52 protein-coding genes, 1 tRNA gene and 1 pseudogene (1 of these 54 cut by a window edge) are annotated in these 56,521 nt (G+C 71.1%); 26 read left to right on the plus strand and 28 right to left on the minus strand.

From position 1 onward, the window contains the following. Positions 1-51: 51 nt before the first annotated feature. A complete protein-coding gene (locus AFL01nite_RS15800; protein ID WP_371862836.1) occupies positions 52-327 on the plus strand; it encodes a glycine zipper domain-containing protein in 276 nt (91 codons plus the stop codon). Here the strand turns inward: AFL01nite_RS15800 and AFL01nite_RS15805 are convergent. Continuing rightward, a pseudogene (locus AFL01nite_RS15805) lies at positions 303-737 on the minus strand (DUF6801 domain-containing protein); the annotation flags it as partial. The gene AFL01nite_RS15800 and the pseudogene AFL01nite_RS15805 overlap by 25 nt on opposite strands. Before the next feature lie 290 nt (positions 738-1,027). Between AFL01nite_RS15805 and AFL01nite_RS12890 the strand changes: the two are divergent. The 3 genes from AFL01nite_RS12890 (at position 1,028) to AFL01nite_RS12900 (ending at position 6,050) form a co-directional block, all read left to right on the plus strand. Continuing rightward, complete coding sequence (locus AFL01nite_RS12890; RefSeq protein ID WP_146828103.1) at positions 1,028-1,573, plus strand: DUF4916 domain-containing protein; 546 nt, start codon at positions 1,028-1,030, stop codon at positions 1,571-1,573. Beyond that, positions 1,570-2,751 (plus strand): MFS transporter, encoded by a 1,182-nt coding sequence (locus AFL01nite_RS12895; RefSeq protein WP_222593526.1) that lies wholly within the window; start codon positions 1,570-1,572, stop codon positions 2,749-2,751. The genes AFL01nite_RS12890 and AFL01nite_RS12895 overlap by 4 nt, the downstream gene beginning before the upstream one ends. A 95-nt stretch (positions 2,752-2,846) precedes the next feature. Then, on the plus strand, positions 2,847-6,050 hold the full coding sequence (locus AFL01nite_RS12900; RefSeq protein ID WP_146828104.1) for a heterodisulfide reductase-related iron-sulfur binding cluster: 3,204 nt from the start codon (positions 2,847-2,849) through the stop codon (positions 6,048-6,050). Between the two features lie 64 nt (positions 6,051-6,114). Here the strand turns inward: AFL01nite_RS12900 and AFL01nite_RS12905 are convergent, their stop codons facing one another. From AFL01nite_RS12905 to dcd, 5 genes are read right to left on the minus strand one after another with little or no spacing between them, the layout of a single operon-like run. Beyond that, positions 6,115-6,984, minus strand: coding sequence for a carbohydrate kinase family protein (locus AFL01nite_RS12905; protein ID WP_146828105.1), 870 nt, complete (start codon positions 6,982-6,984; stop codon positions 6,115-6,117). Further along, the gene (locus AFL01nite_RS12910; protein WP_146828106.1) at positions 6,981-7,886 is read right to left on the minus strand and encodes a pseudouridine-5'-phosphate glycosidase; all 906 of its coding nucleotides are present in this window, start codon (positions 7,884-7,886) and stop codon (positions 6,981-6,983) included. The genes AFL01nite_RS12905 and AFL01nite_RS12910 overlap by 4 nt, the downstream gene beginning before the upstream one ends. Positions 7,887-7,895: 9 nt before the next feature. After that, positions 7,896-9,095 carry a dipeptidase gene (locus tag AFL01nite_RS12915; RefSeq protein ID WP_222593527.1) on the minus strand — a complete coding sequence of 400 codons (1,200 nt, stop codon included), beginning with the start codon at positions 9,093-9,095 and terminating at the stop codon, positions 7,896-7,898. A gap of 44 nt (positions 9,096-9,139) precedes the next feature. After that, the gene (locus AFL01nite_RS12920; protein WP_146828107.1) at positions 9,140-9,949 is read right to left on the minus strand and encodes an HAD family hydrolase; all 810 of its coding nucleotides are present in this window, start codon (positions 9,947-9,949) and stop codon (positions 9,140-9,142) included. 4 nt (positions 9,950-9,953) lie between these two features. Continuing rightward, a complete protein-coding gene (gene dcd, locus AFL01nite_RS12925; protein ID WP_146828108.1) occupies positions 9,954-10,532 on the minus strand; it encodes a dCTP deaminase in 579 nt (192 codons plus the stop codon). A gap of 80 nt (positions 10,533-10,612) precedes the next feature. On the opposite strand from dcd, the gene AFL01nite_RS12930 reads away from it, so the two are divergent. Beyond that, entirely contained in the window at positions 10,613-11,032 is a 420-nt protein-coding gene (locus AFL01nite_RS12930; RefSeq protein WP_146828109.1) for a universal stress protein, read from the plus strand. 23 nt (positions 11,033-11,055) lie between these two features. On the opposite strand, the gene AFL01nite_RS12935 is transcribed toward AFL01nite_RS12930, so the two are convergent. After that, positions 11,056-11,129, minus strand: a tRNA-Gly gene (locus tag AFL01nite_RS12935). A gap of 36 nt (positions 11,130-11,165) precedes the next feature. Beyond that, a complete protein-coding gene (locus AFL01nite_RS12940) occupies positions 11,166-12,056 on the minus strand; it encodes an alpha/beta fold hydrolase (RefSeq protein WP_146828110.1) in 891 nt (296 codons plus the stop codon). A gap of 23 nt (positions 12,057-12,079) precedes the next feature. Between AFL01nite_RS12940 and AFL01nite_RS12945 the strand changes: the two genes are divergently transcribed. From AFL01nite_RS12945 to AFL01nite_RS12955, 3 genes are read left to right on the plus strand one after another with little or no spacing between them, the layout of a single operon-like run. Beyond that, a complete protein-coding gene (locus AFL01nite_RS12945) occupies positions 12,080-12,832 on the plus strand; it encodes an enoyl-CoA hydratase (protein WP_146828111.1) in 753 nt (250 codons plus the stop codon). 43 nt (positions 12,833-12,875) lie between these two features. Next, the gene (locus AFL01nite_RS12950; RefSeq protein WP_146828112.1) at positions 12,876-14,156 is read left to right on the plus strand and encodes a uracil-xanthine permease family protein; all 1,281 of its coding nucleotides are present in this window, start codon (positions 12,876-12,878) and stop codon (positions 14,154-14,156) included. A 7-nt stretch (positions 14,157-14,163) separates the two neighbouring features. Continuing rightward, positions 14,164-14,895, plus strand: a complete 732-nt coding sequence (locus AFL01nite_RS12955) for a sulfite exporter TauE/SafE family protein (RefSeq protein ID WP_146828113.1) — start codon at positions 14,164-14,166, stop codon at positions 14,893-14,895. A gap of 116 nt (positions 14,896-15,011) precedes the next feature. Here the strand turns inward: AFL01nite_RS12955 and AFL01nite_RS12960 are convergent, their stop codons facing one another. Then, positions 15,012-15,911 carry a LysR family transcriptional regulator gene (locus AFL01nite_RS12960; RefSeq protein ID WP_246119714.1) on the minus strand — a complete coding sequence of 300 codons (900 nt, stop codon included), beginning with the start codon at positions 15,909-15,911 and terminating at the stop codon, positions 15,012-15,014. A 385-nt stretch (positions 15,912-16,296) separates the two neighbouring features. Between AFL01nite_RS12960 and AFL01nite_RS12965 the strand changes: the two genes are divergently transcribed. The 5 genes from AFL01nite_RS12965 to AFL01nite_RS12985 all read left to right on the plus strand — a co-directional run bounded on the left by AFL01nite_RS12965 (position 16,297) and on the right by AFL01nite_RS12985 (position 21,405). Beyond that, complete coding sequence (locus AFL01nite_RS12965; protein WP_146828115.1) at positions 16,297-18,165, plus strand: acyl-CoA dehydrogenase; 1,869 nt, start codon at positions 16,297-16,299, stop codon at positions 18,163-18,165. Positions 18,166-18,440: 275 nt separating this feature from the next. Then, positions 18,441-18,947 (plus strand): hypothetical protein, encoded by a 507-nt coding sequence (locus AFL01nite_RS12970; protein WP_146828116.1) that lies wholly within the window; start codon positions 18,441-18,443, stop codon positions 18,945-18,947. Beyond that, positions 18,940-19,707 (plus strand): maleylpyruvate isomerase family mycothiol-dependent enzyme, encoded by a 768-nt coding sequence (locus AFL01nite_RS12975; protein WP_146828117.1) that lies wholly within the window; start codon positions 18,940-18,942, stop codon positions 19,705-19,707. Before AFL01nite_RS12970 ends, AFL01nite_RS12975 begins: the two co-directional genes overlap by 8 nt. Before the next feature lie 5 nt (positions 19,708-19,712). Next, positions 19,713-20,501 carry a hypothetical protein gene (locus AFL01nite_RS12980; RefSeq protein WP_146828118.1) on the plus strand — a complete coding sequence of 263 codons (789 nt, stop codon included), beginning with the start codon at positions 19,713-19,715 and terminating at the stop codon, positions 20,499-20,501. A 13-nt stretch (positions 20,502-20,514) separates the two neighbouring features. Then, positions 20,515-21,405, plus strand: coding sequence for an oxidoreductase (locus tag AFL01nite_RS12985; RefSeq protein ID WP_146828119.1), 891 nt, complete (start codon positions 20,515-20,517; stop codon positions 21,403-21,405). Positions 21,406-21,516: 111 nt separating this feature from the next. On the opposite strand, the gene AFL01nite_RS12990 is transcribed toward AFL01nite_RS12985, so the two are convergent. The 5 genes from AFL01nite_RS12990 to AFL01nite_RS13010 all read right to left on the minus strand — a co-directional run bounded on the left by AFL01nite_RS12990 (position 21,517) and on the right by AFL01nite_RS13010 (position 27,249). Then, a complete protein-coding gene (locus tag AFL01nite_RS12990; RefSeq protein WP_146828120.1) occupies positions 21,517-22,788 on the minus strand; it encodes an MFS transporter in 1,272 nt (423 codons plus the stop codon). 90 nt (positions 22,789-22,878) lie between these two features. Beyond that, complete coding sequence (locus AFL01nite_RS12995; RefSeq protein ID WP_146828121.1) at positions 22,879-24,072, minus strand: dihydrolipoamide acetyltransferase family protein; 1,194 nt, start codon at positions 24,070-24,072, stop codon at positions 22,879-22,881. Next, positions 24,072-25,031, minus strand: coding sequence for an alpha-ketoacid dehydrogenase subunit beta (locus tag AFL01nite_RS13000; RefSeq protein WP_146828122.1), 960 nt, complete (start codon positions 25,029-25,031; stop codon positions 24,072-24,074). The genes AFL01nite_RS12995 and AFL01nite_RS13000 overlap by 1 nt, the downstream gene beginning before the upstream one ends. After that, on the minus strand, positions 25,022-26,056 hold the full coding sequence (pdhA, locus tag AFL01nite_RS13005; protein WP_146828123.1) for a pyruvate dehydrogenase (acetyl-transferring) E1 component subunit alpha: 1,035 nt from the start codon (positions 26,054-26,056) through the stop codon (positions 25,022-25,024). Before pdhA ends, AFL01nite_RS13000 begins: the two co-directional genes overlap by 10 nt. A gap of 143 nt (positions 26,057-26,199) precedes the next feature. Next, positions 26,200-27,249, minus strand: coding sequence for a histidinol-phosphate transaminase (locus AFL01nite_RS13010; protein WP_146828124.1), 1,050 nt, complete (start codon positions 27,247-27,249; stop codon positions 26,200-26,202). Positions 27,250-27,313: 64 nt separating this feature from the next. On the opposite strand from AFL01nite_RS13010, the gene AFL01nite_RS13015 reads away from it, so the two are divergent. From AFL01nite_RS13015 to AFL01nite_RS13045, 7 genes are all read left to right on the plus strand, one after another. Continuing rightward, a complete protein-coding gene (locus AFL01nite_RS13015; RefSeq protein WP_186813945.1) occupies positions 27,314-28,270 on the plus strand; it encodes an EamA family transporter in 957 nt (318 codons plus the stop codon). A 10-nt stretch (positions 28,271-28,280) separates the two neighbouring features. Continuing rightward, positions 28,281-28,658, plus strand: a complete 378-nt coding sequence (locus tag AFL01nite_RS13020) for a phage holin family protein (RefSeq protein WP_146828126.1) — start codon at positions 28,281-28,283, stop codon at positions 28,656-28,658. After that, positions 28,658-29,140 (plus strand): low molecular weight protein-tyrosine-phosphatase, encoded by a 483-nt coding sequence (locus AFL01nite_RS13025; protein ID WP_146828127.1) that lies wholly within the window; start codon positions 28,658-28,660, stop codon positions 29,138-29,140. The genes AFL01nite_RS13020 and AFL01nite_RS13025 overlap by 1 nt, the downstream gene beginning before the upstream one ends. Before the next feature lie 56 nt (positions 29,141-29,196). Next, positions 29,197-30,066: a fructosamine kinase family protein gene (locus AFL01nite_RS13030; RefSeq protein ID WP_146828128.1), complete on the plus strand. Its 870-nt coding sequence runs from the start codon at positions 29,197-29,199 to the stop codon at positions 30,064-30,066. Positions 30,067-30,079: 13 nt separating this feature from the next. Next, complete coding sequence (locus AFL01nite_RS13035; RefSeq protein ID WP_146828129.1) at positions 30,080-30,772, plus strand: response regulator transcription factor; 693 nt, start codon at positions 30,080-30,082, stop codon at positions 30,770-30,772. Between the two features lie 2 nt (positions 30,773-30,774). Then, positions 30,775-32,172 carry a sensor histidine kinase gene (locus AFL01nite_RS13040; RefSeq protein WP_246119717.1) on the plus strand — a complete coding sequence of 466 codons (1,398 nt, stop codon included), beginning with the start codon at positions 30,775-30,777 and terminating at the stop codon, positions 32,170-32,172. A gap of 105 nt (positions 32,173-32,277) precedes the next feature. Beyond that, positions 32,278-33,663, plus strand: coding sequence for a S1C family serine protease (locus tag AFL01nite_RS13045; RefSeq protein WP_246119715.1), 1,386 nt, complete (start codon positions 32,278-32,280; stop codon positions 33,661-33,663). 27 nt (positions 33,664-33,690) lie between these two features. Here AFL01nite_RS13045 and AFL01nite_RS13050 read toward each other — a convergent pair whose 3' ends face one another. From AFL01nite_RS13050 to AFL01nite_RS13065, 4 genes are all read right to left on the minus strand, one after another. Next, positions 33,691-35,568, minus strand: coding sequence for an anthranilate synthase family protein (locus AFL01nite_RS13050; RefSeq protein ID WP_146828131.1), 1,878 nt, complete (start codon positions 35,566-35,568; stop codon positions 33,691-33,693). A 160-nt stretch (positions 35,569-35,728) separates the two neighbouring features. Then, complete coding sequence (locus AFL01nite_RS13055; protein WP_146828132.1) at positions 35,729-36,910, minus strand: hypothetical protein; 1,182 nt, start codon at positions 36,908-36,910, stop codon at positions 35,729-35,731. A gap of 38 nt (positions 36,911-36,948) precedes the next feature. Next, complete coding sequence (locus tag AFL01nite_RS13060) at positions 36,949-38,469, minus strand: metallophosphoesterase family protein (protein ID WP_146828133.1); 1,521 nt, start codon at positions 38,467-38,469, stop codon at positions 36,949-36,951. Further along, positions 38,466-40,553, minus strand: coding sequence for a HelD family protein (locus tag AFL01nite_RS13065; protein ID WP_146828134.1), 2,088 nt, complete (start codon positions 40,551-40,553; stop codon positions 38,466-38,468). Before AFL01nite_RS13065 ends, AFL01nite_RS13060 begins: the two co-directional genes overlap by 4 nt. Before the next feature lie 246 nt (positions 40,554-40,799). On the opposite strand from AFL01nite_RS13065, the gene AFL01nite_RS13070 reads away from it, so the two are divergent. Continuing rightward, entirely contained in the window at positions 40,800-41,159 is a 360-nt protein-coding gene (locus tag AFL01nite_RS13070) for a hypothetical protein (protein WP_186813946.1), read from the plus strand. A gap of 104 nt (positions 41,160-41,263) precedes the next feature. On the opposite strand, the gene AFL01nite_RS13075 is transcribed toward AFL01nite_RS13070, so the two are convergent. The 7 genes from AFL01nite_RS13075 to AFL01nite_RS13105 all read right to left on the minus strand — a co-directional run bounded on the left by AFL01nite_RS13075 (position 41,264) and on the right by AFL01nite_RS13105 (position 50,755). After that, on the minus strand, positions 41,264-42,010 hold the full coding sequence (locus AFL01nite_RS13075; protein ID WP_146828136.1) for an enoyl-CoA hydratase-related protein: 747 nt from the start codon (positions 42,008-42,010) through the stop codon (positions 41,264-41,266). Positions 42,011-42,021: 11 nt separating this feature from the next. After that, a complete protein-coding gene (locus AFL01nite_RS13080) occupies positions 42,022-43,188 on the minus strand; it encodes an acyl-CoA dehydrogenase family protein (protein ID WP_146828137.1) in 1,167 nt (388 codons plus the stop codon). Then, complete coding sequence (locus AFL01nite_RS13085) at positions 43,185-45,095, minus strand: acetyl/propionyl/methylcrotonyl-CoA carboxylase subunit alpha (RefSeq protein ID WP_246119716.1); 1,911 nt, start codon at positions 45,093-45,095, stop codon at positions 43,185-43,187. Before AFL01nite_RS13085 ends, AFL01nite_RS13080 begins: the two co-directional genes overlap by 4 nt. A 127-nt stretch (positions 45,096-45,222) precedes the next feature. Next, positions 45,223-46,824 carry an acyl-CoA carboxylase subunit beta gene (locus AFL01nite_RS13090; protein WP_146828139.1) on the minus strand — a complete coding sequence of 534 codons (1,602 nt, stop codon included), beginning with the start codon at positions 46,822-46,824 and terminating at the stop codon, positions 45,223-45,225. Beyond that, on the minus strand, positions 46,821-47,879 hold the full coding sequence (locus tag AFL01nite_RS13095; protein WP_146828140.1) for a winged helix DNA-binding domain-containing protein: 1,059 nt from the start codon (positions 47,877-47,879) through the stop codon (positions 46,821-46,823). Before AFL01nite_RS13095 ends, AFL01nite_RS13090 begins: the two co-directional genes overlap by 4 nt. Further along, positions 47,880-49,031, minus strand: a complete 1,152-nt coding sequence (locus tag AFL01nite_RS13100; RefSeq protein ID WP_146828141.1) for an acyl-CoA dehydrogenase family protein — start codon at positions 49,029-49,031, stop codon at positions 47,880-47,882. Next, entirely contained in the window at positions 49,028-50,755 is a 1,728-nt protein-coding gene (locus tag AFL01nite_RS13105; protein WP_146828142.1) for an acyclic terpene utilization AtuA family protein, read from the minus strand. The genes AFL01nite_RS13100 and AFL01nite_RS13105 overlap by 4 nt, the downstream gene beginning before the upstream one ends. 86 nt (positions 50,756-50,841) lie before the next feature. Between AFL01nite_RS13105 and AFL01nite_RS13110 the strand changes: the two genes are divergently transcribed. Beyond that, positions 50,842-51,177: a TraR/DksA family transcriptional regulator gene (locus tag AFL01nite_RS13110; protein WP_146828143.1), complete on the plus strand. Its 336-nt coding sequence runs from the start codon at positions 50,842-50,844 to the stop codon at positions 51,175-51,177. Between the two features lie 62 nt (positions 51,178-51,239). Here AFL01nite_RS13110 and AFL01nite_RS13115 read toward each other — a convergent pair whose 3' ends face one another. Beyond that, positions 51,240-52,019, minus strand: coding sequence for a hypothetical protein (locus tag AFL01nite_RS13115; RefSeq protein ID WP_146828144.1), 780 nt, complete (start codon positions 52,017-52,019; stop codon positions 51,240-51,242). 52 nt (positions 52,020-52,071) lie between these two features. Between AFL01nite_RS13115 and AFL01nite_RS13120 the strand changes: the two genes are divergently transcribed. From AFL01nite_RS13120 to AFL01nite_RS13130, 3 genes are all read left to right on the plus strand, one after another. Further along, positions 52,072-53,007, plus strand: coding sequence for a GIY-YIG nuclease family protein (locus AFL01nite_RS13120; protein ID WP_146828145.1), 936 nt, complete (start codon positions 52,072-52,074; stop codon positions 53,005-53,007). A gap of 8 nt (positions 53,008-53,015) precedes the next feature. Next, the gene (locus AFL01nite_RS13125; RefSeq protein WP_222593528.1) at positions 53,016-53,714 is read left to right on the plus strand and encodes a DUF6994 family protein; all 699 of its coding nucleotides are present in this window, start codon (positions 53,016-53,018) and stop codon (positions 53,712-53,714) included. 135 nt (positions 53,715-53,849) lie between these two features. Next, positions 53,850-54,494: a hypothetical protein gene (locus AFL01nite_RS13130; protein WP_146828147.1), complete on the plus strand. Its 645-nt coding sequence runs from the start codon at positions 53,850-53,852 to the stop codon at positions 54,492-54,494. A gap of 70 nt (positions 54,495-54,564) precedes the next feature. On the opposite strand, the gene AFL01nite_RS13135 is transcribed toward AFL01nite_RS13130, so the two are convergent. Then, entirely contained in the window at positions 54,565-55,356 is a 792-nt protein-coding gene (locus AFL01nite_RS13135; protein WP_146828148.1) for a TIGR03084 family metal-binding protein, read from the minus strand. Then, on the minus strand, positions 55,353-55,955 hold the full coding sequence (locus AFL01nite_RS13140; RefSeq protein ID WP_146828149.1) for a TetR/AcrR family transcriptional regulator: 603 nt from the start codon (positions 55,953-55,955) through the stop codon (positions 55,353-55,355). Before AFL01nite_RS13140 ends, AFL01nite_RS13135 begins: the two co-directional genes overlap by 4 nt. Before the next feature lie 181 nt (positions 55,956-56,136). On the opposite strand from AFL01nite_RS13140, the gene AFL01nite_RS13145 reads away from it, so the two are divergent. Further along, a protein-coding gene (locus AFL01nite_RS13145; RefSeq protein WP_146828150.1) for a beta strand repeat-containing protein crosses the window boundary here: on the plus strand, positions 56,137-56,521 show its 5' end (the start). 4,511 nt of this gene lie beyond the right edge of the window; only the first 385 of its 4,896 coding nucleotides appear in the window; its start codon is at positions 56,137-56,139; its stop codon lies off the right edge, out of view.

Consider the following 56,521-nt stretch of genomic DNA (forward strand, 5'->3'; position numbering starts at 1 on the left):
TCGACCGTGGGCTCCGTGGTCGGCTCGACCGTGGGCTCCGTGGTGGGCTCCGTGGTCGGCTCGACCGTGGGCTCCGTGGTGGGCTCGACCGTGGGCTCCGTGGTGGGCTCCGTCGTCGGCTCGACCGTGGGCTCCGTGGTGGGCTCCGTGGTGGGCTCCGTCGTCGGCTCGGTCGTCGGTGCCGTGGTGGGCTCCGTCGTCGGCGCCGAGGTCGGCACGACCTCCGGCGTGACGCCGATCGAGCCCAGGGTCAGGTTCGAGCCCTCGACCACCTTGCAGGCGAGGGTGGCGGGGACCTGGTCATCGGGAGCGGGCTGCGCCGTGTAGATCGTCGCGACGACGTTGAACGCGGTCGGCAGACCGATGTCGACCTTGTCGACGGCGTAGGCCGGCGTGGTGATCTCGGGGACGATGCCGTTCGCCGGGATGAGCCACGGCGCGCCCGCCTCGAGCGGGATGTCCCGGCGCGGCGAGGAGAGGCTGGGGATCGCCACGTTGGTGGTCTGACCACCGGTGGTCAACGTGACCACGGAGTCGGTCGAGCCGCCGCTGGCCGCGACGCCGCCGATGATGTCCACCGTGGAGGAGCGCAGGACCTCGGGCATGGAGAGCGTGATCGTGACCGGGGTCGGGGGGATCTTGTCGCCGGGCGTGACGCTCTCGGGCACCGTGGTCTGGGCGCGGACGCCGACGGGGCGATTGCCGAGGTTGAGGCTGCCTGCCTTGACGACACACATGTAGTCGAAGCTCTTGTCGAGCGATGTCTCGGCGCTGGCGGGGCTGAAGACGCCCACGCCGACCGCGCCGGCGAGTGCCACGGCGAAGGCGGCGGCACCAGCGGTGACGCGGCGGGACGGATGGAGCAAGGTCACGGATGATTCCCCTCATCGGAGGCCCTCGCGACAGACACGAGGGCCGAGCTACGGCGTGTGATCCACCTCACCATAGGTGCTGTAACTGTCAGTGACAATAGGTTGGCCGGGTCTGCTTGACCTGCCGTTGTCCGTCCATCGACCACAATGGGCCCATGCCCTCCGTGCGCACCCCTGACCCGAATCCCGGCTGGCTCTCGGAGTTCCAGCTCGAGGAGACCCGCTCCCGCGTCCCGATCCTCTACGTCGAGGCGGTCCCCGTCCGGCTCGACAGCCTGGGGCAGGTGGAGCAGGTCGGCCTGCTGCTGCGCGGCTCCGCCACCACCGGCACCCTGGCGCGATCGTTCGTGTCGGGCCGCGTGCTGCACGGCGAGCCGATCCGCACCGCCCTGATGCGCAACCTCGAGAAGGATCTCGGGCCCACGGCGTTCCCCCAGCTGCCGGCGCACATCGTGCCGTTCACCGTGGCCGAGTACTTCCCGATGCCCGGCATCACGCCGCTGCACGACGCGCGCCAGCACGCGGTGGCCCTCGCCTACGTCGTGGCGGTCACCGGCGAGTGCGATCCGCGTCAGGACGCGCTGGAGCTGAGCTGGCTCACGCCCGAGGAGGCGCTCATGCCCGGCATCCTCAACGAGCTCGAGGGCGGTCGCGGCGTCCTGCTGCAACAGGCGATGGCACACCTCGGCGCCCTGGGGTGACCCGCCGCGCGGCGACGCGTGAGCCCAGCCCGTGGCTCATGCTCGCAGCCGGGATGGTCGCCCAGGTCACGGCCACGGCGATCGTCTCGACCCCGCTGCTGCTGATCCCCTACCTCCACCTCGACCAGGGGCTGTCGCTGCTCGCCAGTGGCAGCCTCGCCGCCGCACCGGCCGTCGGCACGCTGCTGACCCTGGTGGCCTGGGGCGCGATCGTCGACCACGTCGGCGAGCGCATCTCCCTGACGGCCGGGCTCCTGCTGCTCGTGCTGGGCAGCGCCCTCGCGCTGGCCGGCGCGCGCGGCGACGACACGCTCCTGCTGGCCTCCGGGTTCGCGGTGTGCGGCGTCGCGGCAGGGAGCTCCAACTCGGCCAGCGGCCGCCTCGTCGTCGGCTGGTTCCCGGCCCACCGGCGCGGACTGGCGATGGGCATCCGCCAGACCGGGCTGCCGCTCGGCGTGGGCCTGGCCGCCCTCGTCGTCCCGGCATGGGTGGACACCCGGGACGTCGCGTCCGTGGTGGCCCTGTGCGTCGGTCTCGCGGCCGCGGCCACCGCCTTCGTCGGCCTGACGGTCGTCGACCCTCCACGCGGCCCGGCCGGGCACGCGGAGGCGTTCGGCAACCCGTACCGGGGCGACACACGGCTCGTCCGCATCCACGCGGCCTCGGCCCTGCTGGTCATCCCCCAGTACGTGGTCTGGAGCTTCATGCTGCTGTGGCTCATCGAGCGTCACGGCTGGAGCGCCGGCGCCGCCGGTGCGCTGTACGCCGCCGCGCAGGGGCTGGGCGCGGCAGGGCGCATCGGCGTCGGCTGGTGGTCGGACCGCGTGGGCGACCGCCTCGGCCCCATGCGCCAGGTCGCGATGGGTGCGACCGCCGTGATGCTGGCGCTCGCCCTGCTCGACGAGACCCCGGTGGCCATCGCCGTGATGGTCGTCGCCACCGCCGTCACGGTGGCCGACAACGGGCTGGCGTTCACGGCCGTCGCGGAGATCGCCGGGCCCCGCTGGTCGGGCCGGGCGTTCGGCCTGCAGAACACGGGCCAGTACCTCACCGCCGCCGCCGTGCCGCCGGTCGTCGGCGCGCTGATCCAGCACGCGGGGTACGGCTGGGCCTTCGCGGCGGCGGCGATCTTCCCCCTCGTCGCAGTCGGACTCGTGCCGGTGGCTACTCGTAGGTAACATCACCCCGAAGTCTTTGGCTGGCCTAACTGAGCGAGCGTCGTGACCGCAGATTAGGGTCATCTCAAACTGCTTGAAGCGCGAAGGGAATCGGCATGGAACCGATCAACATCATCGCTGGGGTGATCACCCTCGTCTCCACGGCGTTGGCGGTGTACTACCTGGCACCCGGCATCAAGCGGATGCTCGGGGTGATCCGGGCCGGAACGCCCGCCTACGGTCGCACCGACCAGCCCGCCAGCCGCACCAAGAACATGCTGGTCGAGACCCTGGGTCACACCCGCATGCTCCAGTGGGCGTGGATCGGCATCCTGCACTGGGCCGTGTTCTTCAGCTTCATCATCCTCAGCTCGGCGGTCGCCACCGCGTACCTGCAGGTCTGGGACCCGCACCTCGTGCTGCCGCTGATCGGCCACTTCTTCCTGTTCGAGTGGGTCAGCGAGGCCATCTCGTGGCTCGGCCTGCTCGGCATCATCGCGCTCATCGTCATCCGCCAGCGCAACCACCCGCGCAGCCAGGGCCGCAAGAGCCGCTTCTTCGGCTCGCGCTTCGGCCAGGCCTACTTCGTCGAGGCCATGGTTCTCCTGGAGTGCCTCGCCGGCCTCCTCATCCGCGGCGCCGAGTACCAGCTGATGAAGGTCGAGGGCGACAGCCACGCGAGCGCCTTCCACTTCCCGACCACCAGCTGGATCGGTGAGACGCTCTGGTCCGGCCTGTCGGTCGCCGGCCTCGAGGCCGCGATCGCGGTCATCGCCGTCGTCAAGGTCGTCTCGGCCACCGTCTGGCTGATGGTGATCGGCAAGAACCTCACGATGGGCGTCGCCTGGCACCGCTTCCTGGCCTGGTTCAACATCTACTTCAAGCGCGAGGCCGACGGCGGCACCGCCCTGGGCGCCCTCGTCCCCCTCTACGTCGGTGGCAAGCCGCTCGACCTCGAGACCATGGAGGACATGGAGGAGGAGGAGTTCGAGAAGCTCGGCGTCGGCAAGGTCGAGGACTTCTCCTGGAAGAGCATCCTGGACTTCTCGACGTGCACCGAGTGCGGTCGCTGCCAGAGCCAGTGCCCCGCCTGGAACACCGAGAAGCCGCTGTCGCCCAAGCTGCTGATGATGGGCCTGCGCGAGCACGCGTACGCCAAGGTCCCGCTGCTGGGCGCCGATCCCGAGACGCTCACCGAGGAGCAGCAGCGCGAGCTCGAGCGACCGCTGATCGGCTCCGAGGACCTCTTCGGCGTCATCGACCCCGACGTCCTGTGGTCGTGCACCAACTGCGGCGCGTGCGTCCAGCAGTGCCCCGTCGACATCGAGCACGTCGACCACATCGACAACATGCGCCGCTACCAGGTGCTCGTCGAGTCGAACTTCCCGACCGAGCTCAACAACATCTTCAAGGGCCTGGAGCGCAAGGGGAACCCTTGGGGCATGAACCCGCGCGACCGCATGAAGTGGGCCGAGGACCTCGACTTCGAGGTCAAGCAGGTCGGCGTCGACGTCGAGTCCCTCGACGAGGTCGAGTGGCTGTTCTGGGTCGGCTGCGCCGGTGCCTTCGAGGACCGCGCCAAGAAGACCACGCAGGCCGTCGCCGAGCTGCTGAACATCGCGGGCGTCACGTTCGCGGTGCTCGGTGACGGCGAGACCTGCTCGGGCGACTCCGCCCGCCGCGCCGGCAACGAGATCGTCTTCAAGCAGCTCGCCATGGAGAACGCCGCGGTCTTCGAGGAGACCAAGGTCAAGAAGGTCGTCTCCACCTGCGCCCACTGCTTCAACACGCTCAAGAACGAGTACAAGGAGCTGGGCGTCGAGCTCGAGGTCGTGCACCACACGCAGCTGCTCAACCGCCTCGTGCGCGAGAAGAAGCTGAAGCCGGTCGCACCCGTCGCGCCCGCCGCCAAGGTCACGTACCACGACCCCTGCTTCCTGGGCCGCCACAACCAGGTCTACTCGCCGCCGCGCGAGCTGATCGGCGCCACGGGTGCGGACTACGTCGAGATGGATCGCAGCAAGGAGACCTCGTTCTGCTGCGGCGCCGGTGGCGCCCGCATGTGGATGGAGGAGAAGATCGGCTCGCGCATCAACATCAACCGCACCGAAGAGGCCATCGGCACGGGCGCCGAGAAGATCGCCGTGGGCTGCCCCTTCTGCCGCGTCATGCTGGCCGACGGACTCACCGCCAAGCAGGCCGACGACGAGTCGCTGCTGAACGTGGAGGTGCTCGACGTCGCGCAGCTGCTGCTGCAGGCCGTCAAGCGCTCCGAGGAGGACGTGGTCGCCGAAGCCGAGGCGCTCGCCGCCGCGGCCGCCGACTCGCACGCCGCGGGTGACGAGCCCGAGGACGCCGAGCCGGGTCCGGAGGCGAAGGCCGATCCGGGCACTCTGACCGACACCGAGGACGTCGGCGCCGCCGCCGACGCCCATGAGGACGCCGAGGCGCCCACCGACGCCGGCGACGATCTCGACAACCCCGAGGTCGACAGCCGCGCGGAGGACGCCGAGATGGCCGCCAAGCACAACATCGCGGTCGACGACAAGGGCACCGCCGGCGGCATCTTCGAGAAGGGCGAGGCGACCCCCGAGACCGGCGCCGACCACGAGGGCACCAAGCCCGTCGCGGTCGCCACCGAGCCCGAGGACGAGCCCGCCCAGTCCGATCCCGAGCCCGAGGCCCTGGACGACGCCGTCTCGAAGCCGGAGTTCGACTCCGAGACCGAGGACGGTCCGGCGCAGGCGGAGAAGCAGCCCGGCCTGGGTCAGCCCGATGCCGACACCGTGAAGGCCGAGGCGGCCTCGACCGAGGGGTCCACCGACGAGCCCGAGACGGAGCCGGCACCCGAGCCGGTCGTCGAGGAGGCGCCGGAGGCCGAGTCGGAGCCGGCGGCGGAGCCCGCCCCCGAGCCCGAGCCGGCGGCCGACGCCGCGCCCGCGGCCGAGCCCGAGCAGCCCTCGCTGCTGGACTCGATCGAGGACGAGCCGAAGCCGCACACCGCGGCCGAGGACGAGCCGAAGCCCGAGCCGCACCCGGAGACCGGTGACACGACCAACCCCGACGCGGAGTCGGTCGTGTACGACGACTCGGAGCCTGAGCTTCCGGCCGAGAAGCACGCCGAGCCCACGTCCGAGCAGGAGGAGATGGCTGCCATCACCCCCGTCGAGGACGCCCCGGCTCCCGATCCGGTCTCCGAGGACGCGGCGCCGCTGAGCGATGCGAACCCCTCGGGTGACCAGCTCACCGGCTCGGCCACCGACGCTGCGAACGCGGGCGCGTCCGCCGACGACGTGGAGGACGACGACACCAAGGCGTGAGCCTGACGTGAAACGACTGGCCGGCACCGCGAGGTGCCGGCCAGTCGTCGTTCCGGGAGCCGTCTCAGGGACGGGCGCCACGCTGCTGCACGCAGCGGCTGGCGGCACCGATGCCGCCCTGGAGCGCCTGGTGCGGGTCGCGCTGTGCGACCCACGTCGCCAGGAAGCCCGCGGTGAACGCATCGCCGGCGCCGGTCGTGTCGACCACCTGCACCCGCGGGGCCGCGACCTGCTCGCGGACGCTGCCGGCCACGTAGGCGGCACCCATCGAGCCGAGGGTGACCACGACGTGCGGGTACATCCGGGTGAGCACGTCGAAGTCGACGAACGGGCCCGTCGCGCCGACCAGCAGGCGTGCCTCGTCGAGGTTGGGCACGACGAGGTCGACGCCGCTGGTCCAGTCGACGAAGGCCTCGGGCGTGACCTCGCGCAGGAACGCGGTGGTGCTGGGGTCGACGCTGACGCCGACGCCGCGCTGCTTGGCCTCGGCGACCAGCTCGACCGCGACGTCGCGGGTCTGCGGGTCGAAGAACGTGTAGCCGGTCAGGTGCAGCCAGTCGACGTCCTGCCACAGGTCGTCGGTGACGTCGTCGAGCGTGAGCGTGCCGTTGGCGGCGCGGTCGACGTACATCGTGCGGTCGGCGTCGTCGTCGAGCGTGAGCACGATGGTGGCCGTGGGCAGCAGCGGGTCGGCGACGAGTCGGGGATCCACCTGGTGCTCGCGCAGAGCGCCGCCGTGGCGTTCGATCCCGTCGTTGCCCACCTTGCCGAAGAACCGCGTGTCCGAGCCGAGGAACCCGAGCCACGCGGCGGTGTTCGCCGCCGAGCCACCGGGCGTCATCCGGATCTGGGCGCGGGTGTCGCTGCGCGGAGCGACCGGCTCCAGGGGCAGGACGCCGATGTCGTCCACCACGTCTCCGACGACGAGGATCACGCCAGCTCCGCCGCGGCCCGGGCGATGCGGGCCGCGACCGCGATGTTGTTGCGCGCGATGTCGAGGTTCACCGACAGGCTCGCTCCCCCGGTGAGCTCGACGATGCGCTTCAGCAGGAAGGGGGTGACTTCCTTGCCCGACAGTCCCTGTGCGTCGGCCTCGGCGAGCGCCCGCTCGAGGGCCTCGTCGTGGACGACGGGGTCGAGCTGCTGCTCCTCGGGCAGGGGGTTCGCCACCACGATGCCCGACGTGAGGCCGAGGTCGTCGCGACTGCGCATGACCGCGGCGACGGCGAACGCGTCCTCGGCCCGCCAGTCCAGCTCGTGCCCGGAGGACGTGAGCCAGAAGCTCGGGAAGTCCTTCGTGCGGAAGCCCAGCACGACGACGCCGAGGGACTCGAGCCGCTCGAGCGTGGCGGGGATGTCGAGGATCGACTTCACGCCGGCCGAGACCACCGTGATCGGCACCTGCGCCAGGACGGTGAGGTCGGCGGACTCGTCGAAGGTCTCGGACGCGCCGCGGTGGACGCCACCGAGGCCGCCGGTGGCGAAGACGCGGATGCCGGCGCGGTCGGCGATCCACGACGTCGCCGCGACGGTGGTGGCGCCGCTGCCGGCCATGGCCAGGACGACGGGCAGGTCGCGCACCGTCAGCTTGGGCACGTCCTCGTTGGCGATGCGGGCGAGCTCGTCGGCGGTGAGACCGGCCTTCAGCTCGCCGTCGAGCACCGCGATCGTGGCCGGCGTGACGCCCTGTGACCGCAGGATCTCCTCGAACTCCTGCGCCGCGGCGAGGTTGTCCGGACGCGGCAGCCCGTGGCTGATGATCGTGGACTCGAGGGCGACGACGGGGCGGCCCTCGGACAGGGCGGCGGCGACCTCTGGAGACGGCTGGACGTTCACGCCGCGACTCTAGCGATCGCTGCCCGCGGGCAGGGCAGCACGCAGGACGCGCAGCGTGTTGCCGCCCATGATCGCGGCGATGTCCTCGTCCGCATGGCCGCGGTCGCGCAGCTCCTGGGTGACGACCGCGATGTCGCTGGTGTCCCAGGCCACCTCGGTGGCTCCGTCGTAGTCGCTGCCCAGACCTGCGGTCTCGATGCCGCCGACCTCGATGACGTGCTCGATCGCATCGACGACCGCAGCAGGGGTCAGCTCACAGACCGCCGCGTCCCAGTAGCCGATGCCGACGACTCCGCCGGTCGCGGCGACGCCGCGGATCTCGTCATCGGTGAGGTTGCGGTTGACGTCGCACGTCGCCTGGACGCCGCCGTGGCTGGCGACCACCGGCTTCGTGGCGAGCTCGAGCATCTCGGCGATCGCCGGGTGGCTCGCGTGGGCGATGTCGACGACCATCCCGCGGCGCTCCATGTCGGTGAACACCTCGCGGCCGAGGTCGGTCAGCCCGCTCTTGTCCTCGCCGTGCATCGACCCGGAGACCTCGTTGTCGAAGAAGTGGGTGAAGCCCGCCATGCGCGCACCCGCGCCGAAGAGTCGTCCGAGGTTGCCGGGGTCTCCCTCGAGGCTCTGCAGGCCCTCGAGGGAGAACAGGGCTCCCGTCACGTCCTTGCCGGCCTCACGGTCGGCCACGAGGCGATCGAGGTCGCCACGCGAGCGGATGAGGCGCAGCTCGCCCTCGGACTCGGCGACCGCGTCCTGCAGCTTCTCGGCGTGGTAGAGCGACCGCTGCAGCAGCGAGTTCCACGTGCGCGGCGGCTGCAGCTGCAGGATCGCCAACGCGGTGATGTTGTCGGTGTCCGCGGGATTGGAGTCGTAGTTCTGGTTCCTGGGCGTCTTGGACACCGAGGAGAACACCTGCAGGCCGACGTTGCCGTCCTGGAGCCGGGGCAGGTCCATGTGCCCCCGGTCCGACCGGTCGAGCAGGTCGCGGTTCCACATCAGCGTGTCCGAGTGCAGGTCCGCGATGAACAGGGAGTCGTGCAGCGCGAGCGTCTCCCGGTCGGGCTCGGGCAGGTCGGTGTCGGCCACCCGGTTCATGCTGTTCTCGATGATGGCCGGACCGAGGGTGAAGAACCCGACCGCTCCGATCAGGACGAGCACGAGAAGGACGAGCAGGGTGCGCCTCAGCCAGGTCCGGGTCTTCTTCGCCACGGCCGCACGCTATCGGCCGATGTGACGTGAGTCATGCGTGGGGGTCAGAGCCCGAGGACCGACCGCACGGTGGTGATGACGCCGTTCTCGTGGTTCGGCGGGGCGAGGTGGTTGGCGACGTCGATGATGTCGGGGTGGGCGTTGCCCATGGCGAACGACCAGTCGGCTGCCTGGAGCATCTCGTAGTCGTTGAGGTAGTCGCCGAAGGCCATCGTCTGGGTGGAGTCGATGCCCATGGCCTTCTGCAGCTCCCGGACGGCCAGGCCCTTGTCGACGCCCTCGGCCATCACGTCGACCCAGTGGGCCCCGGAGACGGGCACCGGGTTCGGCTGGCAGTGCTCACGCAGGAACGGCGCCGTGACCGCCTCGAGGTCGCCGAAGTCGTGCACGGCGATCTTGATGATCGTGTCGTCGATCGCCGTGAGGTCGTCGGTCACCTCGAGGCGCCGGTAGTACGGCTCGACCTGGTCGAGGAACGCGCGGTCGGTGCGGGTGATCCACGCCGACCTCACGCCGCACACGACGATGCCGAGGTCAACGCCCTCGTCGCTCAACCCTTGGATCCGGGCGACGGTCCGCGAGACCCAGGGTCCCTCGAACGGGTGCACGGCCACCTCGGTGCCGCGGTCGGTGACGTAGGCGCCGTTCTCGGCGATGATCACCAGGTCGTCGGCGACGGGCTCGAACATCGAGGCGAGGGTGGCCCACTGGCGACCGCTGGCGGGGGCGAACGCGACGCCCGCCGCGTGCAGGTCGCGGATCAGCCCGAGGGTCCCGGCCGGCAGCTGCTTGTGCTCGTCGAGGAGAGTGCCGTCGAGGTCGGCCACGACGAGTCGGATGTCGGGCGCGGTCATGCCCTCAGTCGATCACACTCCGGTGGAAGTTCGCGTGGGACCGCGAGGCCGTCGGACCGCGCTGGCCCTGATAACGGGAGCCGTACTTCGCCGAGCCGTAGGGGTTCTCCGCCGCCGACGTCAGCCGGAAGAAGCACAGCTGGCCGATCTTCATGCCCGGGTAGAGCTTGATCGGGAGCGTGGCGACGTTGGCCAGCTCGAGCGTGATGTGGCCCTGGAAGCCGGGGTCGATGAAGCCGGCGGTCGAGTGCGTCATCAGGCCGAGACGGCCGAGCGAGGACTTGCCCTCGAGGCGGGCGGCCACGTCGTCGGGCAGCGACACGTACTCGTACGTGGAGCCGAGCACGAACTCGCCCGGGTGCAGGATGAACGCGTCGTCGCCGCTCACCTCGACCTCGCGGGTCAGGTCGGACTGGTCCTGTGCCGGGTCGATGTGGGGGTACTTGTGGTTGTCGAAGACGCGGAAGAACTTGTCGAGGCGCACGTCGATGCTCGACGGCTGGATCATCGAGGGCTCATAGGGGTCGAGCGCGACCCGTCCGGCGTCGATCTCGGCGAGGATGTCGCGGTCCGAAAGCAGCACAAGGAGAACCTAACGCACCGGCGGCGGCTGGCCCCGTGGTGTGCGAAGGTGCAGGGACGGCAATCGTGAGGAGAGACCACGTGTACAAGACCATCCTTGTCGGAGTCGACGGCAGTGCCACCGCGTCCCGCGCGGCTGAGGTCGCCGCCGGACTCGCCTCGGCCACCGGCGCCGCCCTGCACATCGTGACCGCGGTCGACGAGAAGGCCACCGCAGCCAGCGACCTCCCGCCGGGCATGAACCCGCTGAGCCCCGGCGAGCGCGCCGAAGCCATCGCCCGCCAGGTCGCCGAGAGCCTGTCCTACCAGGGAACCGTGGAGGCGAGCCCCGCACCGGGTAAGCCCGCCGACGCCCTCGTGCACGTGGCGAAGGAGATCGGCGCCGACCTGATCGTGGTCGGCAACCGGCGCGTCCAGGGGATCAGCCGGGTGCTCGGCAGCGTGGCCACCGACGTGGCCCACCACGCGCCGTGTGACGTCTACATCGTCAAGACGACCTGAGCCCTGGTGGTTGGTTGGATGGATGGAGCCGGTGACGGGAATCGAACCCGCGTATCTTGCTTGGGAAGCAAGCGCTCTGCCATTGAGCTACACCGGCGTGCTGCACCGATCGTACAAGTACCCCCGGCCGGCGTCAGAACTGGCGCAGGAAGTCGCGGACGTGACCGACGAGCTCGGCCGGCTTCTCCTCCGGCACCCAGTGGCCGCTGCCCGAGATCTCGGTGACGGTGACGTTCGGCGGGCCCTCGGCGCGACGCACGAGGCTCGGGGCCAGGACGACGTCGCCGGTGCCGGGGAGGAAGAGCAGCGGGATCTCGTCGACCCGGCGCGCGTACCCCCGCCCGATCTGCGGCATCTCCTTGAGCATGAACGCGCGGTACATCGACTGGCCCGCGCGAGCACGTGCCGGGTCGCGGTAGCGGGCGAGGTACTCCTCGCGCTCCGAGCGCTGCCAGCGGAACTTCCGCGAGGCGCCGAGCTTGAAGATGGTCTTGAGCAGCACCTGCTTCGCGTGCCGGTGCAGGAACGCCCCGGCCGGGCCGCCGGCGATCGGCTGGTAGGCGAACCGCCACAGCTGGTGCCACGGCATGTCGGCCCACGGCGCGACGATCGCCGTCGCCACGACACCTCGGGTCGAGCCGGGGTGGCGGCTCGCGACCAGCAGCGAGATCCACGCGCCCCAGTCGTGCCCGAGCAGCACCGGTCGGTCGAGCTCGAGCAGCTCGATCGCCCGGGCGATCTCGTCGGCCATGACCCGCTTGTCGTAGGCGCTCGTGCCCTCGGGCACGTCGCTCCAGCCCGCGCCGCGCAGGTCGAGCGCGACGACGTGGTGGGTCTCGGCCAGGGCCGGCATCACCTTGCGCCAGCAGAACCAGTGCTGTGGCCATCCGTGCAGCAACACCAGGGACGGACGATCGGTCGATCGGTGCGCGGCCCCCGCCTCGGCGACGTGCAGGCTCACGCCGTCGACGTCGATCCAGCGATGGTCGACGCCGGGCACCACGGGCATGGTCCGTTCAGTCATGCGTTGATCGTAGGGTGAGATGCATGTCACTCGTCGAGCTCACGCACGAAGACTCCGTCCGCACGATCACCCTGAACGCGCCCGACCGGCTGAACGCGCTCGACTGGCCGCTGCTGCAGGAGCTGCGCGCCGCGGTCGAGCAGGTCGCCGCCGACGACGACGCCCGCGCCCTCGTGGTGACCGGCGCCGGCAAGGCGTTCTGCTCCGGCGCCAACCTCGAGAGTCTCTTCGGTGACACGAGCCGTCCCGCCGACGTCCTGCGCGAGCACCTGATGAACGTCTACGCGTCGTTCCTCGGCATCCGGAACCTCACGATCCCCACCGTCGCGGCCGTCCAGGGCGCCGCCGTCGGCGCCGGCCTCAACATCGCCCTGGCGTGCGACGTGATCATCGCCGGACCGCACGCCGGCTTCGGCCCGACGTTCAGCCGCATCGGCCTGCACCCCGGCGGCGGGTGCACGTGGATGCTCACCCAGCGGATCGGGTCGGCCAACACCGCTGCCGCCCTGTTCAACGGCGACATCATCGACGCGGACACGGGCCTGCGCCTCGGCATCGCCCAGGAGATCGACAAGGACCCGAAGGCCCGCGCGGCCGTCCTCGCCCGGACCTGGGCCAAGCGCAATCCCAAGCTGATGTCCGACATCAAGAAGTCGGTCGGCGTCGCGGGCCGGTCCGATCTGCACGAGTCACTCAACTTCGAGTCGTGGGCGCAGGCCGAGTCGCTCAGCAGCGAGGAGTTCGCGGCGTTCGCCGCGAAGTTCGCCTCACGCTGACCGACGCACGGGCTGTCGGGAGCCCGTGAGAAAGTCAGTGTCCATGTGGACCCTGCACGGTGACGGCCAGAACGTGAAGCCCGACGCGATCGTCCTGCCCGAGGAACGTCTCTCGTGGCCCCGCACCCTCGGCTTCGGGGCGCAGCACGTCGTCGCGATGTTCGGCGCGACGTTCCTCGTCCCGATCATCACCAAGATGCCGCCGACCACCACGTTGTTCTTCTCAGGTGTCGGCACCCTGCTGTTCCTTGCGCTCACGCGCGGCCGCCTGCCCAGCTACCTCGGCTCCTCGTTCGCCTTCATCGCGCCGGTCCAGGCCCTCGTGGCAGACGGCGACATGGGAGCGGCTCTGTTCGGCATCATGTGCACCGGCATCGCCCTGGCCGTCTTCGGCTTCATCGTGCAGGCCACCGGCTCGGCGTGGCTCGACGTCCTGATGCCGCCGGTCGTCACCGGGGCGATCGTCGCCCTGATCGGCTTCGCACTGGCCGGCGCAGCGACGAAGAACTTCGCCGCGGGCCCGTGGCTCGGCCTGTTGACGCTCGCGGTCGTGTGCCTGTCGGCCGTGGTGCTGCGCGGCTTCCTGGCTCGGCTCTCGATCCTGTTCGGCATGGTCATCGGCTACCTCGCGGCGGCGATCACCGGCCAGCTGGACTTCGCCAAGGTCGAGAAGGCGGCGTGGTTCGGCCTGCCGGACTTCCACACGCCCACGGTGGACTGGTCCGTGCTCCCGATGTTCCTGCCGATCGTCCTGGCTCTCGTCGCCGAGAACGTCGGCCACGTGCGCAGCGTCGCCCACCTCACCGACCGGCCCTCCATCAACGACGAGTCGGGGCGCGCCCTGATCGCCGACGGCCTGGCCACGACGCTCGCGGGCGGCCTCGGCGGCTCGGCCACCACGACCTACGGCGAGAACATCGGCGTCATGACGGCCACCCGCGTCTTCTCGACGGCTGCCTACGTGGTGGCAGGTGTGGCGGCCGTCCTGCTGAGCCTCTCCCCCAAGTTCGGTGCGCTGCTCGGCACCATCCCGCCGGGTGTGATCGGTGGCGTCACCGTCGCCCTCTACGGGCTCATCGGCCTGATCGGTGTGCGGATCTGGATGGACAACAAGGTCGACTTCGCGAACCCCGTGAACACCTACACGGCGGCCGCCGCCCTGATCATCGGCATCGGCAACCTGACCCTCACCAACGGCGACGTGTCGATCGCCGGCATCACGCTGGGCTCCGTCGCCGCAATCGTGATCTACCACGTGATGCGGGCGCTCCAGCGCGACGAGCACGCCACCGTCGCCGACCAGACGGTCGACCCGGGAGCCTGACCACCCCGTGGGGATCGAGACGGCGCTGCTGGTCGGGGTCTGCGCCTTCGCCACCTCGGCCCTCACGGCCGTGCTCGGCTTCGGCGGCGGCATCGTCCTGCTGGCGGTGCTGGTCGCCTTCGTCGATCCGCTCGTCGCGATCCCGCTGCACGCGGCCATCCAGGTGGTGTCCAACGGCACCCGGACCATCGTGCGGCGTCGCGACGTCGACTGGTCGATCGTCTGGCGCACGTCACTCTTGCTGCTCCCGGCGGGCGCGCTGACCCTGCCGCTGGCACGGCAGGCGCCCGAGGCCGCGCTGCAGGCGCTCATCGCGGTCGCCGTGCTCGCGGCCACCTGGCTCCCCGAGTGGAACTCGCGGCCGCTCCCCGCACCCAGCAGCGGGGGCTGGATCGGGCTCGGCGCGGTGGTGGGCGCGCTGAACCCCGTCGTCGGCGCGACCGGCCCGCTGATCGCGCCGTTCTTCCGCGCGGGCACGCGCGACCGACTCGGGTTCGTCGGCACCTTCGCCGCCTCGCAGGTCACGGGGCACCTGGCCAAGCTCGTGCTGTTCGGCGTCGTCGGCCTGCTTCCTGCCTCGCAGGCACCTGCCGCGGCGACCGGGATCGTCGGGGTCATCGCCGGGACCTGGGTGGGCAGCCGCATCCTCGATCGGATGCCCGAGCGCCGGTTCGACCGGCTCTACCTCGTCGCCATCACCGCGGTCGCGGCGTGGCTGCTGGTCGACGCGCTGCGCTGACCCCGCCGCCCGTCCCGCGCGCGAGATGTGGAGCGCGGTCCACCCGAAATGGTCCGAATCTGGCTCCTGACGGTGGATACCGCTACACATCTCGCTGACCGGAGGTCAGTGCCGGGTCACAGGGAGGCCTGCCGGACCTCCACCGCGCGGGCCTCCTCGCGCAGCGCCTCGACGACGAAGCGCACGCTGGGCCGCTCGAACCGGTCGGGACGGAGCACCGCGGTGATGTCGCGCTTCGCGCGGATGCCGACCAGTGGGCGCGTGACGAGGCCGTTGCCGCGGGTGCGGGTCGTGAAGCGCGGCAGGATCGCGATGCCGTGACCGGCCGCCACGATGGCCTCGACCACCCCGTTGTCGTCGAAGCGCTGGGCGATCCGCACCGACTCGCCGGTCACGGTGACGAGGTGCTGCAGCACCCGGTCGTACGGGAAGTCGTGCGGGGCGCCGATCCAGGTCTCGCCGATGACGTCCTTCGGCGAGAGGCTCTGCTTGGCCGCGAGACGGTGGTTCTCGGGAAGGGCCACGTCGAGAGGCTCCCGCAGCAGGGGCACCAGCTGCAGGCCGCGGTCGTGCCACTCCTCGGTGGCCGCGGGCGAATCGGCCACGACGACGTCGAAGTGCGCGACCATGTCGAGCACGTCGAAGCGCTGCGTGGGGTCGCGGTCGGTGCAGATCAGGTTGACCGCCGGCTCCGCGGCCACGCGGGTGAGCAGGCCAGGGAGCAGCATCTCGCCGCCGGTCGGGAACGCGGTCAGCGTGACGTCGCCGGCCGGCCCGCCGAGGTACTCACGCCACTTCGCCTCGGCCCGCTCCAGGGCGACCGCGACCTCCGTGGCCGTCTCGGCCAGGGCCCGTCCCGCGCCGGTCAGCTTCACGCCACGCCCCGCGGGCTCGAGCAGGGGCACTCCCGCCTCGGCCTCGAGCAGTTTGAGCTGTTGAGAGACCGCCGAGGGTGTGACGTTCATCTCGTCGGCGACGGCCCCGATCGTGCCCCGCTCCGCCAGTTCCCGCAGCATTCCGAGACGTCTCGCATCCATGTAGCAAAACTACACGTTGACCATAGTTTGTGTGGATTGTGCTTGACAGTTGAACGCGGGACCATGGGAGGGAACGAAAGGACCCCCTCATGACCTTCCTCGCCCTCTCCGGCCTCCTCGCCGTCACCGCCGGCACCATCCACACGGCCTACCTGGTCGCCACGGACGGCCTCACGCGCATTCCCACGCGTCGCGCCTGACCCACCCGCGAAACCGACCCGCTCTCCCCCTGAGGAGACGGGTCGTTTTTCATTTCCGGAATCGCCTTTCGCCGTGGCGCGCCGCTGGAGTACCATTCTAGTTACTGGCCAGTAGAACCCGCCAGTAACACTGGCAGCTTCATCCTTCCGGAGGTCCACGGCCCATGAGCCACTACAAGAGCAATCTGCGCGACGTCGAGTTCAACCTCTTCGAGCTGTTCGACCGGCAGTCGATCCTGGGCACGGGCCCCTTCGACGAGGTTGACCTGGACACGGCGAAGAGCATCCTCTCCGAGGTCGAGCGCCTCTCGCGCGAGGACCTCGCCGCGTCCTTCGTCGACGCCGACCGCAACCCGCCGGTCTTCGATCCCGCCACGCACACCCTGACGCAGAACCCCGCGTTCAAGGAGAGCTACCAGAAGTGGATCGACGCCGAGTGGTGGCGCCTGCAGCTGCCGACCGAGCTCGGCGGCCAGACGGCCCCCTCCTCCCTGATGTGGGCCATGGGCGAGTTCGTGCTGGGCGCCAACCCCGCCATCTGGATGTACGGCGCGGGCCCGGGCTTCAGCCGCATCGTGTGGGAGAACGGCACCGAGCGCGACAAGAAGATCGCGCAGATCATGATCGACCGCCACTGGCTGACCACCATGGTGCTGACCGAGCCCGACGCGGGCTCGGACGTCGGCGCCGGCCGCACCAAGGCCTTCCAGAACGAGGACGGCACGTGGCGCATCGAGGGCGTCAAGCGCTTCATCACCTCGGCCGTGAGCGACCTGGGCGAGAACACGATGCACCTCGTGCTCGCGCGCCCCGTGGGCATCGAGGGCGTCGGCGGTCCGGGCACCAAGGGCCTGTCGCTGTTCCTGGTCCCCGAGCACCACTTCGACGTCGAGACCGGTGAACTGACCGGCGAGCGCAACGGCGCCTACGTCACCAACGTCGAGAAGAAGATGGGCATCAAGGCCTCGGCCACGTGCGAGGTCACCTTCGGCGACCCGCAGCTCGGCGGCCCCGCCACCGGCTGGCTGCTCGGCGAGGTGCATGACGGCATCAACCAGATGTTCCGCGTCATCGAGAACGCCCGCATGATGGTGGGTGCCAAGGCCATCGCGACGCTGTCGACCGGCTACCTCAACGCCCTCGAGTACGCCAAGGAGCGCGTGCAGGGCGCCGACATGACCAACCCGGCCAAGACCGCCCCGCGCGTCACGATCACGCACCACCCCGACGTGCGTCGCTCGCTGCTCACGCAGAAGGCGTACGCCGAGGGCCTGCGCTCGCTGATGATCTACGCGGCCACGTTCCAGGACGAGGTCATGGTCAAGCAGGCCTCGGGCGAGGACGGCAGCCTGGCGGCGTCCATCAACGACCTGCTGCTGCCGCTGGTCAAGGGCTACGGCTCGGAGCGCTCGTGGGTCCTGCTGGGCACGGAGTCGCTGCAGACGTTCGGCGGCTCGGGCTTCCTGCAGGAGTACCCGCTCGAGCAGTACGTCCGCGACGCCAAGATCGACACCCTCTACGAGGGCACCACGGCGATCCAGGGCCAGGACCTGTTCTTCCGCAAGATCGTCAAGGACCAGGGCCGCGCCCTGGGCTGGCTGTCCGAGCAGATCAAGTCGTTCATCGACAACGAGGCGGGCAACGGCCGCCTCAAGGTCGAGCGCGACCTGCTCGCCACGGCGCTCGACGACACGACCGCCATCATCACGGCGATGTTCACCGACCTCATGGCTTCCAACCCGGCCGACGAGAACGGCGACGCGCGCAACGTCTACAAGGTCGCGCTCAACACGACGCGGCTCGTGTACGTGCTCGGCGACCTGGTCGTGGGCTGGCTGCTGCTGCGCGGCGCCGAGGTGGCGCAGGGCCAGCTCGACGGCGGCGCCACCGGTGCCGACAAGTCGTTCTACGAGGGCAAGGTCGCCGCGGCGTCCTTCTTCGCCAAGACCGTCCTGCCCCGCCTGACCTCCGAGCGCGCGATGGCCGAGGCCGTCGACCTCGACGTGATGGAGCTGGACGAAGCGGCCTTCTGAGCCACTGAGTCAGACGAGCGGCGCGCACCCGATGGGTGCGCGCCGCTCGTGCGTTTCGGGCGGTGCCTCCGCGCCCGCCCCGCCACCCTCACTTCACTTTTGGAACTGGATCCACGTCGGTCGGCTCGTGGAACGTGGATCCAGTTCCAAAAGTGGAGAGAGAGCGGGCGCCGACCGTCCTTCACAGGTGGTGCGTCATGACCGCGGACCGTACCGACCGAGGGGCTCGCACCGGCCTCGGCGAGATCGCCCTCGCGCCCCTCTAGGCTGACCGGGTGGAACTGACCCGACGACGCTGGTACCTCGTCGCGGCGCTGATCGCGGCGCTCGCGTGGGTCGCCGGGACCGCGTTCGCCGCGTCGGCGTGGGACCCGTTGCGCTCGGCCGAGGTCGTACCGATCGGTCAGCCGATCAAGGCCACGGGCGACGACCTCGCCGTGCTGACCGACCTGCCCCAGGCCGAGCGCGCCATCACGTGCGTCGCCCGGTCGGGCAAGAAGCGGCTCCGCGTGCCCGCCGCGACCGTCGACATCGTGGTGGACAGCGACGGCAGCCGCTGGCACCTCATCGGCGTCCTTCCGGACGCGCCCGACCAGACGAAGGTCGTCTGCAAGCCGAAGGACGACCAGACCGACACGGCTCGCTACGGCACCGCCCTGGTGGACCTCTCGAGCCGCGTCGGCACCGGCCAGGCGATCGCCTGGGCCGGATTCATCGCGGGACTCGGCCTGGCCGGCGCCACCCTGACCGCTCGCACCCGGAGGACATTGGCCCATGACTGACCTGACCCCCTACATCACCGCGTGGCGGCAGTCCATCGCCGCCGTGCTGGAGCTCGAGCCCGACGACTGGGACGTCCCCACCGACCTGCCCGGCTGGACGGCCAAGGACGTGCTGGCGCACCTGGTGCACCTCGAGCGCGTGATGGTCGAGGGCGAGCCGGCCCCGGTCGGCGGCGCGGCCGTGCCCAGCGACTACACCAATGCCGGCGTGGCGGCCCTGCGCGACGTGCCGGTCGACCAGCTGCGCCGCGACCTCGCCGACCTCGTCGAGCGGCGCGCCGAGACGCTCGCCGACCTGCCCGACTCGCAGGCCCCCGCCGTGAACACCCCCGCCGGGGTCGAGTGGCCGTGGGAGGTCGCGCTGCGCAACCGCGCGATCGACGCATGGACCCACGAGCAGGACATCCGCCGCGCGGTCGGCATCCCCGGAGGCCTCGACTCCCCCGGCGCCCACGTCACGACGGCGACGTTCGCCGCCGCCCTGCCGTACATCCTGGGGCGGAGGGCGAAGGCCCCGATCGGCAGCGTCGTGCGCTGGGTGGTCACGGGCCCGGTCCCGCTCGACGCGACCATCGCGGTCGGCGACGACGGACGCGCCCGCCCGACCCACGTGCCTGCCGGCGCGACCCTGCGCATGGACACCGAGGCGTTCACGGTGCTCGGCGCCGGCCGCCGGGGACCCGACGCGGTGACGGTCGAGGTCGAGGGAGACCGGGAGCTGGCCGCGCGCGTCCTGGGCGCGATGGCCGTCACGACCTGATGCGCGTGCGTCGGCCCCCGGTCCCCGTCTCGGCGCTGGTGCGCCTGGCGCGGCGCGGGGTCTCGCGCCTGCACCGCGCGGCACCGGCCCCCGCGCGCGGTCTCTCTACCGCCGCGGCCGGACTGCCGGCGGAGACGATGGGCCGCCTCACCGCCCACATGAACCGCCTGTCGGACGCCGAGCGACGCGCCCTCGACCCCACGACCCACCCGCGCGACTTCCGCCAGCCCGACGACACGTCGTGCGGTGCCGCCTCCCTCGTCGTCTCACGGATGCTCAACGACCAGCCCTACGCGATCTGGCTGACGACCGGCTACGACCCGCACACCGATCGCTCCGACCAGGCCGCGCTCCAGGACCGGTGGCGGGCCGAGGTGCTCGCGACGCACCGCCGCGTGACGAGCCTGCGCGACCATGACGGCGATCTGCAGTGGCCGTGGCTGCGGGTCGTGGGCACCTCGCCGTGGGGCGCCGCGCGTCAGATGACCGGCGAGGGCGGCTCGGGCGTGCCGGGCGCTCGGTACAGCGCCCGCACCCTCGACCCGGACGACCTCCTCACCGAGTTCGACCGCGTCCTCGCAGCGGTGGAGGCGGGCCACACGGTGCCGCTCTACGTGGGCGACGAGGTGCGCCCCGCTCACGTCGTCCTGGCCGTCCGCACGCGGTCGGACGGCCTCGAGTTCTTCGAGCCCAGCGCCGGTCGGCTGGTCCGTGTCGCGCGGGACGCGTTCGCCGCGGGTAGGTTCACACTCGGCGGGTGGTCGGTGCCGTGGTTCGCGGTCCTGCCCCGCTGAGATCGGAGTGAGCATGGGTTGGGACACGACCGCGATGGGCGACCTGACGGGGCGACGCGCCCTGGTCACCGGCGCCACCAGCGGCATCGGCACCGAGACGGCGCGCGAGCTGCTGCGGCACGGCGCGGAGGTCGTCATCACGGCGCGCGACGACCGCAAGGCCGCCGACACCGTCGCGGACCTCGGCGATGTCGAGGTGGTCACGCTCGACCTGTCCGACCTGCCGGGAACGATCGCCGCCGCGCAGGGCGTGGTGGATGACGGGCGACCGTTCGACATCGTCGTGAACAACGCCGGCGTGATGATCCCGCCGTTCACGCGCACGATGGACGGCTTCGAGCTGCAGATCGCGACGAACCACCTCGGACACTTCGCCTGGAACGCCACCCTGTGGCCGCTGCTGCGCGAGGGCTCCACCCGGATCGTCACGGTGGCGTCGTTGGCGCACTCGATGACGAAGGGCATCGACCTGCGCTCGCTCGAGCCGAACGGCGACCCGCGCCGCTACAAGAAGTGGCGGTCGTACGCCGAGTCCAAGCTCGCGAACCTGCTGTACATGAAGGAACTCGACCGTCGCGTGAAGGCGGCGGGCCTCGGCGTCGTGTCGGTGGCCGCGCACCCGGGCCTGACCTCGACGAACCTGACCAAGCCCGGCGGCTTCGCACTGCACAGCCTCTCGGGTGCCTTCAGCCAGCCGGCGCGGATGGGCGCCCTGCCCTCGCTGCGCGCGGCCACCGACCCGGCGCTCACCGGCGGCGATTACCTCGGGCCCGACGGCTTCCGGCAGACCCGGGGTCGCCCGCGGTACGTCGGCATGACGGCTGCTGCGAGCGACCCGGAGCTGGCCGCCGAGCTGTGGTCGGCCAGCGAGACCGCCACGGGCGTCGTCTTCGACGTCTCCTGAGTCCGTCCGCCGGTGCCCTCGCCGAGTGGCGCAAAGCGGGGTCCCGAGTGGCGCAGAATGGCCCGCCACTCGGCGAGTGGCGGGCATTTTTGCGCCACTCGCGGGGCGGGGTCAGCCGATGCCGGCGTGGCGGGCCCAGCGCTCGGGGTCGTCGCGCACGAGGCGGGCGCGCGTCTTCACCCGGTAGCGCCACACCTGCGCGAGGCCGAGGCCCCACAGCACGTACTGGAAGCTCATCGCGGCCTTGAAGTTCTGACCCGTCTGGTCGAGGATCACGCCGACGGCGATGACGGTGATGAGGCTGGCGAGGAAGCCCGCCTGGTTGACGATGCCGGTGGCGGCCGAGAGCCGGTCGATCGGGTTGGACGTGCGCACCAGGTCGAAGCCGATCATCGAGGCCGGACCACCGACACCCACCACGATCACCAGGACCACGAGCATCCAGCCCGGCGCGTCGCCGGGCCACGCCAGCACGATCGTCCACACCAGCACGATGCTCAGCACGATCGCCAGCACCAGGGTCGAGCGATGCCACGGGTGGTTCGAGATGAGGCGGCCCAGGACGGGCCCGGCGAACATGACCGCGACCACCATGATCGTCAGCAGCACGCCGGCGAACGCCTCCGAGGTGTGCTCGCCCCGCACGAAGAACGGGTAGCCCCACAGCAGGCCCAGCACGGTCGAGCTGAACTGCGTGACGAAGTGCATCCAGAAGCCCAGCCGGGTGCCGGGGTGCTCCCACGAGGCGCTGAGCGATCGACGGATGTTGGTCCACGACAGTGCGGGGCCGCGGACCGACCGCGCGTGGGGCTCGTCGCGCACCCACACCAGCACGGCGAGGGTCACGACGACGCCGAACGAGGCCGCCAGCAGGTACGCCTTCGTCCAGCCGAGGTTGCTCAGCGCCCAGGTCATCGGCACGGCCGCGATGATGGCGCCGAACTGCCCGATGGGGCCGGTCAGCAGCGTGATCTCGGGGACCTTGCGCGCCGAGAACCACGCGTTGACCAGCCGCAGCAGGCACACGAACGTCATCGCGTCGCCCATGCCGACGAAGAAGCGAGCCGCGAGCGCCGTGGGGTAGGACTCCGCGAAGGCGAACGCCGTCTGCGACAGCGTCAGCACGGCGGCGCCGGCCAGCATCACCGCGCGCGGGCCGAAGCGGTCGACGGCCAGCCCCACGGGGATCTGCATGCCGGCGTAGACCAGCAGCTGCAGCATGACGAAGGTCGAGAGCTGGGCGGCGCTGATGTCGAAGCGCTCCGACGCCACGAGGCCGGCGACCGCGAGGGAGGAGCGGTGGAAGACCGCGAGCAGGTAGGCGGCCAGGCCGACCACCCAGACGAGGTAGGCGCCCCGGTGGTGCTGCTCCTGGACACTCACCGATCCAGTGTGCAACTGCAGCGCTGAGCGTGACGTTTCGGGGGTCGGAAACGGCGTGTCGACCCCGCAAACGTCACGCCCAGCGCTTCCTCAGAAGGCCAGGGCCATCGCCGGGTGCTCGAGGATCGTGGCGACGTCGGCGAGGAAGCGGGAGGCCTGCTCGCCGTCGGCGACGCGGTGGTCGAAGGTGACCGCCAGCGTCGTGACCCAGCGCGGGACGACCTCCTCGTCCACGACCCACGGCCGGCGGGCGACCCGCCCCAGCGCCAGGATCCCGGACTGGCCCGGCGGCAGGATCGGCGTGCCGCCGTCGACCCCGAAGACGCCGACGTTCGTGAGGGTGAACGTGCCGCCGGACATCTGGTCGGGTTGGATCCGCGCCGCACGCGCCGTGGCCACGAGGTCGTCGATCGCGTGGCCGAGGTCGGCCAGCGACAGCCGTTCGGCCTCGCGGACCACCGGCACGACCAGGCCTCGCTCCGTCGCGGCGGCGATGCCGAGCCCCACGGAGGCGGGGTGCTCGATGGTCGAGTCGTTCCAGCGTGCGTGCAGGTCGGGCGTCCGGCCGAGGGCGAGGCAGACCGCCCGGGCCGTGAGCAGGGTCGTCGTCACCTTGACCCCGTCGAACCGGCGGTCGGCCCTGAGCCGCTCGACGAGCTCGACGGACGCCGACACGTCGACCGTGACCCACTCGGTGGCCTGCGGCACCGCGACCGACGCGATCATCGCCTCGGCCGTGGCGCGCCGGACGCCGGTGACGGGCGCGGCCGTCGTGCCGGCCCCGGACAGCATGCGGGCGAACTCCTCGACCTCGGCCCGGGTCACGGCGTCGCCGCGGGCGGGCACCTTCGCGAGGTCGATGCCGAGGTCCTTGGCGAGCTTGCGCACCGGCGGCTTGGCCAGCACGCGCACCGACGGCGCGGGGCTGCCGTTCCGGGGCCGGTTGCGGGTGCGCCGACGGCTAACACTCGGCCCGTAGCCGACCAGGACCTCGCGCTTCTCGGTGGTCGGCGCCTCGCTCGCCTCGGCCGGAGCGCCCCCGCCGATCTGCACGATCGGCGTGCCGACCCTCACGGTCTGGCCCTCCTCGACCAGCAGGGCCTCGACGCGCCCGGCGAACGGGCTCGGCAGCTCGACGATCGACTTGGCGGTCTCGATGTCGACCAGCGGGTCGTTCACGCCCACCTCGTCCCCCACCGCGACGTGCCACGAGACGATCTCGGCCTCGGTGAGCCCCTCGCCGACGTCGGGCAGCGCGAAGACGTTCGGCGTGTCCGTGCTCATCAGAACTCCCCCGTGACGGCCACGGCGTCGAGGATCCGCTCGACGCTCGGCAGGTGGTCGTGCTCGACCCGGCACGGCGGGTAGGGCAGGTCGTACCCCGTGACGCGCTGCACCGGTGCCTCCAGCGAGTAGAAGCACTCCTGCGTGATCCGCGTGGCGAGCTCGGCACCGAGGCCCAGCGTGCGGGCGGCCTCGTGCACCACGACGACACGTCCCGTGCGACGGACCGACTCGAAGACCGGGTCGAGGTCCAGCGGCGACAGCGAGCGCAGGTCGATGACCTCCGCCGAGACGTCCGCCTCGTCCGCGGCCTGCAGGCACGTCTTCACGACCGGCCCGTAGCCCACCACGGTGACGTCGTCGCCGGAGCGGACGACGCGGCTCTCGTGCAGGCCGAGGCCGGCCGCGTCGCCGACCTCGCTGATGTCCCAGTACCGCTGCTTCGGCTCGAGGAACACGACCGGGTCGTCCGACGCGATCGCCTGCTGGATCATCCAGTACGCGTCGTGCGGAGTCGACGGCGAGACCACGGTGAGACCCGGTGTCATGACGAACTGCGCCTCCGGGCTCTCGGAGTGGTGCTCGACCGCGCCGATGCCGCCGCCGTACGGGATGCGAATGACGATCGGCATGGCGACCGCGCCCTCGCTGCGGAACCGCACCCGGGCCACCTGGTTCACGATCTGGTCGTACGCGGGGTAGACGAACCCGTCGAACTGGATCTCGACGACGGGACGGAATCCGCGGTAGGCCAACCCCACCGACGCCCCGAGGATCGCGGACTCGGCCAGGGGCGTGTCCATGACGCGCTGGTCGCCGAAGTCCTTCTGCAGGCCGTCGGTGACGCGGAAGACACCGCCGAGCCGGCCGATGTCCTCACCCAGCAGCAGCACCTTCGGGTCGTTCTCCATGGCGGCGCGCAGGCCCGCGTTGAGGGCCTTGCCGATGCTCAGCTCCATGACCGCACCTCCTCGCGCTGGGCCACCAGCTCCGGTGGCAGGTCGGCGTACACGTGCTCGAACAGCGCCGCGAGGTCCGGGTCGGGCAGCGCCTTGCACGCCTCACGCAGGCGCTGCCCGAGCTGCTCGGCCTCGGCCTGCACCTGCGCGTCGAACTCGGCGAAGCCGGGGTCGGTGCGCTCGAGGAGCGCCCTCAGGCGCAGCAGCGGATCGCGCTCGGCCCACTCGTCGGCCTCGCGTGGGTCGCGGTACCGGCTCGGGTCGTCGGAGGTCGTGTGCGCGCCCATCCGGTAGGTGATCGCCTCGATCAGGGTCGGCCCGCCGCCCGACCGCGCCTTCGCGAGGGCCTCGCTCGTGACCTGGTGGACGGCCAGCACGTCGTTGCCGTCGACGCGGATGCCCTCGAAGCCGAAGCCGGCGGCGCGCTGGGCGATGGGGATCCGGGTCTGGCGCTCGAGCGGCACGCTGATCGCGTACTGGTTGTTCTGGCAGAAGAACACCACGGGCGCGTTGTAGGACGCGGCCCAGGCGAAGGCTTCGTTGGTGTCGCCCTGGCTCGTGGCACCGTCACCGAAGTACGTGACGACCGCGTCCTCCTTGCCCTCGAGCGTCAGGCCGATGCCGTAGCCGACGGCGTGCAGCGTCTGGGCGCCGATGATGATCGCCGGGAGCGCGAACCCGTGCTCGGCGGGGTCCCAGCCGCCGAGGCTCGTGCCGCGGAAGATCGCCAGCAGGAGCGTGGGGTCGACGCCGCGGCACCAGGCGACGCCGTGCTCGCGGTAGGACGGGAAGACGAAGTCGTTCGCGGCCAGTGCCCGGCCGCTGCCGATCTGGGCGGCCTCCTGGCCGAGCATCGGGGGCCACAGGCCCAGCTCGCCGTGCCGCTGCAGCGCGAACGCCTCGGTGTCGATGCGGCGAGCGAGGACGAGGTCGCGGTGGAACGCGCGCAGCTCGTCGGCCGTGAAGTGGTGCGCTGCGACGAGCTCGCCGTCGGGCGCCAGGGTCTGGGAGATGGGTAGGCCCATGACTGCCTCCTTGCCGGGAGCGGGATCACCGCTCCGTTGACGCGGTCCGGGGCTCGAGGATGGTGAGCCAGATGGACCGCAGATGTGACAGGCATCACATCTGCTCAGAGGCTATCAGGCGGGGGAGGACTCCCGGGCCACCCTCACCTGGCGAACGACGCGGCGCGGTCGAGGAAGGCGTCGTTGATCTCGGGGGTGGCGATGGTGACGCGCACGCCCTCGGGGAAGGGGCGGACCGAGAGGGGCCAGACATGCTCGGCGAACTCGGTGGAGCGCTCGCCCAGCGGCAGCCAGACGAAGTTGGCGTGCGAGTCGGGGACGTCCCAGCCCTGATCGCGCAGCGCCGCCAGGACGCGCTCGCGCTCGGAGACGATCGCGTCGACGCGCTCGGTCAGCTCGGCGTCGGCGTCGAGCGACGCGAGCGCGGCGGCCTGAGCGACGTCGCTGACCCCGAACGGCGGCAGCGCCTTGCGGATCGCCTCGGTGATCTCGGGCCGCGCCATCGAGTAGCCGACGCGCAGGCCCGCCAGGCCGTACGCCTTCGAGAACGTCCGCAGCACGACGACGTTCGCGTACCTCGCGAGCGCCTCCGCGCCCGACAACGCCGCCGGGTCGCGCACGAACTCCAGGTAGGCCTCGTCCACCACCACGAGCACGCTGGCGGGCACCCGCTCCATGAACGCGTCGAAGTCGGCGGCGGCCACGACCGGGCCGGTGGGGTTGTTGGGCGTGCACACCAGGACGACCTTCGTCCGCTCGGTGATCGCGTCGGCCATCGCCGGCAGGTCGTGACGGTGGTCGGCCGCGAGCGGCACGCGCACCGAGGTGGCGCCGGGCAGGTCGACCGCGATCGGGTAGGCCTCGAACGAGCGCCATGGGTAGACGACCTCGTCGCCCGGGCCGCACCAGGCGTCGAGCAGCGCGAAGAGCACCGAGACCGATCCGGTGCCGAAGGCGAAGTGGTCGGGGCTCAGGCCGGTGCGCGCAGCCAGCGCCTCGCCGAGGACGGTCACACCCGGGTCCGGGTACCGGTTCATCCGGCCCAGCTCGGCCGCCGCGCGCTCGACCACGCCCGGCAGCGGCGGGAACGGGTTCTCGTTGCTGGAGAGCTTGCGGCTCTCGTCCGACGCGGGCCGCCCCGGGCGGTACGCGGGGATCGTGGCGAGGACCTGACGCGGAAGGGGCTCGAGCATGGATCGAGCGTACGACCGCACGAGCCCTCGCCACGGCGCCGGTGGCCGGTGCGACAATCGTCCGGTGCCCCAGACCCACGTGCGGCGCGGGCTCGCGCTCGTCGTCACCGCCGCGGTCCTCTTCGGCATCAACGCCGGGGTCACGCGGATCCCGATCGAGGCGGGCCTGCCGGTCTCGACCTACACGACGATCCGCGTCACGTTCGCGTGGCTGGTCTTCGTCGCGATCGCGCTGGCGTTCGACCGCGCCGCGCTGCGCCGCCCCCGCGGTCGCGACCTGCTGCTCGTCCTGGCGCTCGGCATCGTCGGCGTCGCCTTCGTCCAGTGGACCTACAACGTGGCGATCGTGCGGCTCCCGATCGGCGTGGCCCTGCTGCTGGAGTACCTCGCCCCCGTCCTGGTGGTGCTGTGGGTGCGCTTCGTGCGGCGCGAGCCGGTCCATCCGCGGGTCTGGCCGGCGATCGCGCTCGCCCTGGCGGGGCTGGCCCTCGTCGGACGGGTGTGGGACGGGCTCCAACTCGACGGGTTCGGCGTGCTCATGGCGCTGGGCGCGGCCGTCTGCTTCGCTGCGTACTTCCTGCTCGGCGAGGAGCTGACGTCGTCGCCGGTCGAGCCCCTGACCGCCCTGCGGACGGTCGTGTGGTCGTTCGGCGTCGGCGCGATCGCCATGAACGTCCTCGGGGGGTGGTCGGAGACCGACGCACTCGCCTCGTCCGCGTCCATGCTCGGCCGGCTCTCCGACCTGACCGTGCCGGCGTGGGCCGCGATGGTCTCGGTCGTCGTGTTCGGCACCGTGACGCCGTTCTTCCTCTACCTCGCCTCACTGCGCCACCTGTCCAGCGCGAAGGCCTCGGTGACGGCGATGCTCGAGCCCGTCGTCGCGGTCGTCGTGGGGTGGCTGTGGTTCTCCGAGACCCTCGACCCGGTGCAGGTCGCCGGGGTCGTCGCCGTCGTGGCGGGCATCATCCTGGCCCAGACGGCCCGACACGTCCCCGCCGACGAACTGCCGCCGCCCCTCTAGGGTGAAGGACATGGAACGCTTCCTGTCCTCCTGGTTCGTCAGCAGTGTCGCGCTGGCCCTCGCCGCCCTCCTGCTCGGCAGCCGCATGACCATCGGCGAGGAGGGCGAGTCGCTGCTCAACCGCGTCATCGCCCTCGCGGTCGTCGGCCTGGTCTTCACGTTCGTCCACCAGCTGATCGGCACGATCCTCAAGACGATCTCGCTGCCGTTCATCATCCTGACCCTCGGAGTGCTGCTCGTCATCATCAACGCCGTGCTGTTGCTGCTCACCGAGGCGATCACCAACGGCTTCGGCATCGAGTTCGCCGTGGCGGGCTTCGGCTGGGCGATCCTGGCCGCCGTCGTCATCTCGGTCTGCCAGTCGATCCTCTCGGCGTTCGTCGACTGATGACCCACCGCGTCGCCCTGGTCTGCCTGGGCAACATCTGCCGCTCCCCCATGGCCGACGTGGTGCTCGAACACCGGCTGGCCGAGGCCGGCATCGACGACGTCGTCGTGTCGTCCTCGGGCACCGGCGACTGGCACGTCGGTCAGGCCATGGACGAGCGCGCCGCCGCCACCTTGTCGGCGGCCGGCTACGACCCCACGCGCCACCGTGCCCGCACCTTCACCGCCGACTGGTTCGACGAGCAGGACCTCATCCTGACGATGGACGCGAGCAACCACGCCGACGTGCTGGCGCTGGCCACCCGCGACGAGCACCGCGACAAGGTGCGGATGTACCGGTCGTTCGACCCCGAGGCCGACCGGCCCGACGCCGAGGTGCCCGACCCGTGGTTCGGCGGACCCGAGGGCTTCGACGACGTCCTGGCGATGGTCGAGCGCACCACCGCCGGGATCGTGCGGCACCTGGCGCACGACCGCGACTGATCCCGCAGCCCCACGACCCGTCACGGCGCTGGTGCGCAGCCGGTAGGTTTCAGGTCATGGCACGAATGGCGGGAACGGCGGCGCTGGCCGAGTCGCTGCTGCAGGTCGCCGTGGTGTCGACGACCTCGGTGGCCGGCGGTGACATCTGCACGACGACCCGGTTGCGACTGACGGACGGGCGCAGCGCGGTCATCAAGACCCGGCCCCAGGCGCCCGCGCACTTCTTCACGACCGAGGCCGACGGCCTGCGCCGGCTGCGTGCGGCCGGCGGCGTGGCGGTTCCCGAGGTCCTCGCCGCCGACGACGACTGCATCATCCTCGACTGGATCGAGCCCACCAAGCCGTCCACCGACCTCGCCGAGGCCTTCGGGCGCGCCCTCGCCACCACCCACGCCTCGGGCGCCGGCGGGTTCGGCGCCGACCAGGACGGCTACATCGGCCTGGCGCCGCTGCCCAACCGTCCCCTCCCGACGTGGGAGGAGTTCTACGCCAGCCGGCGCGTCATGCCCTACGTCAAGGCCGCCGTCGACCGCGACTCCCTCTCGCTCGAGCAGGCCGCGATCATCGAGCGGGCGATGAGGAAGCTGCCCTCGCTGACCGCCGACCCGGAGCCGCCGGCGCTGCTGCACGGCGACCTGTGGTCGGGCAACCTCGTGTGGTCGGCCGACGGCGTGCACCTCGTCGACCCCGCCGCCCACGGCGGCCACCGCGAGACCGACCTGGCGATGCTCGCCCTGTTCGGCGCCCCTCACCTGCAGCGCATCCTCGACGCGTACGCCGAGGCCGCGCCGCTGCAGGACGGCTGGGTCGAGCGCGTGCCGTTGCACCAGCTGCACCCGCTGCTCGTCCACGCCGTGATGTTCGGCGGCGCCTACGGGCCCCGCGCGGCCGCCGCCGCCCAGAGCCTGCTCGACGGCAAGCCGTAGGACGGGAGCCGCGATGCGAATCCTCGTCGTCGACGACGACCGCGCGGTGCGTGACTCGCTGCGCCGGTCGCTGGAGTTCAACGGCTACACCGTCGAGGTGGCCGGCGACGGCGCCGAGGCGCTGGCCAAGGTGGCGCAGTCCGGCCCCGACGCGATCGTCATGGACGTGATGATGCCGCGCCTGGGCGGGCTCGACGCCACCCGCGCGCTCCGGGCCGCCGGCAACGACGTGCCGATCCTCGTGCTGACCGCGCGCGACGCCGTCAGCGACCGGGTCGACGGCCTCGACGCCGGCGCCGACGACTACCTGACCAAGCCGTTCGCGCTCGAGGAGCTGCTGGCGCGCGTCCGGGCCCTGCTGCGCCGGGTCGGCCGCTCGCGCGACGAGCTCGACGACGAGCCCGCCCTGGCCTTCGCCGACCTCACCCTCGACCCGAACACCCGCGAGGTGCGCCGCGGCGAGCGCTCGATCTCGCTGACCCGCACCGAGTTCGCCCTGCTAGAGCTGTTCATGCAGCGACCCAAGCGCGTGCTGGAGCGGTCGTTCATCCTCGAGGAGGTGTGGGGCTTCGACTTCCCCACCACCGCCAACTCGCTCGAGGTCTACGTCGGCTACGTCCGCCGCAAGCTCGAGGCCGAGGGCGAGAGCCGGCTGCTCCACACGGTGCGTGGCGTCGGCTACGTGCTGCGGGAGACGCCTCCGTGACCATGAGCGATCGGGTGCACGCCCGCGCGCACTCGCTGTTCGAGCCCATCACCACGCGGCTCTCGCTCGCCGGCCGCGTCGCCCTGCTGACCACCGCGGCCGTGGCGGCCGTCCTGACGATCATCTCCGTCAGCATCTTCGTGCTGGTGCGCCAGGAGATCATCGGCGCCCTCGACGACTCGATGATCAAGCGCGCGAACGAGGCCGTCGAGGCCGGGTACACGCCGCGGAACCTCACGGTCGACGAGGCGAACCTGCTGGCGATCGCCGGCATCCAGCTGCTGACCATCAAGAGCGGCGGCGGCGAGTTCCTCGTGCACTCGGCCGATGCGTTCCCGTACGACAACCGCGAGCGCGAGGTCGCGATCGGGCTGGTCGACCACTCGGCCCGCACGGCCCGCGTCGACGGCGTCACCTACCGGGTCGTGGCCGTCCAGGCCGGCCCGGGACAGGCGTTCATGCTGGCGCAGTCGATGGAGTCGACCAAGCGGGCGCTCGAGCGACTCAGCGTGGTGCTGATCCTGTCCACCCTGTCGGGCATGATCCTGGCCGGCATCGCCGGGTGGGCCGTGGCCGGCAACGGCCTGAGACCGGTCCGCCGCCTCACCGCCGCGATCGAGCGGGTGGCCGCGACGCGCGACCTCACGCCCATCCACGTCAGCGGCAAGGAGGACGAGCTGGCCCGCCTCACCCGCTCGTTCAACGCGATGCTGCTCGCGCTCGACGACACCCAGCGCCGGGAGCGGCAGCTGATCGCCGACGCGGGCCACGAGCTGCGCACCCCGCTGACCAGCCTGCGGACGAACATCGACCTGCTGCGCCAGGCCAGCGGCCAGCCCGGGCGCAGCCTGGACGCCACCGCGCACCGCGAGCTGCTGCACGACGTCGGCGCCCAGCTCGACGAGCTCACGACCCTCGTCAGCGACCTGACCGAGCTCGCCCGCGACGAGCCGCTGCACCGCGACCCCGAGCCGCTCGACCTCGCCGAGGTCGTGCAGCGTGCCATCGACCGGGTCCAGCTGCGCGCGTCGACGATCGGGTTCGACGTCCTGCTCGAGCCGTCGTGGGTCGTCGGCGACAGTCGCCTGCTGGAGCGCGCCCTCACCAACCTGCTCGACAACGCCGTGAAGTGGAGCCCCGACGACGGCACCGTGCGCGTGCGCCTCAGCCGGGGCGCCGTGACGGTGGCGGACCAGGGACCTGGCATCGCGGCGGAGGACCTGCCGCGGGTGTTCGACCGCTTCTACCGCTCGACCGAGGCGCGGACCCTGCCCGGCTCCGGCCTCGGCCTGGCGATCGTCAAGCGCGCCGCCGACCGCCACGGCGGCACGGTCGACGTCACCTCGCAGCCCGGCCAGGGCGCCACGTTCACGTTCCGCGTCCCCCTGGACGAGGCGTGAGAACGGTGAGTCGTCAACCCTGCAGCACCTCGATACGGTGGCCTTCTGAGGCGGTCCCCAGTGTCTTCACAAGCGATTCTCAGGTCACCGCAGGAAGGTGTAACCATGACAGACCAGCGTGATCCGTACGCCGACCGTCCGTACGTCCCGCCGACGGCCCCGCCCGAGCAGCAGTCGTCCGAGGGTCTCGGGGGCTGGCCGTTCTCCGAGCCGCGCGCCCAGGAGTCGCCCCAGTACGCGCCCACCGCCGACCACGAGCCCACCGTGGCCGTGTCCGAGCCGACGATCGCGTTCGACGGGGGCCACGACGGTCATGGCGGCCCTTCGGTGCCGACCTACGCGCCGATGGCCGCCGCCGCGGAGCCGCGCAAGCGCAAGCGTCGCGCGGGCCGCCTCGTGGCCGCGGCCACCGGCATCGTCCTGCTGGCGGGCGCCTCGGCCGCCGGCGGCGCCGCGCTCTACGCCGCGATGGAGGACGACGGCACCACGACCACGACGAGCAGCACCGGCACCACCCTCGACCGCCCGGCCTCGTCGTCGGGTGCGGTCAGCGACATCACCGCCGTCGCCGACGCGGTCCTGCCCGCCACGGTGAAGATCAACGTCACCGGCGGCGGCGAGTCCGGCACCGGCACGGGCATCGTCATCAGTCAGGACGGCGACATCCTCACGAACAACCACGTCGTCGAGGCGGCCGCCGACGGTGGCTCGATCACGGTCGCGTTCAACGACGGCACGAACGCGAAGGCCGCGATCGTGGGCCGCGACGTCGCCACCGACGTGGCCGTCATCAAGGCCAGCGACGTCGAGGGGCTCACGGCCGCCACGCTGGGCAACTCCCAGCAGGTGAAGGTCGGGCAGACCGTCGTCGCGATCGGCTCGCCGTTCGGCCTGGAGTCGACCGTCACCACCGGCATCGTGTCGGCGCTCAACCGTCCGGTCTCGCCCGGTGACGGCTCCGGCGGCGGGAACACCACGACGACCTTCCCGGCGATCCAGACCGACGCGGCCATCAACCCGGGCAACTCGGGCGGACCGCTGGTCGACCTCGAGGGCAACGTCATCGGCATCAACTCGGCGATCAACACCGGCGGCAACGGCAACGGCTCGGTGGGCCTCGGCTTCGCCATCCCGATCAACCTGGTCAACAACGTCGCGTCGCAGATCCTCGAGGGCAAGACCGTCGAGCACGCGCAGATCGGCGTCCAGGTCAGCAACGCCACGACCGACGACAAGGTGACGTCGATCGGCGCCGAGATCGGCGAGGTCACCGGCGGCAGCGCGGGCGACAAGGCCGGGCTCAAGGCCGGCGACATCGTCACGAAGGTCGACGGCAACCCGATCTCGAGCAACGGCGCGCTCGTCGCCACCGTCCGTGGCTACAAGCCCGGCGACACGATCACCCTGACGGTGCTCCGCGGCGGCAAGTCGCAGGAGATCTCGGTCGAGCTGGGCAGCGACGGCGGCGCCACCGCCCGCGCGCAGGACTGACCCCCGGCGGACCCGACGAGGGCGTTCTCACCGACCGGTGAGGACGCCCTCGGTCAGCTCACGCAGGATGTCGTAGCCGTTCTGGGTCAGGATCGACTCCGCGTGGAACTGGATGCCGCGGTAGTGCGGACCGGCCACGAGGTGGATGTCGCCCGACGCCGGGTCCGTCTCGACCGTGACGCCCTCGGGCAGGCCCGACTCCGGCACCCGACCCACGAACGTGTTGTAGAAGCCGACGGTCTCGGTGCGGCCCAGCAGCGGCAGCGCGCTCTGCGTGCCCTGGAAGACGATGTCCTTGTAGACCAGGTCGAGACCCAGCGCGTCACACAGCGTCTGGTGCCCGAGGCAGATCGCCAGGAAGGGCTGCCCGCGATCGAGGAGTCGGCGCGTGGCCTGCCGCAGCACCGCGATCTTGGCGTCGTCGCCGTCGCGCGGGTCGCCGGGACCGGGGCCGATCACCACGAGGTCGTGGTCGTCGAGGGCCGTCTCGGTCCACGCGTCGTGGCGGACGATGTCGGTCGTCATGCCCATGACCCCGAAGACGTGCGACAGCATGTTGACGAAGTCGTCCTCGCCGTCGAGCACGACCACGCGCTTGCCGGCCAGCGACGGCACCTGCGGGGTGCTCGACTGGTCGCTGAGCCAGAACTGGCTGAGCCGCTGGTTGCGTGACCCGAGCGCGATCAGCACGTCGTCCTCGCGGGTGAACGCGTCGAAGCCCTCGACCGGCTCGGGCGCCGACTCCACGAGGCCGAACGCGCTGAGGATCCCCGAGGCCTTGGCCCACGTCTCGTTGGTCTCGTACTCGGCGTCGGAGTCGCGCACGAGGGTGGCGCCGGCCGTGACGGTGAGGTTGCCCTCGAGGTCGACGTCGGCCGTGCGGATCAGGATGGGGGCGTCGAGCCGGGGCGCACCCTGGTCGTCTCGGCCCAGCAGCGCCGCGACGCTGGCGTAGTACCCGCGGCCCTGCGCCTCGTACTGCTTGATCACCCGGCAGGCGTTCTCGACCGGGCTGCCGGTGACGGTGGCGGCGAACATCGAGTCGCGCAGGATCTCGCGCGGGTCGCGGTCGGTGCGGCCGGCCAGCAGGTACTCGGTGTGCACGAGGTGGCTCATCGGCTTGAGGTAGGGCCCGAGCACGAGGCCGCCCTCGTGGCACAGGTCGCACATCATCTTCAGCTCCTCGTCGACGACCATGAAGAGCTCGTAGATCTCCTTCTCGTCGGACAGGAACCTGAGCAGCTCGCGCTTGCGGTCGGCGTGGGTCTCGAGACCGCGCATGCGGAACGTGCCGCTGATCGGGTTCATCCGCAGCTGACCTGCGTCGAGGCTGACGTGCCGCTCGGGGCTGGCGCCGATCAGGTAGCGGTCGCCGGTGAAGATGCAGAACGTCCAGAACGCCCCGCGCTCGCGCTCGAGCAGGCGGCGGAACACCGACAGCGCCTTCGTGTGGTCCCAGTCGGCCACCGTCGCGTGGTACCGCCGACCGATGACGACGTTGGCGCCCTCGCCCTGACCGATCTCGTCGTCGATGACGCGGCGCACCATCGTCGCGTAGTCCTCGTCGGACGTCTCGAACCCGCCGCGGTCGGCCAGGTCGATGGGGTCCGCCGGCAGCACCTCGAGCAGGTCGGCGAGGGCGACGTCGTGGTGCGTCCGCGCCTCGATGACCGACAGCGGCGTGCCGTCCTGGTGGACCTCGAAGCCGCGCTCGGCGACCTGGGCGAACGGCACCAGCACGAGGTGGTCCCACGACGCCTCGGCACCCTCGACGAGCGGCACGTCGGCGAGCTTCTCGACATCGGTGCGCGGACCGCCGATCAGCGTGACCCGGTCGGTCTCACGGCCCCGGATGAGGGCGAACGCGGGCAGCCCCAGCAGGCCGTCGAGGATCTCTTGCGTCATCGTGTTCTTCTTCCCGCGGTCGGACGAACAACGCCCAGACCGCCATGTGGGGGTCTGGGCGTGGGTACGTCGACAGTCCTCCTCAGCGGAGGGGCCACCAGGTGCTGGTCGTCGACATGGCGTCAGCGTACCGGTCCGCGCTGGGTGGGCGTGGCCGGAGTCAGCGCACCATCCGCCGCACCCGGTCGCGGGTGCGCCGCCAGGCCGCGCGCGCGAAGCCCTTCGTGGGCACCGGCTGCGCGCCGATGATCGACCCGTGCACCTTGCCGTGCCCGACCACCTCGGGCAGGCCGCTGGCGTGGACCAGACCCATCAGCGCGGCGGCACCGAGCTCGGGCGGCAACGACGCGTCGGGGGGGCCCTCCCCCTTGCGCCGCAGGCCCGAGGTGGGCATCGCGCCCAGCGACGCGAGGTCGCCGACGACGTGCACCCCGGAGGCGGTGATCGACTCGGCCATGCGGGCGCCCAGGTCGGCGGCCTCGCGCGCGGCCCAGCGCGGGGTGAGCAGGCGCGGCTCGTCGGGCGCCGGCGTGCGCTGCTGCAGGTAGCGCGCCGTGCCGAACCGGATGGCGTGGTGGTGCACCGAGCGCGGCAGGCCCGACTTCGCGAACTGGCGGTTGAACTGGCGGATCAGCTCGATCTCGGGCCAGGTCAGGGAGCGGTTGTCCGACACGGGCGACTCGAGCGTGCCCGCCGGCAGCGAGAAGAGCCGCTCCACGTCACGGAGCAGCTGGTCGGGGTCGGACTCGTCGAGCGCCACCACGACGACGCGCTCCGGGCCGACCACCTCGGCCCAACGGGCCACGAGCCGGTCGTGGCGGTGCCGCTGCCAGAACGACGGGGTCAACGTCGTGGTCTCGGCCTCGCGCAGCATCGCACGCAGCCATTTCACGTAGCCGGACTTCAGGCCGTTCTGCACGTACTGCTGCCACTGCGACGGCATGATCCGGGCCAGCGGCCGCAGGGTCACGAGCACGTACGGGGACTCGCCGCCGAGCTCGGCCACGGCCCGGCGGACCGCCGCCTCCCGGGCGTCGGCGAAGAACTCGCTGCTGACCAGCACCGTCCGGTCTCCCTGCTCGCGGACCTCCTTGACGAGGCGTCGCCACGGGCGGTCGTTCGCGGGTGCCCCGAAGGGCGGCTTGGGGTTCTCGACGGCCAGCATCGAGAGCACCTCGTCGATCGGCTGGCTGGTCGGTCCGGCGTAGTGCAGTCCGTGCGCGGCGACGGCGTCGCGGCCGGCGTGCAGGGCCCGCTGCAGGGACGTGGTGCCCGTCTTGTGCGGGCCCACGTGGATCACCCGCGCACCAGGCGGGAAGCGGAAGCTCGATCGGATCGTCACGTCCCTTGAACCTAACTCCGGCCTCCCCACCGCGCCCGTCAGGGAGTGGGAGCAGGTGGCACCGGCAGCGTGGTGTAGTCGCCCACGTCGATGAGCCCGCCGGGCCTGAACGTGACGACCTGGAGCCCGACGACCCGCCCGTCCTCGAAGGTCAGCACGGCCACCTGCGCGTCGCGGCGCAGCTTGGTGCCCAGCGCGAACGCGTAGACGGCACCCCCGGTCGAGCCGATCGTGAGGTCGGTGGAGGTGCCGTTCGGGCCCTCGGTGCTGACCGGCCCCTTCTGGCGGTGCAGGTGCCCGCTGATCGCGAGGTCGACGCACCCGCGGGCGACGGTCTCCTTCGCCGAGGCGGCGCTGTGCGTGACCAGCAGGCTGACGCCGCCGTCCTCGCAGGCCTTGTCGGCCAGGGCCGCGTCCTGGTCGGTGATGGCGGCGATGTTGTCGCCCTCGTTGCCGTTGTAGCCGGCGGTCAGGCCCGAGCTGCGCGGGTCGCTCTCGCCGAGCATCCGGACGCCCTCGATGTCGACCGGCTCGCCGTCGAAGACCGTGAAGTCGTTGCGCTCCATCTCGCGCAGGACGTACCGGCCCGTGTCGTGGTTGCCGGCGACGGCGACGATCGGCAGGTCGTCGAACGTCTCGCGCAGCGACTTGATGCTGAAGGACTCCCACGACGCACCGTTGGAGGTGTCGTCGCCGAGGTCGATGACGAGCGACGCCTCGGCTGCGTCGGCGACCTGGCGGGCGACCGGGTCCATGCCGACGTTGTCGTGGCGGTCGGTGACGACCAGCGCGGTGGTCTGGCCGGACTCCGGCGCGCGCACGGGCAGGCCCTCCGCCTTCGCAGCGAGTGCCGAGTAGAAGGACAGCGACTCCTCGTACGTGTCGAGCGCACCCTGGACGATCGCCTTGCTGGTGGCGGTGGCCGCGCCTCGCGAGATCTGGACGCTGCCGAGCCGCGGCTCGTCCGGGAGCTCGGGGAACTCCTGGCGGATCGGCACCCACGCGACCTCGCGCTTCGTGCTGGGGTCGGGGGCGTAGACCATCAGCGCGCCCAGCACGACGATGGCCATCGCGCCCGAGACCAGGGCGGTGCGCGGCTCGGGCGGCCACTGCGCCCTCAGCTCGCGACGGCGGCGCTCGCCGACCAGCCACCAGCCGGCCCCGACGACGACCATCGCGATCACCCCGGCCGCGGCGCCCCGCGTCAGGGCGGCGGTGGCCATCTCGGTGATCTCGGACGTCATCGCGGCGATCTCGCCCTCGGGCTGGCTGGCGATGGCCGCGTCCTGGGCCAGCACGCGCTCGAGGTCGGTGTCGGGACTGTCGCGCAGGACGACCTCGGCACCGATGCCGAGCAGGGCGTCCGACGGCATGCGCAGTTCGGGCAGCAGCGGCCCGGCGACGATCGTGACGTGGTTGTCGAACGTGGGCCGAGCCGTCGCGTTGTGCGCTCCGATCGTGACGGCGCGCTCGGTGTTGACGAACGTCGTCGCGGCCACGGGCACGGCGACGACCACCCCGACGACCGCGAGCGCGACCGCCGCGAGGGCACGGCTCACTCGGCTACCCGATCGAGCCAGCCCCGCCCGGTGCCGATCGTCACGAGGCGCTGCGTCGCGCGGGTGAGCACCACGTAGAGCGTGCGCCAGCCGGAGGCGGCCTCGGCGACGACGCCGTCGGGGTCGACGAGCACGACGCCGTCGAACTCCAGGCCCTTCGTGTCGAGGGGCTCGAGCACGCGCAGCCGGCCGTCGGCCGGCACGGCGGCCGCGACCTCGGCCAGCCGGCCGGGCAGGGCGACGACGGCGACGGTGCCGTCGACCTGGCCCAGCATCTCGGCGGCCTCGGCGGCCACCCGGGCGAGCAGGTCGCCGGCCGGGACGACCTCGTGTCGCGGACCGACACCGGTGCGGCGCACCGCGTCGGCGAGGTCGGGACGGTCGATGGCGTGCGTGGCCACCCGGGCCGCGAACTCGTAGATCTCGGCGGAGTTGCGGTAGTTCGTCGACAGCCGGAACCGGTGGACGGGCATCGTGCCGAGCGCCTCGGTGCGGGCGGCGACCGACTCGGCCGGGACGGGCCACGACGACTGCGCCTCGTCGCCCACGATCGTCCAGCTGGCAGTGCGGCCACGGCGGCCGAGCATGCGCCACTGCATCGGCGAGAGGTCTTGGGCCTCGTCGACCAGCACGTGGGCGTAACCCTCGTCGTCGATGCTGCCCGTGGCCTGGACGCGGTCCTCGCGCTCGCGCTCCTCGAAGCTCATCATCTGCTTCGGCGTCGCCCAGTCGTCCTCCGAGCGGACCGGCGCCTCGCCGAGGAGGTGTCGCAGCTCGTCGATCAGCGGGATGTCCTCGATCGTCAGCTCGTCGGACCACTCGCGGCGCAGCACCTGCTGCTCGAACGAGGTGTAGAGGTCGGAGGCGACCTCGCCCAGCCGCGTCGGGACGGTGCGCCACACCTCGACCGGGTCGAGCTCGGGCCACCACTGGTCGACGAACGTCTCGAAGGTGAGGTCGCCGTCGAGCTGGTCGGCGAACGCCTCCTCGCCGCGGTCGAGGCCACGGTCGCCGGTGACCCGTTCCCACAGGGCCTTGACGAGCTCCTCGCGCACCGCGGCCTGGGTCGTGTTGGGCAGGCCGTTGGCCAGCACCTTGCGGCGGATGCGGGCGAGGTCGGAGGCCTCCAGCACGAGCCGGTCGTCGCGGTAGAACAGGTCGAAGCGGGTGGGGGTTCCGGGCTGGGGCGACCTGGCCACGCGCGACAGCACCTTCGCCATGCGGTCGGAGCCGAGCAGCGCCGCCATCTCCGGCGACGCGTGCCGCGACGCACGGATGCCGTCGACGACCTCGCCGATCGAGCGCAGCACGACGCTCGTCTCGCCGAGGCTGGGCAGCACCCGCTCGATGTAGTTCATGAACACGCCCGACGGGCCGACGACCAGCACGCCGCCGGACTCGAACCGGCGCCGGTCGGTGTAGAGCAGGTAGGCCGCACGGTGCAGCGCGACGACGGTCTTGCCGGTGCCGGGACCGCCGCCGATGATCGTGGCGCCGCGCGCGGGGGCGCGGATCGCCTCGTCCTGCTCCTTCTGGATCGTGGCGACCACCGAGTGCATCGAGCTGTCTCGGGCGCGGCTGAGGCTGGCCAGCAGCGCGCCCTCGCCGATGACGACCATGTCGTCGGGAGCGGCGTCGGCGTCGAGCAGCTCGTCCTCGATGCCCACGACCCTGTCGTTGACGCAGCGCAGCACGCGACGGCGCACGACGCCGGCCGGCTCCTGCGCGGTGGCCTGGTAGAACACCGCGGCCGCCGGCGCGCGCCAGTCGACGAGAATGATCTCGCGGTCGGCGTCGCGCACCCCGATGCGGCCGATGTAGCGGGCGACGCCGCCGTTCAGGTCGAGGCGGCCGAACACCAAGCCCTCGTGGGCGGCGTGCAGCGCGTTGAGTCGGCGCGAGGCCTGGTAGACCATCGCGTCGCGCTCGACCAGCCCGCCCTCGTGGCCGATGTGCCCGCGCGCGAGTCCCTCCGCGACGAGCGACTTCGCCACCTTCGTGGACTCCTCCAGCCGCTCGTAGACCGTGTCGACGTACGCCTGCTCGTGGGCGAGCTCGCGTTCATCGGGTGATGGGTTCGTCATCGACGTCCTTCGGTGCGTGGGGGAACTCTCCATTCTAGGCACCGGACACCACCCGGCACGCCCCATCACCGCCCGTTGGACTCAGTTGATGCGCAGGACCTTCGTCACGGTCTCGGGCGCGACCTTCGCGTCACCGCCGTAGGTGATCGTGAGGGACTGCTCGCCGCGGGGCAGGTCGCTGCCTCGACGACATGCTGGTCAACGCCGTACGGGGAGGTGAGAATGTGCGGAACCTTCAATGTCAACATGGAAGAGCGTGGCGGCGTCATGCACCAGAGGACTCGCAAGATCAAGTTCGAGGCGGCTCCCGTCCCCGGGGCCGGCAGGGGATACCGCGTCCTGAGCATCAAGATCGTGCACTCGGCGAAGAGCCGGTGTCGCACGTCCACGTGGTCCGCGTGCCGCAAGATCGACGTGAAGAAGTGGAAGACCTTCAGCGGCATCGGACCTCACGTGGTCGTGCCGAGCTACAGCGACAAGTGGGGCGAGCTCTCCCACGGCCCCAACTGGACGGGGGCGACCGCCACGGTCACCTACCAGTACGGCACCGGGAAGAAGCAGACCATGACGAAGTGGATCAATCACGGGACTATCTCCTGGTGGTGAGCGAGACCTTCGCGCCAAGGACGAGAACAACGCCGTGAACCGTCCCCGGGCCGCAGGACGCGAAAGCCCCCTCCCAGTCGGGAGGGGGCCTTCGCGTCTGTCGCTCAGCCCTTGCGGGAGAGGAACGCCAGCATGGCGTCGCGGGCCTCGTCGCTGCCGAACAACTGCGCCGACTTCTCGGCCAGCTGCGGGCCCAACCGGTCGATGCGCTCGACCAGGTCGTGGTTCAGCAGTGCCTTCGTCTCGCGGAATCCCTGGGCGAAGCCGAGCGCGAGGTCGGCGAGCACGGCCTGCAGCGCGCTCTCGAGCTCGCCGTCCTCGACGACCCGCGTGACCAGCCCGATCTCCGCCGCCTCGGCGGCGTCGAACTTCCGACCGGTGAGGAAGAGCTCGGACGCCGCACGCGGGGCCAGCCGCGGCAGCAGCGAGAGGCTGATGACCGCCGGGGCGAGCGCGAGGCGGACCTCGGTCAGCGCGAACGTGACCGGCCGGGTGGCCAGCACGATGTCGGCCGCACCGACCAGGCCGAGGCCCCCGGCGCGGACGGGGCCCCCGAGCACGACGACGACCGGCTTGACGCTCGTGGCGAGCCGCCGCTGCAGGTCGATGAGCGCGGCGGCACCCTGCTGCATCGAGCCCTCGGCCGCCTCGGACAGGTCGGCGCCCGAGCAGAAGACCCGGTGGGCCGACCGCAGCACGATGACCTTGGCGTCGGCGTCGGCCTCCGCGGACTCCAGGTGCGCCCCCAGTTCGGTGACGAGCTGGCGGCTGAGCGCGTTGCGGTTGTGCTCGCTGTCGAGCGTGATCGTCGCGACGCCCTCGGCGACGTCCAGGTGGACGAGTTCGGTCATGACCTTCCCTCTCAGTACGACTTCGGCAGGCCGAGCGAGAACTGCGCCACGAAGTTGAGCGCCATCTGCTTGCTCACCGGGGCGATGTTCGACAGGCGCGAGGCTGCGAGCGCCTGCACCAGCCCGTACTCGTTGGCCAGGCCGTTGCCGCCGTGCGTCTGGATCGCGGTGTCGACCGCCCGAGCCGCGGCGTCGCCGGCGGCGACCTTGGCCATGTTGGCGGCCTCGCCGGCGCCCATGAGGTCGCCCGCGGCGTAGAGCGCGGCCGCCTTCTGGGTCAGCAGTCGCGTCATCTCGACGTCGATGTGCAGCTGCGCCAACGGGTGGGCGATCGCCTGGTGCGCGCCGATCGGCTTGCCCCACACGTCGCGCTCCTTCGCGTACGCGACGGCCTTGTTGAGCGCCCAGCGCGCGGTGCCGGTGCCCATCGAGGCCGCCATGATGCGCTCGGGGTTGAGGCCCGCGAACAGTTGCTCGAGGCCGGCGTCCTCGCTGCCCACCAGCGCGTCGGCCGGCAGGTGGATGTCGTCGAAGAACAGCGTGAACTGCTTCTCCGGGCTGGTGATGCCCATGTCGATCTCCTGGGCGTTGAAGCCCTCGGCACCGGTCGGCACCATGAACAGCGCAGGCTTGAGCTTGCCGCTGCGGGCGTCGGCCGTGCGTCCGACGACCAGCACGTGGCTGGCCTCGTCGACACCGGAGATGTAGGTCTTGCCGCCCTTGAGGATCCAGCCGCCGTCCTCGGTCTTCGTGGCGGTCGTGACGAGGTTGTGCGAGTTCGACCCGGCGTCCGGCTCGGTGATGCTGAACGCGTACGTCGCGGTGCCGTCGGCCAGGCCCGGCAGCCAGCGCTGCTTCTGCTCCTGAGTGCCGTACTGGGCGATGACCGTGCCGACGATCGCCGGCGAGACCACCATCAGCAGCAGCGGGCAGCCGGCGACCGCCAGCTCCTCGCACACCGCGGCGAGGTCGCCGATGTCGCCGCCACCGCCGCCGAACTCCTCAGGGATCGAGACGCCGAGGTAGCCGAGCTTGCCCGCCTCCGACCACAGCTCGGTGGTCTTGCGCCCCTCCTTCGCCGCGTCGTAGAAGTAGTGCTCGCCGTACTTGGCGCCCAGGGCCGCGACGGCCTTGCGCAGCTCGCGGCGCTCCTCGGACTCGGTGAAGTTGTTGCTCATGCGGTCTCCTCCTCGATGACGGCGAGGACGGCTCCGGCCTCGACCTGCTGCCCGACGCTGACCGCCAGGTTGCTGACGACGCCGTCGGACGGCGCCGTGATGGTGTGCTGCATCTTCATGGCCTCGAGGACGACGACGGGGTCGCCCTTCGAGACGCGGTCGCCGTCGGCGACCTTCACGTCGGTGACGGCCGCCGGCATGGGAGCCAGCAGCGAGCCCTCGGCGACGACGTCGGCCGGGTCGACGAACCGCGGCACCGGGGTGAGGCTCGTCGAGCCCTCCGGACCGTCGACGTCGACGTGCTTCTCGGCCACCGTGACGCGGTAGCGGCGCGTGATGCCGTCCGCCTCGAGGAGGACCTCGACGACTGCACCGTGGGTCTCGATCGAGACCACCTCGGCGCCGTCGACGACCAGGCGGCCCCGCTCGCTGCGGTAGCGGACGGGCTCGACGCCCTCGTACTCGCGCGTGAGCGGCTGGCTCGGGACGTTGCGGAACCCGGCCGGGATCCGGTTCAGGACCCGCGCGGTCGTCGCGGCCAGGGTGGCCTCGGCGAGCGCGGCCGCGACGGGCACCAGGGGGTCGCCGGCCTCCGTCGTGATCCAAGCGTCGGCGTGCTCCTCCAGCATCGAGGTCCACAGCTCGGCGTCCTGCACCTGCTGGGCCTCGAGGATCTGGCGCAGCGCCGACCGGTTGGTCGTGACGCCGTGCACGCGCGACCGGCGCAGGGCGTCGACCAGCGTGCGCAGTGCCGTCGTGCGGTCAGGTCCGTACGCGATGACCTTGGCGATCATCGCGTCGTAGTGGATGCCCACGACGCTGCCGACCTCGACCGCGGAGTCGACGCGCACCGAGTCGGGGAACTCGAACGCGCGGATCGTGCCGGTCTGCGGCGACCAGTCGTCGGCCGGGTCCTCGGCGTAGAGGCGGACCTCGATCGAGTGGCCCTGCGGCGCGGAGACTTCGCCCTCGAGCGGCCTGCCCTCGGCGATCGCGATCTGCGCGGCGACGAGGTCGATGCCGTGCACCTGCTCGGTGACCGGGTGTTCGACCTGCAGGCGGGTGTTCATCTCGAGGAAGAAGACCCGGTCGCCGTCGACGAGGAACTCGACCGTGCCGGCGCCGCGGTAGCTCACGGCCTCGGCCGCGGCGCGGGCCGCGGTGTGCAGGGTCTTGCGAGCCGTGTCGGAGAGGTTCGGCGCGGGGGCCTCCTCGACGACCTTCTGGTGGCGGCGCTGGATCGAGCAGTCGCGGTCGCCCACGGCCCAGACGGTGCCGTGCGTGTCGGCGAGGATCTGCACCTCGACGTGGCGGGCGCGGGGCAGGTACGGCTCGACGAAGACGGTGCCGTCGCCGAAGGCGGACTGCGCCTCGGCCGTGGCCTTCGCCAGCTCGCCGTCGAGGTCCTCGAGGCGCTCGACCACGCGCATGCCGCGGCCGCCGCCGCCGGCGCTGGCCTTCACCAGCAGCGGCAGGTCGGCGTCGGTCGCCGAGGCGACGTCGACCGACAGGATCGGCACGTCGGCCGCGGCCATGATCTCCTTGGCGCGGATCTTGCTGCCCATCTCGTCGATCGACTCCGGGCTCGGGCCGATCCAGACGAGTCCGGCCGCCTCCACCTCGCGGGCGAAGTCGGCGTTCTCGGACAGGAAGCCGTAGCCGGGGTGGATCGCGTCGGCGTCCGTGCGGCGCGCCGCGTCGATGACGAGGTCGCCGCGCAGGTACGTCTCGGACGGCGCGTTGCCCGGCAGCCGGACGGCTTGGTCGGCCTCGGCCACGAACGGCATCGTCGCGTCGGCGTCGGAGAACACGGCCACGGTCTCGATGCCGAGGTCGCGGGCCGTGCGGAACACGCGGCGGGCGATCTCACCACGGTTGGCGACGAGGATCTTTCTGATGGTGCTCAACGGGAGCCTCCTGCCGGGGACGGAAGATGATGCGTTCGGCCCACGCAGGGGGACGAACGATGATGCATATGGGTACCTGAGCGGGGGCGAATGCATAATCCTTCGTCCCTCAGGAGCGGGCGGGCGTTCACAGGCGGAACACCCCATAGCCGCCGCGGGCACCCTCGACGGGTGCGTTGGCGATGGCGGACAGGCAGATGCCCAGGATGGTGCGCGTGTCGCGCGGGTCGATGACGCCGTCGTCGTAGCCGAGGCCGCTGGTGAAGTACGCCAGCGACTGCTCCTCGATCTGCTGCTCGACGATGTCCTTGATGCCCTGGAAGCCCTCGGCGTCGAACGGGATGCCCTTGGACTCCGACGACTGGCGGGCGACGATCTCCATGACGCCGGCCAGCTGCGCCGGGCCCATGACGGCCGACTTGGCGCCCGTCCAGCTGAACATGAAGCGCGGGTCGTAGGCGCGGCCGCTCATGCCGTAGTGACCGGCGCCGTACGAGGCACCCATCACGATCGAGATGTGCGGGACCTTGCTGTTGGAGACGGCGTTGATCATCTGCGCGCCGTGCTTGATGATGCCGCCCTGCTCGTACTCGGCGCCGACCATGTAGCCGGTCGTGTTGTGCAGGAACAGCAGCGGCGTGTCGATCTGGTTGGCCAGCTGGATGAACTGCGCGGCCTTCTGGGCCTCCTGGCTGAACAGCACGCCCTGGGCGTTGGCCAGGATGCCGATCGGGTGGCCGTGCAGCTGGGCGAAGCCGGTGACGAGGCTCTGGCCGTAGAGCGGCTTGAACTCGTCGAACTCGCTGCCGTCGACGAGGCGGGCGATGACCTCGCGCGGGTCGAACGGCACCTTGAGGTCGGTCGGGACGATGCCGAGCAGGTCCTCGGGGTCGAGCAGCGGCTCGCTGTAGACCGAGGCGGGCACGGGACCGGCCTTGCGCCAGTTGATGCGGCGCATGATCTGGCGGCCGAGGCGGATCGCGTCGCGCTCGTCGACGGCCAGGTAGTCGGCCAGGCCCGAGGTCTTGGCGTGCATCTGCGCGCCGCCCAGCGACTCGTCGTCGGACTCCTCGCCGGTGGCCATCTTCACCAGCGGCGGGCCGCCGAGGAAGACCTTGGCGCCACCGTCGACCATGACGACGTAGTCGCTCATGCCCGGCACGTAGGCGCCGCCCGCGGTGGAGTTGCCGAAGACGAGCGCGACCGTGGGACGACCGTCCTCGCTGGCCTGGGTGATGTTCTTGAAGCTGGCGCCGCCGGGGATGAAGATGTCCTTCTGCGTCGGCAGGTCGGCGCCGCCGGACTCCACGAGGTTGATCGTGGGGAGGCGGTTCTCGGCGGCGATCTGGGCCGCGCGGAAGCCCTTCTTGACCGTGACGGGGTTGGACGATCCGCCCTTCACCGTCGGGTCGTTCGCGATGATCATGCACTCGACGCCCTCGACCACGCCGATGCCGGTGATGATCGAGCCGCCGACCGTGAAGTCGGTGCCCCAGCCGGCCAGCGCGCCCAGCTCGAGGAACGGCGCGTCGGGATCGACGAGCAGCTCGATGCGCTCGCGCGCGGTCAGCTTGCCGCGGCTGTGATGACGGTCGACGTACTTCTCGCCGCCGCCGGCCAGCGCCTTCGCGTGCTGGTCGGCGAGGTCGGCGACGCGTGCGAGCGCCGCCTCCCGGTTCTCGGCGTACGTGGCCGACGTCGGGTCGACGGCGGTCCTGACTGCACTCATGCGGGGTCCTTCCACTGCAGGTCGACGGTGGTGTCGAGGTGGTCGATGAGCGAGGCGGCATCGGTCTCGATGCGCTCGCGGTCGGAGGGCGAGAGGGCTCGCGAGGGGGTGATCTCGAGCAGGACCGGATCGGCCCGGCGCTTCGGCTTGAGGCGGCGCCAGGTGCCGGCGACGACGCCGTCGAGCAGCGCCAGGTTGCCGCCCCAGACGTCGATGATGCCGTCGCGCGCGGTGGGCACCTCGTAGTGCGAGCGGTCCTGGTAGGCGATGACGAGCTCGTCGAAGAGGCTCAGCAGGAAGGCGGTGCCGTCCGAGCTGGGAGCCTCGATCGGGTCGGTCTCGACCTGCGCGAACGCGCGCTTGGCGTCGGTGACCGTGAGGCCGGCCCACCAGGCGAAGTCATGGGCCGTGGCGGGCGCGTGTCCGGCGAGGTACATGGAGGCGAGACGCACGAGCGCCTCGTCGCGGTCGATCTGCGTGGCGGGGATGCGCGAGGCGTAGGGAACGAAGGTGTCCCAGCTGCCGCGGCGCGGGCCCGTGGTGACGACCTTGTCGAGCTCGGCGCTCATCGTGACGTGGCCGAGGGCCTGGCCCTTGAGCTCGATCCCTCGCGTCGCGAGGGCCGCGCCGATCTCCTTGCGGGTCAGCGGCGCGTCCGCGGCCTCGACGATCTCGCCGACGAGGCCGACGAGCCGATCGCGGTCCTCGAGCAGGCCCGTGGAGCGCAGTCCCGACCGCATCTGCGCGACGATCCGAGGCGCGGTCAGGTCGAGCATCCAGCCGAGGTCCTCGGCGCGGACGACGTGCCACGTCGGGCGCAGCACGTGGTGACGCACGAGGTCGCCCTGGGCGATCTCCGTGGTGATCGCCTCGCGGCTCGGCCGGTCCTTGGTGCGGCGCGCCAGCGACCACAGCGAATCCTCGAACTCCTGGAACTGCACGGCGCCGAGGGTGCCGACGCAGGAGCCCAGGTCGGGGAACGGGTCGCCGACCAGGCGCTGGCGAGCCATCCGCTCACCGCGCACCCGGTCGGGCGGCATCGTCGAGAGATCCACTCAGTACCCCAGCAGCTTCGCGGCGAGGTCCTTCATGACCTCCGTGGCGCCGCCGCCGATGCCCAGGATGCGGGCGTCGCGGTAGTGGCGGTCGATCTCGGACTCGCGCATGTAGCCCATGCCGCCGAAGATCTGGACGGCCTCGTGCACGACGAACTCGGCGCACGCGACCGCCTGGTTCTTCGCGACGACGGCATCGAGGATCAGCGTCGGGTCGGACTTCGGGGTGTCGATCGCGCGCTCGACGACCTCGCGGGTCAGGGCGCGGGCCGCGGCGGTGCGCGAGTGCATCTCGACGAGCTTGTGGCGGATGACCTGGCGCGCGATGAGCGGCTTGCCGAACGTCTCGCGCTCCTTGGCGTACGCGGCGGCGAGGTCGAGCGCGCGCTGTGCGGTGGCGTAGGACTGCGTGGCGAGGTTGATGCGCTCGCCGACGAACTGCTGGGCGATCAGGTAGAAGCCGCTGTTCTCCTCACCGACGACGTTCTCGACCGGGACGCGGACGTCCTCGAACGAGAGCTCGGCGGTGTCGGAGCAGTGCCAGCCCATCTTGCGCAGGCTGCGACCGACGGTGAAGCCGGGCGTGTCCTTCTCGATGACCAGCAGGCTGATGCCACCGTGGCCCTCGTCGCCGGTGCGGACGGCGGTGGTGACGAAGTCGGCGCGGACGCCGCTGGTGATGAAGGTCTTGGCGCCGTTGACGACGTAGTGGTCGCCGTCGCGCACCGCGCGGGTGCGGATGTTGGCGACGTCGGAGCCGCCGCCGGGCTCGGTGACGCCGAGGGCGCCGATCATCTCGCCCGCCAGCGTCGGGCGGACATACCGGTCGATCAGGTCGGCGTTGCCCGAGTCGATGATGTGCGGGGTCGCGATGGAGTGCGTGAACAGGCTGGCCTGCAGGCCCGTCGAGCCGCCGGCGGCCATCATGGCCTCGGTGGCGATGCCGGCGTCGATCATGTCGCCGCCGTCGCCGCCGACCTCCTCGGGGAAGCCGATGGCCAGGAAGCCCGCCTTCGCGGTCTTGTGGTGGAGCTCGCGCGGCAGCTCGCCGTCGTCCTCCCACTGGGCGATGTGCGGCGCGATCTCGGCACGGGTGAAGCTCTCGACGGCCGTGCGGAGCGCCTCGCGCTCGGGGGTGTTCCAGGGGTTCATGCGAGCAGCTCCTCGGGGATGGTGACGATGCGGGCGCGCAGCCATTCGCCGAGCGCCTTGGCCTGCGGGTCGAAGCGCGTCGACGACGCGACTCCCTCGCCGAGCAGGCCGTGCAGGATCACGTTGATGCCGAACAGGTTCGGCAGGGGGTGGACGTCGATGTCGAGGTCGGCCGCCTCGGGCAGCAGCTCGCGGATGCGGTCCTCGGTGAGGAACCCCGCCAGCCAGGCGTAGGCGTCGGCGCGCCGGGGGTGCGTCGCGGGGATCCACACGCCGACGTTCGCGTTGCCGCCCTTGTCTCCCGAGCGCGCGTGGACGAGCCGCCCGAGCGCCGCCTCCTTGCCACTTTTGGAACTGGATCCACGTGCATCGGCAGGTTCCGCGTGGATCGGGTTCCAAAAGTTGTCCGCATCCGCCGTGACGGTCGGCGGAGCGATCTCCGTGCGCGAGCCGTCGGCGTGCACGACCACGTGCGGCACCTCGGCCTGCGGCACGTACGCCGCGCGGTAGATGCCGTAGGGGGCGCCGCGGCCGGGAGGCGCGGTCATCGTGAAGCCGGGGTACGAGGCCAGCGCGGTCTCGACGGCGGCCCCGCTGAAGGTCCGGCCGACCTTGTTCATGTCGGCGTCCTTGACGTGGCAGCGCAGGATGGCCGCGGCCGCCGGCTGCGAGGTCGGGTCGACGTGGTCGGTGCGCGCGAGGTCCCAGGTGATCTCGGCCGGCGGGTTCGCGGCCAGCGCCGACTCGATCTGCGCCGTGACCCAGGCGGCCTTCTCCTCGATGTCGAGGCCGGTGACGACGAACTCGACGTGGTTGCGGAAGCCGCCGAACGCGTTGAGGCAGACCTTCGTGGTGGCCGGCGGCGCCGTGCCGCGGACGCCGGAGATGCGCACGCGGTCGTCACCGTCCTGCGCGAGCGCGAGGCTCGTCAGGTCGACCACCACGTCGGGGTTGAGGTACTTCTGGTCCTGGATCTCGTAGACGAGCTGCGCGGTGACCGTGTCGACCGTGACCGCGCCGCCGGTGCCCTCGTGCTTGGTGATGACGAGGTCGCCGTTCTCGCTGATCTCGGCGATCGGGAAGCCCAGCGGCCTGCTCATGTCGATGTCGCGGAAGCCGCTGAAGTTGCCTCCGGTCGCCTGGGCGCCGCACTCGATGACGTGTCCGGCGACGACCGCACCCGCGAGCTGGTCGAAGTCCTCACGGCCCCAGCCGAACTCGGCGATCGCGGGGCCCACGATGACGGAGGCGTCGGTGACCCGGCCGGTGACGACGATGTCGGCGCCGGCGGTCAGCGCCTCGGCGATGCCGAACGCGCCGAGGTAGGCGTTGGCGGTGAGCGCGTCGCCGAAGCCGAGCTCGCCCGCGCGGGCCAGCAGGTCGTCGCCCTCGACGTGGGCGACGGAGACGTCGACGCCCTGCTCGGCGGCGACCTTGCGGATGGCGTCGGCCAGGCCCTGCGGGTTGAGGCCGCCGGCGTTGGCGACGATCCTGACGCCGCGCTCCTTGGCCAGGGCGAGGTTCTCGGCGACCTGCTTGAGGAAGGTCTTCGCGTACCCGAGGTCGGTGTCCTTCATCCGGTCGCGGCCGAGGATCAGCATCGTCAGCTCGGCGAGGTAGTCGCCGGTCAGGTAGTCGAGCTCGCCACCCTCGAGCATCTCGCGCATCGCGGAGAAGCGATCGCCGTAGAAACCCGAGCAGTTGCCGACACGAAGGGTACGCACGAGACGAGTGTCCCCTGTCACAAAGAAACAGTCAAGCCTGCTTGTTAGTTTCCCGGCCCGGTTTCTCGTTCCGGCAAGATGGCGGGATGGACGTTCGACACCAGTTGGAGGAGGAAGCCGCGCAGACCCGGCGGCGGCTGGCCGACCTCGGTCGCGACTTCGAGGGCGTCGTCGAGGCGTCGCGGGACTCGAACGCCGACGACGAGCACGACCCCGAGGGAGCGACCATCGCCTTCGAGCGCTCCCAGGTCGGGGCGCTGGTCGCCCAGGGTGAACGCCACCTCACCGAGATCGCGGCGGCACTGGAGCGACTGGACGCCGGCACCTACGGCATCTGCGAACGGTGCGGTCGGCCCATCCCCGCCGGACGCCTCGAGGCCCGACCCGTCGCCCGCACCTGCGTCGCTTGCGCCACCGCCTGAAAGATGAGGCGCTCAGGCCCACACAGGGGCCGAAGCGGCACATCATTCGCGAGCCCGGCGCCTCAGTCCTTCACCTCGCCCGAGCCCTCCAGGATCCGCCGGGCGACGAGGCGCCGGTCGGAGGTCTTCTCGCCGAGCGGGCCCGCCAGCAGCGTCTCGACCGCGGCGCGCACCCGGTCCTGATCCGCCGCGGGCAGGTGTACCCAGGCCCGCTCGGCGGCCACGAGAGCGTGGTACTGCTCGTACGACGAGCGACTGTGGCCGATCGCGTCGACGAGGAGGTCGGCGCGCGCCAGCCTGGGCTCGGCCTCCAGCAGCGCCAACGCCGTGATCCGGTCGCCGTCGGAACCGCTGCCGAAGATGCGCGACACGTCGGCGGCCGACAGCGACTCCGTGTCGAGGTCTCGGGCCTCGCGCAGGAGGCCCTCCATGCGCGCCGTGCGGTCCCAGCCGGGCGGCTCGGCCGAGCGCAGCTGCTCGTACCGCGTGCCGACCATCGCGGCTGCGGCAAGGAGCCCCTCGGCACGCTGCTCGAGCTGCGCCGCCTGCTCGGTCTTGCCCGCGGCCCGCGCGCGCACGGCCTGCTGGCGGACGCTGCGCGCACGGCGCTCCAGCTCGAAGCGGACGCCGGCCGCCTCCACCGCCTCGAGTCGGTTCCCGAAGACGGCCAGCGCGGCGATGACGACACCAGCCGCCACGAGCGCCGTCGATCCCAGCTCGTTGTCCGTCAGGAACACCGCCACTCCCCCGGCGACCAGGACGAGCATCCCGACGATGACGCCGGCGACCCGCGCGGCGCGGTTCAGCACCGGTACCGGTGGATTCGCGGGCGGCTGGGCCATGGGTTCAGCGTAGATCCGTCGAGGAAGGATCGGCCTGCTCTAGCCTGACGCCATGCTCGACCGGACTCCGACAGGACCAAACGCTCCCTCCGAGACGCAACAGGAGTCGAGCAGCGTCGACGTCCTGGCGTTGGGGCACGTCCTGACAGGCATCGGCGCAGAGAACGATCCACCGATCCGGCTCGAGGACATCCACGTGATCCGGCACAGCTTCAATCCCGGAAACCACGAGGGCCTGCAGGGACCCGAGGACCTGACCCTGGAACGCGTCCTCTCCTACACCCGCAGGCAGAGCATCTCTCCCCAACGCTTTCCTGCGAACCCTCCTCGCTACTGGGTCATCCTCGTCGCGGACGGAAAGAAGCGATCCCGCCTGTTCGGCACGTTCGAGAACGGCGGCGAGATCGAGGAACTCCGCGATGACGTCTACCGAACGTTCGACCTGCGCCCGAGCGGTTTCCTCGCGCCGCTCGTCGACCGACTCGTCATCGAATGGAACAGCCCTCGCAACTGGCACCGCAAGGGCGGGAGCGCAGCGAAGCTACCGGTCCTCGAGATCGCCGATCGCGACAAGGTCCCGTTCCCCGGTTTCGAGCGGGTGCGACTCACGCACGGCGAATTGCAGGACATGGTCGAGGATGCGCGCTACGCCGACTGGCGCGCTGCGCTGCGCGAGGTGCAGGGCATCTACCTGATCACCGACTCCACGAACGGCAAGCAGTACGTCGGCAAGGCCGATGGTGCCGAACGCATCCTCGGCCGCTGGACCACCTATGCCAGGGACGGACACGGCGGCAACGTCGCGCTGCGCGAACTCGCCTTCGACAGCACCGGCGCCGATCCGATCAAGACCGACCACGCGCGGCATTTCATCTTCAGCCTCCTTCGGGTGTTCGGCCCGAGCACCTCGATGTCCGAGGTCAACGCGGCTGAGTCGCACTACAAGCGCGCCCTGCTCACTCGTGAGTTCGGCCTGAACCGCGGCTGATGCGGGCGATGATCGATACGACGTTCGACGTCCGAGCAGATGCCGGAGGCAAGGATCCAGACACGTACAGCCGGACCTTGCGTGAGTACCACCGACTGCTGTGGAGCAAGCAGCTGCCCGATGGCCGGATGTTTACGCTCGACAGCACCGTTCACGGGGCGTACCTGCATCACGACGACGACCGCGGAGGACTCTGGCTCTCGAGCGACTCGATCATCCCGACGTACTCGACGTCGGCAGCGATGCGCTCGATCGTGAGCCAAACGGAGGCCGAGGAGACTCGTGAATTCGTGGATCTTGCGTACACGATCGGCGGGTTCATCATCTGGCCGGCACACCGAGTCGACGGAAGACAGACCCTGAACGGTGCGCGTGGGTTTCATCCCAGGATCAAGGACCGAATGGACCTCACTCTCGAGTGCATCCGACGGCATTACGTCAGGCAGAGGAGCCCACTGGAGGCAACGCTCGCGAGGTACGGCGACTTCTTCGAGCTCTTCGGTGACTTTGAAGGCTACGTCGAGTTCTTCCTCCTTCAGGACCTGACCACCTCGAAGGGTGAGGTGCGGTTCTTCACGAGCTTCGAGGATTTCGTCACTCCGGCTCTTCCTTCGGATCTCGCCGCCTACCACTCGTATCGCCGGCAGAGCATGTCCTTCATCGCAGCCCGAAACGCTCGCATTCAGGCGTGGTCGGGTCTCTCGTGACGCCATTGCGTTCGGCGCAGAGGGCTCTCTGCGCCGTGGTCGCGATCGGCTGACGATCTCGGCGCCGGTGGTACGAAATCGCTCTGGCCCGTCTCTCCAGCGGTGACATCAACGGCTCAAGAGATGGAGAGAACCATGCCCAAGTACCGAGCCACCACCACACCCCGGCCGAAGCGCCGGCTCATGCACACCCTGCTCCTGTCCTCCGCGCTCGCGATCGGCCTGCTCAGCGTCACGCCCAGCGCCCAGGCGCGTGAGCGGACGACGACCGATCCCGGCGGCGGCGCCACGAGTGCCTTCGACCTCTACAAGGTGAAGGTCGTCAACAACGCCAGGGGCGTCCGGATCACCGTACGGATGCGCCCCGTCGACTGGGAGGCGTCGACCACCCCCGTGGGCGAGTTCCGCCTGCTCCTCGACACGAAGGCGTCGTCGCGCGGCGCCGAGTTCGCCGACGAGTTCGGCATCCCGGGCGACGGCGGGTTCCGTGCGCTCAAGGGCTCCGTCAAGCACCGCCGCAGCTGGGAGACCTACCCGTTCCCGGGCAAGTGCGGCAAAACCGTACGCGAGCGGTGGGACCTCGAGTCCGGCAAGGTCGTCGTCCACATCAAGCCGAAGAAGGGGTGCCTCTACCACCCGAAGAAGGTCCGCGTGAACGTGCGGACCATCCAGTCCGGCTACATCGACGAGGACGGGTACGTGGAGTACACGCCGTCCCGCGTCGACCACCTGCCGTACAAGGGCAAGTTCACGCCGTGGGTGAAGTACTCGCGGTACTGACAGCGATCAGAGCGAGGGGTCCGGCCGGTGCAGGCCGGGCCCCTCGTTCGTCGGACCGACCGGGTTTCCCTCAGCGCTCCGACAACGGCTTGGGGTCGTTGCCAGGCATGCCGGCGAAGGCCTGGATGATGTCGAGCCAGTGGTCGGCGGCGGGGCCCTCGGCGGTGACATCGACGTCGGAGCGGTGGCGGCGGCGGGTGGCCAGCAGGGCGAAGTCCCAGCCGTCGCCGGTGACGCGCTCGGGCGAGTCCGCGGGGCCCCAGGTCCACAGCTCGCCGGACGGGCCGGTCAGCTCGACGCGCGGCTGCACGTCGGGCGCCTCCTCACCGCGCATCATGTGGGTGAACGCGAAGGTGCGGACGCCGATGTGGCACACGTGCTTGGCGCGGTCGGTGCGCGGGACCGAGATGCCGAGCGCCTCGGCGACGTCGTGGGCGTGGGCCCAGGTCTCCATCAGGCGGGCGGTGACCATCGAGACGGGGCTCATCGGCGGGCCGAACCATGGGATCTTGTTGCCGTCCGGCACGGCGCGCAGCGCCTCGACGAGGTCCGATCGACCTTGCCGCCAGGCGGGCAGCAGCGACTCCGGCGGCTCCTGGGCCAGCTCGTCGGTGGCCTGGTCGATGTAGCCCTCGGGGTTCTCGAGCGCCTTCATGATCAGCGCGTCGAACGCTTCCTTGTCGTTGATCGCGTAGGTCGAGGTGACGTCGGTCCAGTGCAGGTGCGCCACCTGGTGCGCGACGGTCCAGCCCTCGGGCGTGGTGACGGTGCCCCACTGGTCGGGGGTCAGGCCGGCGACCCAGCCGTCCAGCTGCAGCGACTCGGCGGCCAGGTCGTCAAGGACGGTGTCAAGAGTGCTCATCGTTCCAGTTCTCGGTCGAGGGTTTCGGCCCAGGCATCGAGGATCGAGGCCCGGCGTCGGGAGTCATCGGTCAGGGTCGCGGCAAGACCGAGGCCGCGCAGGAGGTCGAGGGTGGCCTGCACCAACTGGCGGTTGCGGCCGCGCGACTGGTCGACCTGCAACAGCTCGACGGCGCGGGCGTGGGTCTCGCGGCCCACCCGTCGCTCGAACGGGGCGACCTTCGCCTGCAGGTCGGGGTCGGTGCGCGCGGCGCCCCACAGCTCGAGGGCGGCCAGGAACACCGGCGAGGTGAACTGCCCGGCGAGCATGTCGAGCACCACCCGGGTGCGTCCCTGCTCGGGCAACTCCTCGGCGTCGACCGCCAATTCCTCGCGGCGACGTTCGGCGATGTACTCCACGGCGGCGACGACGAGGTCCTGCTTGCTGGGGAAGTGGTGCAGCTGCGCGCCACGGCTGACGCCGGCGCGCTGGCTGACCACCGTGGTCGAGGTGCCGGCCCAGCCGAACTCGACGAGGCAGTCGACTGTGGCCTCGAGGAGGCGCTGCCGCATGAGCCGCGTGCGCTCGGGCTGCGGCGTCCTCGTGGGGCTGTCGGTCACCGGGCCAGCATGATCGACATCCGCACTTACAGTCAAGCCTGTCGGTTTTTACGGATGCATTCGATGCAGAAGTAGTTCCGAGTGATGGTTGTGATGGAAAAGGTGTCGTGGGACCGGGGCCATCCCTAGGGTTTCACTGGCCGAGCCGCCGCTCGCCCTGCCCCGATGAGAGTGAATCCCGATGCTGAAGCGCGTCACCTCCCTCGCGACGAGCGGAGCCCTCGCGATTGCCACCGCGGTCGCCCTGCTCCCCGCGAGCGCCCACGCCGCACCCGAGACCTACACCGGACACGTGCAGGTGATCGTCGGTGACACCATCGTCGGCTGCGCCGCTGAGGATTCCCGCTACCCCTACGCCGGGTACACGACCGATCCCTCCCTCGCCTACGACGTAACGATCGGCGAAGGTGCTCACCAGGAGCTCGTGCTCGGGAACGATCCGACGCAGCGCCTGGGCAGCTTCAGCCCCTACATGCAGCAGGGAGTTTCGTCCTCCTACACCTTCCTGCGCCCGGTGGCGCCCGGCGGCGGCGACCAGACCGCCCTGTGGACCATCGATCCGGCGA

The organism is Aeromicrobium flavum (assembly GCF_007992115.1).
GTDB lineage: Bacteria > Actinomycetota > Actinomycetes > Propionibacteriales > Nocardioidaceae > Aeromicrobium > Aeromicrobium flavum.

Coding starts and splice junctions, on each gene's coding strand:
- AFL01nite_RS12975 (WP_146828117.1), top strand. CDS start 18,940: ATGACTGACCTGACCCCCTACATCACCGCGTGGCGGCAGTCCATCGCC.
- AFL01nite_RS13120 (WP_146828145.1), top strand. CDS start 52,072: ATGCTCGACCGGACTCCGACAGGACCAAACGCTCCCTCCGAGACGCAA.
- AFL01nite_RS12945 (WP_146828111.1), top strand. CDS start 12,080: ATGTCACTCGTCGAGCTCACGCACGAAGACTCCGTCCGCACGATCACC.
- AFL01nite_RS13035 (WP_146828129.1), top strand. CDS start 30,080: ATGCGAATCCTCGTCGTCGACGACGACCGCGCGGTGCGTGACTCGCTG.
- AFL01nite_RS13045 (WP_246119715.1), top strand. CDS start 32,278: ATGACAGACCAGCGTGATCCGTACGCCGACCGTCCGTACGTCCCGCCG.
- AFL01nite_RS13110 (WP_146828143.1), top strand. CDS start 50,842: ATGGACGTTCGACACCAGTTGGAGGAGGAAGCCGCGCAGACCCGGCGG.
- AFL01nite_RS12920 (WP_146828107.1), bottom strand. CDS start 9,949: ATGACCGCGCCCGACATCCGACTCGTCGTGGCCGACCTCGACGGCACT.
- AFL01nite_RS13070 (WP_186813946.1), top strand. CDS start 40,800: ATGGAAGAGCGTGGCGGCGTCATGCACCAGAGGACTCGCAAGATCAAG.
- AFL01nite_RS12940 (WP_146828110.1), bottom strand. CDS start 12,056: ATGACTGAACGGACCATGCCCGTGGTGCCCGGCGTCGACCATCGCTGG.
- AFL01nite_RS13020 (WP_146828126.1), top strand. CDS start 28,281: ATGGAACGCTTCCTGTCCTCCTGGTTCGTCAGCAGTGTCGCGCTGGCC.
- AFL01nite_RS12950 (WP_146828112.1), top strand. CDS start 12,876: ATGTGGACCCTGCACGGTGACGGCCAGAACGTGAAGCCCGACGCGATC.
- AFL01nite_RS12985 (WP_146828119.1), top strand. CDS start 20,515: ATGGGTTGGGACACGACCGCGATGGGCGACCTGACGGGGCGACGCGCC.
- AFL01nite_RS12960 (WP_246119714.1), bottom strand. CDS start 15,911: ATGCTGCGGGAACTGGCGGAGCGGGGCACGATCGGGGCCGTCGCCGAC.
- AFL01nite_RS12995 (WP_146828121.1), bottom strand. CDS start 24,072: ATGAGCACGGACACGCCGAACGTCTTCGCGCTGCCCGACGTCGGCGAG.
- AFL01nite_RS13040 (WP_246119717.1), top strand. CDS start 30,775: ATGAGCGATCGGGTGCACGCCCGCGCGCACTCGCTGTTCGAGCCCATC.
- AFL01nite_RS13125 (WP_222593528.1), top strand. CDS start 53,016: ATGATCGATACGACGTTCGACGTCCGAGCAGATGCCGGAGGCAAGGAT.
- AFL01nite_RS12890 (WP_146828103.1), top strand. CDS start 1,028: ATGCCCTCCGTGCGCACCCCTGACCCGAATCCCGGCTGGCTCTCGGAG.
- AFL01nite_RS13090 (WP_146828139.1), bottom strand. CDS start 46,824: ATGAGTGCAGTCAGGACCGCCGTCGACCCGACGTCGGCCACGTACGCC.
- AFL01nite_RS13135 (WP_146828148.1), bottom strand. CDS start 55,356: ATGAGCACTCTTGACACCGTCCTTGACGACCTGGCCGCCGAGTCGCTG.
- pdhA (WP_146828123.1), bottom strand. CDS start 26,056: ATGGGCCTACCCATCTCCCAGACCCTGGCGCCCGACGGCGAGCTCGTC.
- AFL01nite_RS13100 (WP_146828141.1), bottom strand. CDS start 49,031: ATGAACCCCTGGAACACCCCCGAGCGCGAGGCGCTCCGCACGGCCGTC.
- AFL01nite_RS13075 (WP_146828136.1), bottom strand. CDS start 42,010: ATGACCGAACTCGTCCACCTGGACGTCGCCGAGGGCGTCGCGACGATC.
- AFL01nite_RS12965 (WP_146828115.1), top strand. CDS start 16,297: ATGAGCCACTACAAGAGCAATCTGCGCGACGTCGAGTTCAACCTCTTC.
- AFL01nite_RS13025 (WP_146828127.1), top strand. CDS start 28,658: ATGACCCACCGCGTCGCCCTGGTCTGCCTGGGCAACATCTGCCGCTCC.
- AFL01nite_RS13030 (WP_146828128.1), top strand. CDS start 29,197: ATGGCACGAATGGCGGGAACGGCGGCGCTGGCCGAGTCGCTGCTGCAG.
- AFL01nite_RS13000 (WP_146828122.1), bottom strand. CDS start 25,031: ATGGAGCTGAGCATCGGCAAGGCCCTCAACGCGGGCCTGCGCGCCGCC.
- AFL01nite_RS13065 (WP_146828134.1), bottom strand. CDS start 40,553: ATGACGAACCCATCACCCGATGAACGCGAGCTCGCCCACGAGCAGGCG.
- AFL01nite_RS13050 (WP_146828131.1), bottom strand. CDS start 35,568: ATGACGCAAGAGATCCTCGACGGCCTGCTGGGGCTGCCCGCGTTCGCC.
- AFL01nite_RS13115 (WP_146828144.1), bottom strand. CDS start 52,019: ATGGCCCAGCCGCCCGCGAATCCACCGGTACCGGTGCTGAACCGCGCC.
- AFL01nite_RS13080 (WP_146828137.1), bottom strand. CDS start 43,188: ATGAGCAACAACTTCACCGAGTCCGAGGAGCGCCGCGAGCTGCGCAAG.
- AFL01nite_RS13130 (WP_146828147.1), top strand. CDS start 53,850: ATGCCCAAGTACCGAGCCACCACCACACCCCGGCCGAAGCGCCGGCTC.
- AFL01nite_RS12900 (WP_146828104.1), top strand. CDS start 2,847: ATGGAACCGATCAACATCATCGCTGGGGTGATCACCCTCGTCTCCACG.
- AFL01nite_RS13010 (WP_146828124.1), bottom strand. CDS start 27,249: ATGCTCGAGCCCCTTCCGCGTCAGGTCCTCGCCACGATCCCCGCGTAC.